This is a genomic window from Nitrosomonas sp. Is37 (genome assembly GCF_033063275.1).
Taxonomy (GTDB): domain Bacteria; phylum Pseudomonadota; class Gammaproteobacteria; order Burkholderiales; family Nitrosomonadaceae; genus Nitrosomonas.
Map to the genome: position 1 here is coordinate 1 of NZ_JAWJYP010000019.1, position 57,671 is coordinate 57,671.

Here is a 57,671-nt window from a genome sequence, read left to right on the forward strand (position 1 = left end):
AGAGAAATTATGAAAGTATGGTTGCCATGGCATGCGGGTATCTGTGGCTACCCGTGTGAAATGTCAACAGACCCTAGTGAAATTAATCCTGACGACTATGTTGCTATCTATTTTACTGGGGGGCATGGGGTGGTATGGGATTTCCCTGATAACGCGGCACTTCAGGCCATTGGTCGCAAGATTTATGAAAAAGGAGGCTATGTGTCCTCTGTTTGCCATGGCGCTGCAGGTTTGCTGAACATCAAACTGTCCGATGGCACCCTGCTGGTGAAGGGGAAAAAGGTTACAGGTTTCTCAAACGAGGAGGAAAAACTTGTCGAGCTGGACAAGTATGTGCCTTATCTCACTGAAACCGAACTGGTTGCTCGGGGCGCCATCTATCAAAAGGCGGATGAGCCCTGGACTGCCTTTGCCGTTGAGGACCACAGACTCATCAGCGGTCAGAATCCAGCATCAGGCAGTGCTGTTGCTGAGCTTCTGTTGAAAGCAATTGAAGAACACACCTAACTAGCAAAGCACTCAACCAGATACAGAGTTCACTGTGTGGGTTCTGCAGCTACGAGCATCGGTATCTTTGATCATGTTATTCCATTTCTAAATCAAACCTAACTTTGTCGGCTTCACCTTGCCGTATTATTTATACTGTCTGCGGCTCACCTTCGTGTTATCCTTGATTTGGAAATGGAATTAGGAATGAGCCTGTAGGGCAATAAGCTCAGCGCATTGCCCCCGGATTGACTGAACAACAGATCGGCGTTATCTGTTTAACAACCGCTACCACCAACGAGAGAACACTATGCTGACCAGATTGAATGGCTAGTGTATTGCAACTTAGGAAGAAAAGTTGGATCATTTTGGTTTCAAAATCTGGAAAAATCTCGGATCGCCATATTTTCGTTTGCTGATTGGGTGATTCCTAGCAAAATGAATAATCTGAATCACCTTTATTTAAAAGGAAACCATGGTATGAGCAATTATGTAGATGGATTTGTGATTCCACTTCCGAAAGACAAGATTAACGATTACAAGCGTATGGCTGAGCAAGCGAGTCAGATCTGGAAAGAGCACGGTGCACTCGATTATTGGGAATGCATCGGCGACGATCTGGAAGTCAAGGATATGATTTCTTTTATGAAGATAGCCAATGCAGGTCCTGATGATACCGTAGTGTTCGCGTGGATCGTGTTCGAATCCCGTGAACATCGTGACGCTGTAAACGCAAGGGTTATGGCTGATCCTCGTTTGAAGGAAATGTGTGATCCTGCCAATCAGCTATTTGATTACAAGAAAATGGCATATGGTGGTTTCAAGACGCTGGTGCATGCTTAAGCAGAGACACACCTATGCGGCGGACGTAATTCCATTTCTAAATCAAACCTGACTTTGTTGGCTTCTCCGCCGTATTATTTATACTGTCTGCGGTTCGCTCTTGTGTCATATTTGATTTGGAAATGGAATAAGGTAAGCTGGAGGAGCTCGTCTAGCGAAGTCAGTCATCATTGACTAATCTTAAATTCAAGGAACTATCATGCCAAACACATTTATCGAGCCTTACCTGTTTTTTGGTGGACGTTGCGAAGAAGCTCTCGATTTCTACCGTACAGCACTCGGTGCTCAGGTAGAGATACTGTTGCGTCACAAAGACAGCCCTGAACCCTCACCGCCTGGCATGCTACCGCCAGGCTTTGAAAACAAAATTATGCACACAACTTTCCGTATCGGTGCAACTACACTGATGGCTTCCGACGGAAACCAGGAAGGTGCGAATTTCAGCGGCTTTTCCCTGTCGCTTAGCGTACCGACAGAAGCCGAAGCTGATCGTACTTTCGCCGCACTTGCCGATGGTGGTCAAGTGCAGATGCCGCTGACTAAAACGTTCTGGTCACCGTGCTTTGGCATGCTTACCGACCGCTTCGGTGTTAGCTGGATGATTTCCGTCGCGACCAGTTCGTCTCAATAAGGTAAAGGAATGACGGAGACATGGCTTAGTTTTTTATGCTTCTTGGGGGATACGGGAGATACAAATAGGAAATGGTATACTATTGTATTTAAAACCTTTTTGTTTTTGAAGGTGGTAACTGCTTGGGTTATGGATTCTAAAATGGTTGGTGCAATCAACATGGCTTTTGTCAGATTTAGCCAAACACTCCTAACACCCTGTCTATCAGGGATGAAACGCTATTACTGCCAGAACAGCTGGTTCCGCGTGGTGTGGTTGCTGCCGATTGTGTTGCTCGCATCCTGTGCCATTGGGCCTGATTATGCTCGGCCTCGTATCGATATTGCTGACAATTTTCGTATGACTGAGACGGAAGGGCAGTCTCTTGCCAATCTTCCCTGGTGGGAGCTTCTTCATGATGAAGAACTCCGGCGGCTTATCAACCAGGCTTTGCTGGAAAATAAGGACCTTAAACAAGCTGTGGCAAGTGTTGAAGAGCTTCAAGCGCGTCTCAATATCGCGCGCATGGATTTTCTACCCAAAATGGACGTATCAGCTAATGCCCCAGCGGCTGGCAAGCTCGGTGGATTCGCTCCTCCCGGATTTCCGTCATCTTTTAATTATTTTGGCCAGACAACCCTGAATTGGGAATTGGATATCTGGGGCAGGATCCGTCGCTCCAATGAGGCTGCTCGTGCGGATCTCCTTGCGCGTGAGGAAAACCGCCGTGCTGTCGTTTTGACGTTAGTTAGTGGAGTGGCGCAGTCCTACTTTGATCTGTTGCAATTTGATATGCAGTTGGATATTGCCCGGCACGCATTGTTTTCGTGGGAAGAATCAGTTGCCATTTCCCGGGCGCAGCTGCAAGAAGGGGTCATTTCCCGTCTCGATCTGGATCAATTCGAGGCGGAGCGGGCAAATGCTGTCGCCCGGGTGGCTGAGCTTAAACGATCAATGATCCAGAAGGAAAATGAGCTCAGTGTGTTGTTGGGAAGAAACCCAGTATCGATTGCACGCGGGCGCTCTCTGACAGAACAGCTGATACCACCTGAAGTACCAGCCGGTCTGCCTTCAGAGTTGTTGCAACGACGTCCTGATATTCTTCAGGCAGAACAAACTTTAGCGGCTGCTACTGCCAGGATAGGGGTAGCCAAAGCGGAACGATTTCCCAAAATTTCATTGACAGGCTTCCTAGGTGTGGCTAGTCCGTCATTGTCCAATTTGTTGCTTTCTAATAGCAAATTTGGTGTGGGTGGAATCGGCCTAGCAGGCCCATTGCTAAACGCGCAAAGCCTGGGCTTTGAGCAACGAGCTGCGGAAGCGCGTGCAAGGCAGGCGTTGGCGCAATACGAACAAACCATTCTGGTAGCGTTTAGGGAGGTGGAAGATGCGCTGGTGGCCATTCGTACTGCCAGCGATCAGCGCAAAGCGCAACAAGAGCAAGTCGAAGCACTGCGCTCAGCTTTGCGTGTAGCGGATCTTCGCTACCAGGGAGGCATCACCAGTTATGTCGATGTACTACTTGCCAAGCGCACTTTATTCGATGCCGAATTTGCGCTCATGGCAACGCATCGCCTCCATCTGGTATCGATCGTGCAGCTTTACAAAGCCTTGGGTGGCGGATGGATGCCGGGATGATAAAAAGCTGTTGAGGAAGTGAAGCTGAACTTTGGCAGAAGCTGAATTTTCTAATAGATTTTTGATTATCATATCAGCTGTCTTTCAAAGATCCTTTCCTTGATAAGAATAACTAAGAACTAAGAGTCGAGTCTATGTACCAACCAATCAAAGGGTTAATCGTATTAATCGCTCGCACTGGGCGTACCATGATGAGCATGAGTGTCGGATTATGCCTGGTTCTGCTTGCTGGCTGTGCCGAGGAATCATCCACCAATTTATCACCGCCTATTCCTCAAGTGGAAGTCATTACTGCAACTGCACGAACGATTGAAGATGAGCCGGAATTTATTGGACAGACTGAGGCCTTCCGCCCAGTGGAGATTCGATCGCAGGTAAGTGGTATTATCAAAAAAGTTTTTTTTACGGAAGGTCGGAATGTTAAAAAAGGAGATCAGCTGTACCTGATTGATCCCGTGCCATTTAAAGCCATTTACCTCAGCAGCAAAGCAAAAGTAGCTGAGGCCCAGGCGCGACTGACTCTGGCTAAACAAGATTTGGCGCGTGTGAAACCGCTGCTTGAGAAGCAGGCTGTCAGTAAAAAGAATCTTGACGATGCCGAAGCCGAAGTGCTGGCAGCTAAAGCTGCTCTGGAAGCTGCACAAAGCGATCTGGTTAAAGCAAAATTTGATCTGGACAACACCCTGATCACTGCCCCGGTGAATGGCCGTATAGGTCGTAGCCATTTCTACGAAGGGCGGTTGATTTCTGCCCAGACTATCTTATTAGCTACTATCGATCAGCTGGATCCCATGTATGTCAATGTAAGCGTTCCTGAAAGCTATCTGCTGCGTCGTCGCCGCGAACTTGTCGAACAAAAAATCCAGAGACCCGATATCTTTCAATTACGGGGGGTAATGACTTTTTCTGATGGGAGCGTGTACCCGGAGGAGGGAATGCTCGATTTTGCCGATATTGCTATACGACCTGAAACAGGTACGCTGCAAGGGCGATTTAAATTTCCCAATCCGGAAGGGAAAGAAGCGCCAGGACGCTCCTACTTTTATCCTGGTCAGTTTGTCAGAATTCGCCTCAAAGGTTATATTCGAACGAATGCTATTCTCGTCCCTCAGCGCGCTGTGCAGCAGGGAACGATCGGTTCATTTGTCTATGTGATTGATAAAGAAGAGAAAACAGAGCTTCGGCCAGTCCTGGCCAGCGCCTGGCATGGCGATGAATGGTTGATCGATTCAGGTTTGCATGTCGGAGAACGCGTAGTGGTAAGCGGGTTTCATCGTATCCTGCCAGGAACGCAAGTAAATGCTATTGAGATTCAGAAAGAAGACGCTTCTTCCTTGATTCATTCCGAAGAACAAGTCATGCATAACGTACCATGAGCTCACACTTTTTCATTGATCGGCCTATTTTTGCATCGGTCCTGTCTATCATTATTGTCGTAATCGGTCTGGTTGCTTTACAGACTCTGCCGATTGCGCAATTTCCGCAAATTACCCCTCCCATGGTGCAGATCGATGCGGATTACCCTGGTGCTAGCGCGGAGGTAGTCGCAGAAGCAGTAGCACGGCCAATCGAAGTGCAGCTACCCGGTATCGACAATCTGCTTTATTACGAATCAACCAGCACGAATGATGGGCATATGACGTTGAAGCTCACATTCGAGATTGGAACGGATATCGATATCGCCCAAGTGCAAACGCAGAACCGGCAGCGCCTTGCCGATCCCCAACTTCCTGATGAAGTCATTCGCCAGGGTATCACCGTAAAAAAGACCTCACCTGATTTGTTAGCGGTCATTGCGTTGAGCTCGACCGATCCTAAGCACGACAATGTCTTTCTCTCGAACTATGCATTGCTGCGGATTATAGACAATATCAAGCGGCTGCCGGGTGTGGGGGATGCCATTATCTTCGGCGGACAGAACTATTCCATGAGAATTATTCTTGACCCTGTCCGTATGGCGCAGCTCGATCTTACCCCAACTGAAATTGCAGCCGTTGTTCGCGATCAGAATCGTGATTTTCCGGCTGGCAGAATAGGTCGTGAGCCTTTGTCTAAGGCGACAGAGCTTACTATTCCGGTCATTACACGCGGTCGCATGAGCGAGGTCAAAGAATTCGAAGACATGATTGTGCGCGCCTACCCGGATGGTTCTATGGTGCGGTTGCGCGATGTCGCGCATGTAGAGCTGGGAGCCCAGTCCTATGATCTTGTAGGAAGATGGAATAGTAAACCGAATACCTTTCTTTTAACCTTTCTTTCTCCAGGTGCGAATGCACTCGATACAGTGCAGCGGATACGTCAGGAAATGGACCGGCTGGCCAATGGTTTTCCCGCAGGCGTATCGTATGATATTCCCTATGACACCACTACATTTATCGATGTTTCCATCAAAGAGGTAGTGAAGACCCTCGTTGAAGCAACGCTGCTGGTTATTCTTGTTGTTTTTATTTTTCTGCAAAACTGGCGAGCGACGATTATCCCAACCGTTGCGGTTCCGATCTCGCTTATTGGTACACTTGCCGGCATGGCGGCACTGGGGTTTTCAATTAATACGTTAACCCTTTTCGGCATGGTATTGGCGATTGGTATCGTGGTGGATGATGCAATCGTAGTGGTAGAGAATGTCGAACGCCATATGACCAAAGGCGGGCTGACACCCCGCGAAGCGGCAAAAAAAGCCATGGAGGAGGTAACCGGCCCTGTGATTGCGATTGTGCTGGTACTGGCTGCCGTGTTTGTGCCGGTTGGCTTTTTGGGAGGGATTACCGGTGAATTATACAAACAGTTTGCAATTACCATTGCGCTCTCTGTGACCATTTCCGGCTTCGTGGCGCTGACTCTCAGTCCTGCCTTGTGTGCTCTGGTTCTTAAACCAGGTCATGGAGCTCCCAGTGGATTCTGGAAAATATTCAATCGGCTGTTTGATTGGGTGCAGGCACGCTATGTAGGCACTGTCGGGGTTATCATCAAGCGATCGGTGATGTCCATGGTGATCTTTCTAGCGCTGCTCTTCGTTATCCTTGGTTTATTTAGGGTCACTCCAGGGAGCTTTCTGCCGGAAGAAGATCAGGGTTATTTTATTACTGTCATCCAGTTGCCGGACGGTGCTTCCCTGGCACGAACAACTGAAGTTCTGAATAAGGTAGAACATTATTTCCAGTCGATTCCTGCTGTTCATTCGACAGATACACTGGCTGGTCAGAATTTTGTTTTTGGTACACGTGGAACGAATCAGGCAACGATGTTCGTCCCGTTGAATCATTGGGAAACGCGCAAAAATGCCGATGAGCAGGTGCCCAGTCTGATTGCAGGAGCTTTCCAGGAGTTTGCCAAAATCCCTGAAGCCTTAATTCTGGCTTTTAATGCGCCTTCGATCAGTGGATTGGGCACCACAGGAGGTTTCACGGTTCAATTACAGGACCCCAGCGGGGGTGATTTTGCCGAATTTGCAGCAGCTGCTCAGGAATTTGTCACCAAGGCCATGGCACATCCAGCGATCGCGGTAGCCGGCACCAATTTCCGTGTGAGCTCGCCCCGGCTCTATGCCCAGGTAGACCGAGAGCGGGCTAAAGCATTGGGTGTGCCTATTTCTGAAGTGTTCGATACTATGCAGGCTTATTTTGGTAATCTGTATATCAACGACTTTGTGAAATTTGGCCGCATTTACCGTGTACAAACCGAAGCCTTACCCGAATATCGCTCCAACCCGGACGATATCAGCAAAATCTATGTGCGCGCTCGTAGTGATAATACGCAATCCATGATTCCGCTTGACTCCGTTGTGACCACTGAGTTCAGCAGCGGGCCAGACCCGGTTACTCATTTTAATGGCTTCAATTCAGCACTCGTACTGGGAAGCGCTGCACCCGGCTATAGCTCAGGACAAGCGCTGGACGCACTGGAGCAAATAGCGCATGAAATCCTGGCACCGAAAGGCTACACGATCGATTGGAGCGGCATCTCCCTCCAGGAACGTAAGGTCGGCGGGCAAGCTGTGCTGGTATTTTTCTTCGCGTTGCTCATGGTTTTCTTGGTGCTGGCCGCCTTATATGAAAGCTGGTCTATCCCGTTCGCTGTTATTCTGGCGATACCTTTTGGCATGCTGGGAGCGCTGCTGGCTATCTGGACGCGAGGTTTGAGCAATGATATTTATTTCCAGATTGGGCTAATTACCTTGATTGGGCTGGCCGCTAAAAATGCGATTCTGATCGTCGAGTTTGCCAATGAACGTTATGCAGCGGGTCAATCTATAACCGAAGCTGCGCTTGAAGCAGCACGCCTTCGATTCCGGCCTATTGTCATGACATCCATGGCCTTTATTCTCGGTGTGTTTCCACTGGTGATTGCCTCTGGCGCTGGTGCAGCAAGTCGACATTCCATTGGAACGGGCGTGTTCGGCGGAATGTTGGCCGCTACTTTTTTAGCCATCTTTTTTGTGCCGCTCTTTTTTGTACTGATTAGTAAGATGACTCACCGTGCTAAGCATCCTATGCCTGAAGCCAGCCAAGTTAAAACTAATCATGCTGAAACAAGAGGTTCTTCTACTTCAGAAGAAAAATCAGAGTAACTATTAGTGATTCAGCAGTGAGTTTGACTATGCATCTTGTTCCTTCAAGATGGACGATTTCAAATTAGCTGCCATGATGATCTCTGCGTCTGAAGCACTCTGCTTAACCAGCTTATTTCACCAGGCCAGCCTGGTGAAATAGACAGGTTAACCAGTAGACTTACTTGGTTTTGCTGTTGGCGAGAACATATTCCGCCAAACGATCCGCAGGTTCGCCCGTAATGTTAGGGAAGGCAGTCATGCCCATACTACCTCCCTGTACTTTCTTGATGATCGCGTCTTTATTCGCCATTGCAGCGCTCAACATCAGCACGCTTCCATCGGTATTGGGTTTATGGCATTTAGTACAGTTCAGGCTGAATATCTCCTCACCAGTGGCAGTTACTGCAGGGGTGTAATTATCCGTTTTGCCACAGCCAATCAAACCTGCCAACCCCACAGTTGCTAATAATACAGTTACTTTTTTCATCGTTATGCTCCGGTTTATTTTTTCAAGATTACCAATTTGATAGTTACGCTGCAATCTGCAAGGGCGAACATTACCTCTTGCTGATCCCAGTGGTCAAGGATATTGTTAATTTCTAATCAGTATTTCTGGATGGGAATATGGCAAGTCTGACTGACGGTAGGCCGGCGATGTTTTACAGTCAACATCAATAAATAATAGGTAATTCCCCGATTATATTGGGAATTATCTATTTATTCATAGATCAAATTTATAGATCGAATTGTTTTTATCATTCGAGAAAGTGCGCTGCTAGGTGCGCGAGAATTTCTTTTCATTCCTCGCTAAGGAGGGTCCCATGGCTTTTCACCTATACCGTATCAATGAGCTTTATTCGAACGCTGATGGCACTGTCCAGTTTATAGAATTGGCAGTTGGCAACTTCAATGGGGAATCATTCTTAATGAATCATAGTATTTCGGTTAGGCAAGGCAGTACAACTAACACTTTCACATTTCCCAATAATCTTCCCAGTATACAAACTGCCAACACGACAGTGCTCATCGCAACCCAAGGTTTTGCTAATCTTGGCATCGTAACGCCGGATTACATTGTTCCTAACGGATTTTTGTTTACCAATGGTAGCGCGACTGTCAATTATGCAAATGTCGATGAGATAACTTATGGTTCGTTACCGCTTGATGGCACGCACTCTATTGACCGCAATGGTGCAATCGGGGCTAGCTCACCCAAAAATTTTGCTGGAGAAACTGTTCAAGGCAATTTAATTGTCGGCACCGAAGGCGTCGATAATCTTACTGGTACCCCTGCTAACGATATTTTGAAAGGGCTTGGAGGTAATGATATTTTGAATGGGCTTGCAGGTGATGATTTGCTGGATGGTAGCGCTGGGGCAGATACCGTGGTTTATAACAGCAATCGCGCGGATAATACTGTCACTCCAACGGCATCAGGTTTTACTGTGAGCGGGCCGGAAGGCAATGACACACTGGTTGATATCGAGCGGTTCCATTTCCTGGATAAAAATCTGGCGATTGATCTTGGCCAGGGTCAAGCTGCTGGCAATACCGTGCGCCTCATCGGAGCGGCCTTTGACGCACAGAATATTACCCCCGAATTCGTGGCTATCGGCTTACAGTTATTTGATAGTGGTCGGTCGATATTGGAAGTCAGCCAGCTGGTCATCAATTCTCCGCTATTCATGTCACTGGCAGGCTCATCCAGCAATGTTGATTTTGTCAACCTTGTTTACCAGAACGTAGTAGGTGTACCGCCCTCGGCAGAGCAGCGAGATTTCTTTGTTGGCTTATTGCAAGGCAGTGGGGGTACCATGACTCAGGCTGAGTTGTTGGTGTTAGCAGCAAATTCCGTTGCGAATGAGACCAATATCAATCTCGTTGGTTTGAGCCAAACCGGAGTTGAGTTCGCCGGCTGAAGTTCCTGATTTAGGTTATTGATGGCGTGGTTCAAAAATAATTTTTACTCTTTCAAATGGACTACAAATTATTACTCACTGTTTTTGCTGCTGTGTTTATCGCTGAGTTAGGAGATAAAACTCAATTAGCCACCATGCTGTTTGCGACAGACAAGGAAGTAAGCAAACTGACCGTATTTCTCGGCGCTTCGTTGGCACTGATATTGACTTCGGCCATAGGTGTGTTGCTGGGTGGTGTGATTGCCCAATATATCAGTGCAAAACATCTGCATTATCTTGCAGGAGTAGGATTTATCGGGATTGGTATATGGACGTTGTTGAAAGCTTAACTCTAAAAGTATTTTAGAGTTAAAAATATCCATTTGCTTAATCTTCTATGATGACTCGATCAGCGAGATTCTGGTTAGCTGCGAGTTTGGCTGGCGTAGCTGCAGCAATATTCTCGACTGTTGCGCAGATCTTGCTATGGTGGGTTTTCTGGGATGCACTGCCTTCGATTTTATATCGTGATGTACGTTTTGCTGCAGCGATCATCATGGGGGAGGGGGTGTTACCTCCGCCAATAACAATGGATTGGCAAATTATGCTCATTGCGACAGGGATCCATTTTGCCCTTTCAATTATCTATGCGCTTATACTTTCCTGGTTGATTCGTCCTCTTGCCATGAAAGCTGCGCTGATCGCAGGTGGTTTATTTGGCATGGGATTATTTACCGTCAATATGTATGGTTTTGTCAGTATTTATCCGTGGTTTGTCGAAACGCGGGATTGGATTACGTTGGTTGCGCACATAGTGTTTGGTATTTCTGCTGCAGCTATGTACAAGGTTTTAGCCAGGTGAACGGTAGCATATGAATTTCATTGATCGGGGTTCAGTAATGGATGGGATAGCAAACGCTGGGTCATAAAATCGAGCAGGATTTTGACCGCTGCGGATTGATGTTTACGAGTGGGATAAACCAGAAACAATTGATCGGTTTCAACAACATACTGCTCAAGGATATTTAACAATTGACCGGCCAGTACTTCAGCATGACACATAAATGGTGGCATTAAGGCAATTCCCGCGCCTGCTACTGCAGCATCTTTCATTACGCTGTAATGATCTACGCTCAACTTGCCGTGAAGTTGAGTCTCAGTGCGGTTATTCTGTGCTTTTTTATGAGAGAGGCAGCTGGCTTGAATAGTTTGCTGATGGGTATGGCGGAACAGAATGCTTTCATGTTTTGTCAGTGCCTGCAATGTATCTGGACGACCATACTTGCCTAGATAGTAAGGACTCGCGTAAAACCTGAGCGGCAGTTCACTCAGTTTTTTGGCGACCAGGCTCGAATCCTGTAATGTACTCGCACCCATGCGCAGTGCCAGATCAAATCCTTCCTCGATTAAATTTACCAGGCGTGAGGAAAGATCTACTTGCACATACACCTGCGGATAAAGCTGCATGAAATCTGCAATCAAACTGCCCATAAAAAACATGCCAAATTCTATCGGCATGGTAATTTTTAAGTGACCTTCTGGTTGCTCATGCATATTTTTGATGCGGCACAATACATCCCCGATCTGTTCCAATGAGGCATTAGCCTGCTCATAGAGCAGCACACCCGCTTCCGTCAGGCGTAAACTGCGTGTAGTGCGCTGGATCAGGCGAACAGCCAGATCATCTTCCAAGCGCTGGACTGCTCGACTGACTGACGCTTTCGGCTGGTTCAACTTGCGTGCAGCTGCGCTGAAACCGCCTGTGCGGATGACTTCTTCAAATATGACTAAGTCGTTGAGATTGATGAGGGTAGGCAGCATAATTGTTCCATTATTGATAACAGTTTTTCCCATTATAATGGACTTATCTGTTATCAGGAACAATAGTAAAGTATCGGCTTGATCATTTACTTTTGGAGAAGCAAACATGTTTCAAATAATTCACAATACCGTTACCCGTTTCTTGACCCAAGCCACTGTAGCCAATGTATTATTTCTAATAGCGCGTGTATTGATAGCGTATATTTTTGTCATGGCCGGCGTTAATAAGCTGGGCGTGGGCTATGAGGGCACAGCCCAGTATATGGCCAGCATGGGGGTATCTTCCTTTTTATTACCCTTAACTATCGCACTTGAAGTGGGAGGCGGTGTGGCATTGATACTCGGCTGGCAAACACGCGCTATAGCCCTCTTGCTGGCTGGATTTACGGTTGTCGCAGGCATTATTTTTCATGGTGGCTCAGCCGATCAGATCCAGCAAATCATGCTGATGAAAAATATCAGTATGGCAGGAGGCCTGCTGGTGCTTGCGCTGACCGGCGCGGGACGCTTGTCGTTAGACCGCAAACTGTATGGTGATGGCGTCTAATTTTTTACAGAAAAAGGAGATCATCATGTTAGAACTTAGACCTGCAAACGCACGTGGTATTGCCAACTTGGGATGGTTATATTCGCAGCATACGTTTTCGTTTGGTAATTATCAGGATCCTGATCAAATGGGTTTTTCCGATTTGCTGGTAATCAATGAGGACCGCGTGCAGCCTGCACGTGGTTTTGCCCCTCACTCCCATGAGGATATGGAGATTTTTTCCTACGTGCTGGAGGGTGCGCTGGAGCATCGTGATTCGATGGGAACCACCTCAGTCATTCGTCCAGGAGATGTGCAAATAATGAGCGCTGGGACTGGTATCACCCATAGTGAACATAATGCTTCAGCGTATGAGCCAGTCCACTTTCTGCAAATCTGGATTGTACCTACTCAGCTGGGGGTGAAGCCGCGCTATCAGCAACACCATTTTGACGCAGCTAAAAAACGGGGATGTTTGCATTTGATCATTTCACCACATGGTGAACATAAATCGCTTTCGATCCATCAGGATATACGGGTATTTGCGGGGCTATTTGACGGTGATGAACAATTCACCTGGCATCTGCCAGAAAACCGCTATGCCTATGTGCATATCGCTCGTGGTTTACTTGAGCTGAACAACCACCCTATGGTCGCAGGTGATGGGATGCGGGTACGAGACGAACGTGAACTTCATTTTAATCATGGTCAGGCTGCTGAGGTATTGGTATTCGATTTAAGCTCCAGAGAGCTGCCTTACGAGAAATAATAGCAACAATGGTTTAATCTGGATTTCTCAGATTATTCCATTTCTAAATCAAACATGACGCAAGAGCGAGCCGCAGACAGTATAAATAATACGGCGGAGAAGCCGACAAAATCAGGTTTGATTTAGAAATGGAATCAGGTCATGGTTGAAGCGGATAAAGTTATTATGGAGAGTGGCAAAACTCTCCCTCAACAGAACTCGCTGGATGAGGATTTCCGCAACGACTCGCCTGTGTTCATTCCAAACTAAGCTTTTCGACACCATCACCAATGGTGGGCTCATCGGGCCATCAGCTTTCCAAGGTTCTTCGGTTGTGCTTATGGCCTATTCCTGTTGTGGGCTGCAACGTAATTGATGCAGCAACTTACCAGCTAAACAGAATTCGATTCACTGTGACAATCAGTCGCGACATCCATCATCATTATGATCTGCTATGCTAACGGCATTGCGAGCAGGTATCATCACTCAATTTTTTATATTGATCATTATCGCTAATCTTTGCTGCCATGGCACAGGATTTTGACCGAGCTGCCGACAGTATAAATAATACAATAAGGAAAAAGGAAAAGCCGACAAGGCCAGATTTGATTTAGAAATGGAATTAGGCATAACAGAACATGAACTAAAGGATCATTGATGAAAGTATCAACCAATTTGTACCTGGGAGGAATTGCAGCGATTTATGTGTTGTGGCTATGTTGTTGGCTAGTATTGGGAGATCAGGCTTTTGGGTTGAACTTTAACAAGTGGGATCAGGGTCTAGTGACCGTAGCAGCGGTGCTTGCAGCCTTCATTGCTGCATTGAAGGTGGTCAAGCCTTATGCTGTATTTATGGCCATCCAGGGTGTTGGCCTAATCTTGCTGACGATCTCCTGGCTGAGTTATGACTCGGATGGAATTCATAATTTTTTGTATTTTATGCAACCTGGTCTTCTCAATTATTCGAATATCAGTTATAGCGGATTTGTCTTTAGTTGGGCATGTGCCTGGGGTTATCTGGCGATAGAGCTGTGGCATCGTTATCCCCCGACAGTGTTGACCAAGGCAGTTTTTTCTCTCTTGTTTTTTGGCTTGGCATTGATTCTAGCGAGCTTTTATTACTCTCAATATAACTCGAGTCTCAACACTATAGCAGGGCGGCTCGATGCAGTGACTGCTGGTCTGGAATTTCTAGTGTTGCTGATTGGTCTGGGGTGTATTTTATTGAAGGCACCGTTTGTCATTAACTGGATGCTGTTGGCAACAGCTTTGCTGATAGCGAGTGATATGGTTTACAGCGAACAAGATGTGCCGGCAGGTATTGAAGCTGTCTGGATGTTCGGTCAATTTTTATTATTGTCTTCCTATTTGCTGCTATCCGAGATCAGGAAAGAAAGTCTGGAAAAAACCAATGATGTGCATTACTACGAAGACAAGATCAAGCGCTCAAGGTCTGATCTATCAGGGGTTCTCATCCTGCTTTCCTTGGGGGGATTATTGACGATGGTGGTGCTAGGTCTGATTCATATTCACGTTGTATGGAAAGCTTTTTTTGCGGTTTTGTTTATCGTTGCCCTAGTGGTCAGCGTGGTCTGGTTAACAGATCATTTTGACGATGGTGTGCAGTATCTTAAAAAATATACTAAACGCTTGCATCAGAACCGGCTGGAGCATGCAGACTGGCGGACTGAAGATGGACGAATCCACACTACGCTGCAGTCTACTGGACTGGGTGAATATCTTGATTCACTCAGTCAGTCGGTGTGTCAGCTTAAACAGGATGTCATTTTTCTTGGGCCAGAAAGGCTTTATCCCGAAGTTGTAAGGAGCGCTGGGCTAGGCCAGATAAGCTGTTTTATTGTCATGCCATTTAGTCTTGAATGGTCTGATGACGTGCACCGTATCCTGTCCAGTGTCTGTAAATCATTAACCGTTCAGCCGATGCGCGGGGACGATGTGTTTAAGCCCAGTGATATTCTGGTTGATATCTGGCAAAGTATTAACATCGCAGATTTCGTCATCGCCGATATTTCGGGAAGAAATCCTAATGTGCTTTATGAACTCGGTATCGCCCATACCCTCGCCAAACCAGTGCTGATCATTTCAAAAAATGCTGATGATATCCCGATCGATCTCAGCACCCGTCGGGTTATTATTTATGGTCAGAATGGAACGCGCTGGCAAGAAGATCTTGAAACCAAAGTGACTCTGGCAATCCAGGAAATCATGCATGCTTATTCGCTGAATGTCTCAGCGAAGTAAATTTAATTACCTGCATTGTAATGTTTCCTCCATTCATTCTTCTACTTTGGCTAAATTTTCAGCTTTCGTTTCATCGGTCTGCACATTCTTGTCATAAATCGCTACGCTCATCCGATCGATATGCGCAGCCAGATCAGCATTAGTGAGCTGGTTATATTGTGATAGATCTACGGTATAGGGCAGATGTAATTCCATTTCCAAATTAAACATGATGCAAGAGTGAGCCGCAGACAGTATCAATAATATGGCGAGGAGAACCGACAAAGTCAGGTTTGATTTGGAAATGGAATTACTACCCCATTTTGTGTTCTTAATTACTTGAGGGAGAAAAAGGATGGTTAACGCAATCAGTATATTATTTGGTATGCTGATAATTATCGATCATTTTATACCGGTATGAGCCGCAAACAGAGAAAGCTATCATGAGCAATGACACCTTCAATCTTGATAAAAATCAACTGATCCAACGCGCTTTCGATCAGATGGAGCAGTATATACAAGGTGCTGGCTATACCTTACGCCAGAAGCTGGCCTTGACTTGCCGCATTCTGTTCGATAATGGTCATGATTCTGGTCTTGCTGGCCAGATCACGGCGCGTATGGAACAGCCGGGTACTTTTCTGACGCAGCGACTTGGCTTGGGATTCGACGAGATCAGTGCGGGTAATCTATTGTTGGTTGATGACAATCTGCAGGTACTGGAAGGGGATGGCATGGCTAATCCCGCCAATCGCTTCCATGCCTGGGTCTATCGCGCACGCCCTGATGTGCGCTGTATTATTCATACTCATGCAGTGCATACGGCAGCCTTGAGCATGCTGGAGGTGCCTTTACAAATTTCTCATATGGATAATTGCGTACTGTATGATGATGTGGCTTTTCTTCCCAAATGGCCAGGGGTGCCAGTGGGTAATGAGGAAGGTGAGCTGATTGCCTCAGCATTGGGCAATAAACGGGCTTTATTGCTGGCGCATCATGGCCTGCTGGTGGCTTGTGGCAGTATTGAAGAAGCCTGTCTGCTGGCGCTCGCATTCGAGCGGGCTGCGCGCATGCATTTACTGGCTGCCTCTGCTGGTAAGATTCAACCGATTGATCCTGAACTCGGGCGTGAAGCACACGATTGGATTCTGCGTGCACAACGCAGTGCAGCTGCATTTGCTTACTATGCACGCCGCAGCCTGAAACAGCAACACAATGCGGATTGCTTGCTAGAATGATTTCGCTTTATTTTAATTCCCTGACACAGCGATTTGCGATCTGGTTTGCACTTGCCGCGCTATTACCCATACTTCTGATTGGTTATAGTCTGTTGCATACGTTTGAGACCGAGATGCACAAGGCTGCTATCCAGCAGGTCTCAGCAATTGCTGATAAAAAGGTTGAACAGATCAATTTTTACTTACAGGAGCGATTGCTCGATGCTCATCTGATTGAGGGAGCGGAGACTACCCATCAAGCCATTGATCAATTTATTAATGTGTTTAATCGGTATGGTGTTGATTCCGAGGTTTATCGTGAGCTGGACGCAACATATCGCGAGCACTTTAGACGCTTCGTCAGCGGCGCAGGGTATTACGATGCATTCCTGATTTCTATGGATGGATCGATTATTTTTACAGTTGCTCACGAGTCTGATTTTGCCACTAACTTGCTTACTGGTCTTTATCGCAATACAGGACTGGGTCAGGTATTTCGTCAGGCAGTGGAGACAGGGAAGAGCAGCATCTCGAATTTTGAGTATTACGAGCCTTCTAAAGGCGCCATTGCAGCCTTTGTTGGCGTTCCCATTATTATTGACGATGTAATACATGGCGTTTTTGCACTTCAGATTTATAGTGAACGTGTATTTGAGGTGCTTACCAACAATGTCGGTCTCGGAGAAAGCGGCGAAACGATCGTTACCCGTTTTGAAGACGAACAGACAGCATTAGTGATGGCACCCTTGAAAGATGAGCCTGATGCAGCCTTAAAGCGGACCATTTCTCTTAAAGATCCCATTCTGTCAAGTACCATCAAAAAAAGTCTGGACGGTGAGGCTGGTGGTGGAATGGCCATCGATTATCGTGGTCATCAGGTGGTAGCGGCCTGGCGTTATTTCCCGCGAACGAAGTGGGGAATGGTGGTGCAAATCGATGTGGAGGAAGCTTTTGCCTCCGTCTTTCGGGTACGTACCATTGGCTTTGTGATTCTATGTTTGACCCTTATCCTTGCCACGCTAGGTGCGATGTTGTTCAACCGGCGTGTGATGACACCTCTGAAAAATCTCAATGAAGGGGCGCAGGCGATTGCGTCGGGAGATCTGCGGCAGCGAGTCCCGAGTGAAGGGTGGGATGAGGTAGGGACATTGGCTGATGCCTTTAACACTATGACCGAACGGTTGAATACCAGCTACCGTGAGCTGGAAGATCGTGTAGCAGAAAGAACAGCCGAGCTGGAATATGCCAATGCCGAATTAGCCATCAAGGAAGAGGAGACGCGTTCAGTGGTCGAGCATATGGTGGATTGTGTCGTTACGACCAATGAAAGAGGCTTCATGCTTTCGGTCAATCCAGTGATGGAAAAGCTGTTTGGCTATACCAGCGAAGAAGCGGTTGGTCAGAATATAGCTATTCTGGTTCCAGAGCCGGATCGCAGTCAGCATCAGTTTTATATGGAGCGCTATTGTAAGACGGGTTATGGGCAAAAATATGTCGGTCGCCCGTATTTAAGCGGATCTCATGGTATTGGCTTAGAAAGGGAAGTGGAAGGGGTACACAAAAACGGTGAATTGATTCCTATCTATCTCGCGGTTAGTGAATATTTCGTGGGAGGGAAACGCCATTTTACTGGTGTAATGCGTGATATCCGTGAGCACGTAAAAATCATGAAGGATCTGGAAAATGCTCGGCTGGAGGCAGAGCAGGCCAATAAAGCCAAATCAGCTTTTCTGGCAGTGATGAGTCACGAGATTCGAACGCCCATGAATGGTGTGATTGGAATGGTTGAAGTCTTGCAGCAATCAAGCTTAACCAGCTACCAGATGGAAATGACCAATCTGATCAAAGAATCAGCGTTCGCCTTGCTGGACATAATTGAGGATATCCTTGATTTCTCAAAAATTGAAGCAGGCAGGATAGAGATCGAGCTCGCACCAATACCATTGGCGACGGCGGTGGAAAAAGCGTGCAGCATGCTGGAACATCTGGCGGCGAACAGGGGGGTAGAGCTGACTTTATTTACCGACCCGACTATCCCTGAGGAAGTACTTGGTGATGCGTTGCGTCTACGCCAGGTGCTGGTCAATTTGATCAACAATGCGATTAAATTCTCCAGTGGTCAGCAGCGACCAGGTCGAGTGTCAGTCCAGGTGACCATGACCGAATTGACCTCAGAGCGTGTACTCATTGCCTTCCAGATAACGGATAATGGTATCGGTATGAATGAAGAGACGTTGAAGCGTCTGTTCACTCCTTTTAGCCAGGGAGATATATCTACCACCCGGCGTTTTGGGGGGACTGGCTTAGGACTGACGATCACTCATCATTTGGTAGAATTGATGGGAGGAGAGATCACCGTTCAGAGTATACCGGGTGAAGGTTCCACTTTTATCGTACACCTACCATTTAAACCTTTACCGACTAAACCAGTTAGTCGCGATAAAATGGTTGACCTTAGTGGACTTTCATGTCTAGTGATTGGTGACGAAGAGGGGATAAGTAACGATCTGGTTGCCTATTTGAAGTTTGTAAATGCGAATGTTGAACGTGTGACTGATCTTGCCGCGGCGCGTGAGCGCATCAAGAAGCTTCCTCCCGGGCAATGGCTGCTCGTGATTGATGCAGGTCATGAGGAGCCGCCTGTAGATGAACTACGTTTGGCTTTCCGCACCCGAGCAATGCTGAAGACGGAAGAAAAGCCTCATTTTGTCATCGTTAAAAGGGGACGGCGTCATCGCGGACGCATCCAGCCAGACGGATCGGTTACGCTAGATGGGAATATTCTGTATCGGCAAGCATTTCTTCAGGCAGTTGCCGTTGCCGCAGGTAGAGCAAAACTGGAAGAAGAAGTGCCTACTCCTCAAGGGATTAAACGGATTACACCACCTTCCCGTGAGGAAGCTTTACACCGAGGGAAACTGATTCTGGTAGCGGAAGATAATGAGATCAACCAGAAAGTTATTCGACAGCAACTGGCTTTGCTGGGGTATGCCGCAGATGTGGCAGCAGATGGACAGGAAGCCTTGCAGCGTTGGGAAAGCGGAAACTATGCTTTGCTCCTGAGTGACCTGCATATGCCGAAGATGGATGGCTATCAGCTTACCCAAAATATCCGCAGTGCCAAGAAAGGGAAGACCGATATTCCAATCGTAGCGCTAACTGCCAACGCGCTCAAAGGTGAAGCCGACAAATGCCGTGCTCTCGGCATGAACGATTATTTGAGTAAGCCAGTACAGCTGCAACAACTCAAAGTCACACTGGAGAAATGGATGCCTGCACCAGAATATAAGCCAGTTGTGCCTGCTGAGCAAGCTGCGGGCAGCCAAGCAATTACACCGGTGGTAGATGTGAGTATACTCGAAGCATTAGTGGGCAATGATCCCGCAACCATTCGAGAATTTTTGCAAGATTTCCGTACCAATACCAGCGAAATTGGCGAGCAATTGCGGGATGCTGCTCGAAAGAATCAATTCGATTTAATCAAGGCGGCCGCGCATAAACTCAAATCATCGGCGCGATCAGTCGGAGCAATGATGTTGGGCGAATGGTGTGCGAAAATAGAGCAAGCAGCTAAAGATAGCAATGAAAAAGAATTAGCCAGTTTGTTGCCTCATTTCGAAGAAGAACTGAAGGCGGTCGATAACTATCTGGCAGCACTGGATAAGATCCAATAAGAAAAATAGGAATATTAACAATGAAAATTCATGAGTACCAGGCTAAGGAGATTTTACGCCGTTATGGTGTAAAGACACCGCCAGGAATCGCATGCTTCAACGTGGATGACGCTGTTGCTGCTGCTGAAAAACTAGGTGGTGACAAATGGGTAGTAAAAGCACAAATCTATGCAGGTGGAAGGGGTAAAGGGGGAGGAGTCAAATTAGCACGATCGCTGGCAGAAGTTCGGTTACTGGCGGAAGACATGCTGAATAAACCGCTTATTACGCCGCAAACAGGACCAGCCGGCCAAGTGGTTCATCGCCTCTATATCGAGCAGGGTGTGGACATCCAGCACGAATATTATGTGGGAATCGTGATAGATCGCAGTCGTCAGCGTGCCTGCCTGATGGCAAGTTCGGAAGGGGGCATGGACATCGAACAAGTTGCTGCGAGCACACCAGAAAGGATCCAGAAAATTCTGATTAACCCGATAGCCGGACTGAGCGATCAGGAAGCTGATACTTTAGCGCGCAAAATCGGCATACCTGCATCCAGTCTGCCCGCAGCACAAGTTTTACTGAAAGGGTTATATCAAGCTTTTGATGAGAATGATGCTTCGCTGCTTGAAATCAATCCGCTCATTGTGACGAGTGACGGTCAGGTACTTGCATTGGATGCAAAAATGAATTTCGATGATAACGCGCTGTTTCGCCATCCTGATATTGTTGCTTTGCGTGATCTGGATGAAGAGGATCCGGCAGAAATCGAAGCAGCCGAGCATGGTCTTTCCTATATACCACTCGATGGCAATATTGCTTGCCTGGTGAATGGTGCAGGACTTGCCATGGCTACGATGGATATCATCAAGCTCTATGGTGGCAGTCCCGCTAATTTTCTTGATGTGGGGGGTGGAGCGACTGTTGATAAAGTGACCGAGGCATTTAAGATCATGCTGCGTAATCCAAAATTGCGGGCTATCCTGGTCAACATCTTTGGCGGAATCATGAAATGCGATGTCATTGCGCAAGGGGTTACCATCGCAGCAAGGGAAGTAAAATTAGCGGTACCGTTGGTTGTGCGTCTGGAAGGAACCAATGTGGAAGTGGGTAAAAGAATTCTGGCTGAATCGGGATTGTCGATTATTTCTGCAACGACTATGGCCGATGCTGCTGAGAAAGCAGTGAGGGCAGCAGCATAGAAGCAATGGGAGTCTAAATTATGTCTATTTTGATTAATAGTAATAGCCGAGTGATCACCCAAGGTATCACGGGTAAAACGGGGCAGTTTCATACCCGATTGTGTCGCGAGTATGCCGATGGACAGCAATGTTTCGTGGCAGGTGTCAATCCCAAAAAGCCGGGTGAGGAGTTTGAGGGGATACCCATTTTCGCTACTGTGCAGGAAGCCAAAGAGGCTACGGGTGCGACCGCCTCGGTCATTTATGTACCCCCTGCATTTGCAGCAGCAGCGATCGATGAAGCAGTAGAAGCCGAACTTGATCTGGTCGTTTGTATCACGGAAGGCATACCCGTGCGCGATATGCTGCGTACCCGTTATAAGATGGAGGGACGCAAAACACTGCTGATTGGGCCAAATTGCCCTGGCATCATCACGCCTGATGAGATTAAAGTTGGCATCATGCCCGGCTATATTCATAAGAAAGGGCGCATTGGTGTAGTTTCGCGATCTGGCACGCTGACCTATGAAGCCGTAGCCCAGCTCATGGCATTGGAGTTAGGTCAGTCCACTTGCGTGGGGATCGGCGGGGATCCGATTAATGGGTTGAAACATCTCGATGTGATGAAGCTGTTCAATGATGACGATGAAACCGATGCAGTATTGATGGTGGGTGAGATCGGTGGAACTGATGAAGAAGAATGTGCCCGCTGGATCAAGGACAACATGAAAAAGCCGGTGGTTGGCTTTATCGCGGGCCTGGCAGCACCACCAGGCAAACGCATGGGACATGCTGGAGCAATTATTGCCGGCGGTAAAGGAACGGCGCAGGAAAAAATTGCCGTCATGGAAGAATGCGGGATTCGTGTCACCCGCAACCCGGCGGAAATGGGTAAATTGCTCAAATCGGTGTTATAACCACAAGGGTACTGATTCAGGAATTTCCCTAAGAAATCGTTTGGAAAGAATAAAGAGGAAGTTAACGATGTATCGAGTTTCAGCTGTGTTTTTAATCGCCGTGTTTTTAATCGCTTTGCTGGCAAGCTGTGCCCCGACTCAGCCACTCCCACCGCCAGCTAAGCCTGAAAAATCTGTGCCTGGAGCACAGCCGACACCGGCACCAATGAAGCGTCCGTCCGGTCCTTTACCACCCAGTACGCGACCAACTTACAATCTGGGTGGCTATCCTCCTGCCACTAAGGAAGGCTATATTGATGGTTGTGAGACTGCGAAGAAAACCCGCTATGGTTACAAGGATGAGCAGCGCTATCGTAATGATGAACAATACCGCATGGGATGGGATGATGGATTTGCGATTTGCCGTGGTAAACGTTAAATAAACCTAAAAACAGTTTTTAGGTTAAAAGCAATATCACGCAAATTTGTTCGATCTTTTTTTCGATTTGGATGAAGCTATCCTTGATCAGCTTGAAATCTAAGTTAAGAGCGGTTCTTTCTTTTTTATTAGCGTTAACAACATTAGCCGCGTTATCCGTCTGGCCGGCCGATATACCAGATGCTGTCCGTCAAGCACTAAAGCAAGCAAGTATTCCTGAGACGGCGATTGGCATTTATGTAAAAGAAGTCAGTGGCAAACAGCCAGTGCTTGCTGTTAATTCAGATACCGCCATGAATCCTGCTTCGGTGATGAAGCTGGTGACCACCTATGCTGGGTTGGAGTTGCTGGGCCCTGCTTACAGTTGGCGGACCGAGATCTATGCATTGGGCAAGATAAAGGATGGGGTCTTGCGAGGTGATCTCGCGATCAAAGGGTATGGTGATCCCAATCTCAATCTGGAAAATTTCTGGCTATTAGTTCGCCAGATTCGTCAGACTGGCTTAAAAGAGATTACAGGTGATTTGCTTCTGGATAACAGTTACTACAATGTTGCTGAGGGCGATCCAGGTGCTTTTGATGGTAATCGCTATAAAACCTATAACGTTTTTCCTGAAGCAATGCTGGTCAATTACCGCACCTCAGCGCTGCATCTGATACCCCAGGCGGAAAATAATACAGTGCGAATAGTGGTTGATCCGGCCTCGGAATTGCTCGATTTAAAGAATAATCTGAAACTGATTCGTGGTAATTGCGGTGACTGGAGTAACCAACTGCATGTCGAGGTGCGTGAACAGCAAGGAGACAATGGCCGGATTACCGTTATTCTCAGCGGTAACTACGCGATGCAATGTGGTCAGAATACTTATCATTTGAGCCTGCATCAAAATTCAGCCTACGTGCATGATTTATTCAAAAAATTATGGCGACAGCAAGGCGGTTCATTTAGTGGCAGCGTGCGCAATGGCGTCGTGCCAAATGGAATAGCACCGCTCAAAGTGCACCACTCACCACCACTTGCGCAAATTATTCGCGGAATCAATAAATTCAGTAATAACGTTGCTGCACGACAGCTCTATCTGGCGCTAGGGGAAACGATGATGCCATCCAATGGCCATACCTCCGTCTCGCTGGAGCAATCCGATCAAGCCATCAGGCGATGGTTGCTTGCTAAACGTTTAAGCTTCCCTGAACTAATTATGGAGAATGGCTCGGGGTTATCGCGCCAGGAACGGATTAGTGCTAGCCAAATGGGGGAATTGCTGGTAGCAGCATTCCACAGTCAGGTAATGCCGGAATTTATCTCCTCCTTAGCGATTGCTGGGATGGATGGCACCATGAGGAACCGCTTCAGAGGTACTTTGGTTGCAGGGAGGGCGCATATGAAAACGGGCACGCTCAATGAGGTAACGGCGATTGCTGGTTATTTACAGGATCATAAAGATCGCCGTAATGTCGTCGTTTTCTTGATTAATCACCCGCAAGCGGCTAACGCACGCTCAGCTATGGATGCGTTGATCAGATGGGTATATGAAAGAGCATAAAATCAATATAATTCAGCCCGGATATTCGCTAGAAAACGAAATGATAGTGAGGTATTTTGCGAGCAGATTGAATGCTTCGCTCGAAACTCACCAGCGTATACATGTTATCCCTGGTCAGAGTTAATAGATCGTTCCAGTAAACCCTTTACCGTTCGCAGTGAGCCTGTTGAACTGCTAAGCAACTGATATCGACCTTCGACGAGCTCAGGCCGAACGGTCCTTTTGTAAAGGTTTGACTGGAACGATCTTATTCCATTTCCAAATCAAACATGGCACGAAGGCGAGCCGCAGACAGTATAAATAATACGGCAAAGAGAAGCCGACAAAGCCAGGTTTGATTTAGAAATGGAACTACTAGTATTTTATTGCGACTGAATCGTTTTATAGAAAGGAGAAAAATGATATTTGCTCGAATGAGTGCTGCCTGCCGGCTATTGGTACTGGTTCTCGGTATCAGTAGCGTGTTTCCGAGCTGGGCGGATAAAGTAAATGGAACATTTTCGGCACAGCAATCATGCCCGGCCTATATCTCGAAAAATAAACTGACCAACCCAGATCAGACCGCGCTTCAGGTGGGGGAGAATTACCAGACACTTGAGGTTAATCGACCTGATCGTCCAAGCTGGTACCGAATTATTGTGCCGGGTGCCCATCCTAAAGAGCGCTGGGTCAGTGCCGACTGTGGACAATTCCAGATCGAACAAGGAGCAGGAACAGGGGCAGGAGCAGGAAATAATGTTTGTAACACTGCTGGTCGAGCGGATAGTTATGTGCTCGCGCTCTCATGGCAACCTGCATTCTGTGAAACTAAACCACAAAAACCAGAATGCCAGATTACCGATCCGGCTTCTTATCAAGCACGGCATTTTACTCTGCATGGTCTATGGCCCAACCAACAGCAATGTAATAAGGAATATGCATTCTGCGGTAAAGTTGCTGACCAGAAAAAGAATTTTTGCGATTATCCGGCAATCAAGCTAGATGCTGATTCTCAGGCTGCATTGGCAGAAGTTATGCCCAGTGTAACGGCCGGCTCTTGTTTGGAGCGGCATGAGTGGCATAAGCATGGCACATGCCAGGCCACTTGGTCTATGGAGGAATATTTTGACCTGTCAGTGGATTTAACTCGTCAATTTAATGAAGCGGGCATGGCTTATTTCATGAATCGCAAAATCGGCCAGCAAGTACGTACCGAGGATTTTTTAAATCGCATAGCCGCTGTCCTTGGACCAGCCGCACGAGACAAGGTGAAATTGAAATGTGAACAGGGAATGTTAGTAGAAGTGCAGATCAACCTCATCGCTGACCCGGCACCAGGCAAGGATCTCGAACAGCTGATTGCTCAGGCACCAAAACAAACTCCTTCCACCTGTAAAGAAGCATTTTTCGTTGATCCTATCGGCTATCAGCAATAAATGACATAGGTAGAGCAGCAGATGCAAAACGCCGTTCGGCCTGAGCTGTGAGTAGTGAGCAGTGAGCTTGTCGAACTGCCGAACAGTCGAAGGCTGATGTCAGTTGCTCAGTGGTCGGTGTACGCACGCTGTGAAATTTCAGCGCTCCCTTTTGGATACGATAGACACCCTCGAACACCAGGCAATGCAGATGAATGTTGAGATTGGCCGAACCGAGTCGTTGGATGAGCATGATTGCGCCAGTTTAAGCATCTCACCGTTTAAATTCTCCATGTTTGATCAGAGAAGTAGAAATAGCGTGTTAAATCATTAAATCATTAAATCATTTACAGTATTATCGGCGTCAACAGCAGCGTACGATTACTCTGTCGGATATCCGAATTCCTTGAATAAGTCCTGGTGATGCTCGAGCGCGACTCGCTGTAACTCTACCGACATATCCTGTCGCCAACGCTCGATGCCCCAATCTTTCTTGTTCGTCACATGGTCGTGATTACTACCCATACAGCTGCTGATTTCGACTTCATCAAGCCCGATATCTTTATATATTCTCTGAACTATCTTTACAGGATCCCGGACAAATTCTTCATACTTGACGATATGATATTCAATATTCCGGCTATTATTCATCCGCCTAAGCAAATTTGCTTTCTGAGATTTTCCGAGGTTGATCAGATAATTCGCTTCTGACTTGAACTTCTCTACGCCAAATCCCGCGTAACCTCTTTTTTGATTGAATGATCTGACTGAACAGAACACATCTCTGATATCGCGAACTATCAGGATGCTTATGACTTTTGGGAATAGCTCGCAAAAATACTTATACTTGTTATCCGGAAACTTTTCACAGAAATACCTGGAAATGGGTTTATCCTCTTTTTCCTTGAGAATTCGATAATTATCCTCTATCGCACTAATGCAAAAGCTTGCCGCTTTTTCGGTGAAGGAATTTCCAAACCACTCGGAAAGGTAGGTTTCCTCGAAATTGAAGTAGGTTGGAGCACCGACTGCATTGTTGTTTTGCGTCGCCTGCCAGTTCTTGTCGCCAGGTTTAGAATTATTGACCTTCGTCATGAGCATGAACAGGTGAGCCCAATACGTGGCTAACCTGAACTCATATGGATATTCCCGTTTACCAACTATGGCCGGATGGTTTAACAGGTATGACATCAGAATTGTCGTGCCTGACCGGGGAAGCCCATCGACCAGAATGGGCGTGAGTGAGCTTTGGTGCGAAATAGGTTGATGCCTTTCGCCACGGATAGCGACAACGTTTCCCCTGCGCCCGTCCTGAAAATCGGCAACAAAGTTCAGAACAAATTGAGGAGCGATACCGATAGTGCTGATCAATGTTAGAAATGTGGTCTTGAATACACCGTCTATCTCTTGAACCATGATCGGATAGATCTTGTCCAGCGCGTTGGAATCCTCGTAGGCAATCAAATTTGTAACAGCCTGCCTGGCCGTTACATTCAGATGCAGATTAATAAAGTGCCCGACATTATTAGGCCCAATCGGGGGAGAAATCACTTCAACGAAAAGATCAAGCTCTTTCAGCTGTTTTGTGCTGAATTCAGTAATACGGAAAAATTCTTGCATAAAACGAATTCCTTCACACCCGTGAGGTTTTTGCAGGCATGAGAGAGCGATTGACTGGATTTATTAATGTTCGTTTATGAAAATGAATCGAGCAGATCCATAAAATCCCTGGCAGTTTTTTTGCTTCTGCAGTATTGATAAACTACCTTTGGCGACTTTGACTTTAAGTCACAGCTTCGGATCCTTATAAATCAAATCCGTACGCAAGCTTGTAGCATAGTACACAGAGAAAACAAACATTTTTTATGAGAATTGAATATACTGAAAGTTATATTGGCTGTCAAAAAAAACAGGGATAATTAATCGAAAAATGACTACATTTCTGGTTCATCCGGTAAATGCGTACTATGAATTCAACCGACCAGAACATAATTTGTTTCATGCAAGGAATAATAGCGGACAGACCACGGTTTACTGTTAGAATCTATCAGTCGCAATAACTGATAGGAACACTCTTATGCCGCGACGTACTCGCCTTACCTTACCAGATGTTCCACTTCACCTTATTTAACGTGGTAACAATCGCCAAGCCTGCTTCTTTACCGAAGAGGACTATCACTTTTATCTGGATTGACTAACCGAATATGCTGGTAAGACCAGTTGTAAGATGCATGCCTATGTACTTATGACCAACCATGTGCATTTGCTGCTCTCCGCCGATCGAGCTGAATCTGCCGGGGAACTGATGAAAGTACTCTGTCAGCGTTATGTGCAGTATGTGAATCGCACTTATCAGCGCAGTGGAACCTTGTGGGAAGGGCGTTTCCGTTCCTGCCCCGTGCAGGAAGAAGCCTATTTGCTAGCGTGTCAGCGCTATATCGAATTGAATCCGGTGCGGGCAGGCACTGTGGCACATCCAGCTGAATATCAGCTGAATATCGTTGGTCTAGCCACCGAGTGAACGGGCAGGGAGAGATCAATGCGCTGATGAAACCGCACTCGCTTTACATGGCACTGGGATTAGATGACACTGGTAGGCAAAGGGCTTACCGCGAGCTGTTCCGTGATGAGTTGGAGTTAGATCTGGTGAATGAAATCCGGCGAGCGATAAATGGTAATTTTGCTCTCGGCAATGAACGTTTTGTAGTACAAGTATCGGCGGCTTTGGGGCTAAGGGCAGTGCCTGGCAGTCTGGGAGACCACGTAAGATTAAACCTAAAAACCGCAGTTGACCGCTTGATTGGAGAGTTAAGTCCATGACATATAGAGGCATTCCTGGAATTTTCTCATTCACCAGAATGGTGAGGCCGCTACGAGGAGCATCATGTGTCGCTCCAGGCACGAATGCGGCGTTGCTCTTCGTTGCAGGGAACGGCCCTGCGGCCTCATCGCGCCTTGCCTCGCACCTGGACCACCACACGCTTCACCCCGTCCAACTGCGGTTTTTAGGTTAAAGAACCAAAATCTAGCAATCTGTTTTTTTTTACATAACTGGAAACCGTGGCCTGAGAATCATCTAGCCGACCTCCCATCGAAGTCTGCGATGGGGTAAAAGGCAAGGTGCAAATATTGTTTTTTACACAAGGAGGCCGAAATCAGATTTTGTGGGATAAATCTACATTCTAACAATAACATAGCAGTAATAATTAACGACATGAACAAGATTTTCGCCAACCGATTCTGCCAAAACGACTTGAGCAGAATTCTTGCGTACTGGAACCGCACAAAGCAGAACTGGCTGTAATGGTCGTGGAATCCACCTACAATTGGTACTGGTTGGTCGATGACTTAAAAGCGGCAAGCTTAAAAGTGAAACTGACCAACATAGTTGCCATGAAGCGTTACGCGGGATTTAGCACAGCAGATATGCAGCATCTGCTATGACTGAGCATTCTGTCTTTCTGTAATTTTTACCTGAACACTCAAGCGGCACCAACGTTTCTCTGGGACAGCTTTTCGTCAGAACGGCATTAGAACATAAAATACCGTTTGATCCAAATGGGTGACTGGCACGACCCGGGCGTAGCCAATAATGAGGAAACAGATTCGACGATTCAACAAACCAGATCTATAAAATAAAAAAACCTGCTGTCAGAAAAAACAGCAGGATAGTTGGAATTTGCACTTGAGACGGGCCGGCCAATGGGTGTCCCTTATTCCCTATTACGGGGCCATCTTAGTGCTTATCGAGAGCTTCCTCGTCGCACATTACCTGGATGATCTGTTCCATTTCGGCCAGGTATTTTTTAGCCTCCAGATCAGAGTCCACCTTTGCCTTCGTCTCGTCGACAAAATTCGTGAAGTGCTTCAGAAAAACCCTCATCACATGCGAGACACCTTCCTCGGTCACCAATCGACAATCCTGCCCAAAATACTTTCCACGGCTAAAACTGCCGGTGATAATTTCATACGAGGGAAAATAGGCTACATTGGTCCTGGCGTGGACAACCGTTTCCGCAGCCACTCGCAGCACCGACTTGGAATAGGTGGTCGAGACCAGCACGTGTTGCGGTTCCATGGTTGCGATGAGAGGAACCGGAGAGACGGTCAGGATGACTCTCGATGCCGGGTTTATCTCTCGGAGAAGGTCAATGAAGGCCAGCATGTCTGCCGTGACTTCATTGACATCGAAATTGACAAACTGATGCCGTTTCGGATCAAAGTGGCCGCCGGCGACACCGGGACACAACGGATACGCCGCGCCGTCCTCCCGCGAGACCCAACATTCGGTTAGGCCGAGGGTGAAGACAAAAATATCCAGCTCCTCGAAGGCTCGCCTCACAGCTGCGAAATGTTGCGATCGGTCAAGCTCATATTCGCGCCAAGAAGTGAATCCGCTCGGCTGGATCTGCGGCCGGAAGGGGTCGATTATCGATTCATCGTCGCAGTACCACGCGTCATCCATCGGCCGGAACCTGCCATAGGCGCGCTGGAACAACTGCAGCAACTGCCGGGTGGTGTAAATGTTTCCGTAGCGAGCGGTAAACAACTCATAGTTGAACCACTCTTTCATGTCCCGTGCAAAAAGCGGGTGAGCTTCCTCAGTGACAAAAAAGTTGAAGCCGTTGTTCCTGAGATAACGCGCGATGTGCTGGGCAAAGCAGCTTCCGGCGGTTGCCACTCGATCCTGAGGTGAAATGCGGAATGGCACCGTCATCACGGGGTCGACGTTGGCCGGCAACACGGAAGCTACAGCACGACGCCAATAGGCAGAGTCGGGCAAAGACTTATAGGGATGTGTCACGATCGCACGCCTCCAGGTTGAAAAGGGATACCAGCCGCCACAAGTAACTGGGTCAGCACTTGGACTCCATACCAGGTGTTACCGTGAGTCGGATCGCGCTGCCATGCCTTTTCAACGAGAAATCCCTCCGGATTCATCGTATTGCTCGGGGCCGGGATAAAAGTCGCCCCGATAGTGTCGCACGCTTCTTTCAGAACCGCGGAATGAGTCCGCCAAAGCTTATAGCGCAGAGCTGCGGGGGAGATGCCCTGGGCGCTGATCTTTTCTTGGAATTCCCCAGGATAGCTAGAAATATGCTCTTCGCTCGGATTCGGCGGCGGAGTCTCCAAGACAAGGACCGGACACTTGACATGTCCCCTCAGATGGGTGATCAATTCCACTGCCGGTTTTTTTAGGCGTGCCAGCGTTGCTTTAACGGCTTCATAGGGCACCAGATCGCTTCGTGCATCAAAGGATATATCCGGCTCTGTGGGCAGAACGAAATCGAATGGCCGCGGGTACTGCACCAACCCCAGGATGTTATGCTCGTTCCCTCTGATAGCGAGGAATAGTAGATCGCATCGTTCCTTAAGAGCATTGTCTGCCGCTTTGACTATGGCCGGATTGATCTCTCCCTTGTCGACCAGCAATGGTAATGGTTGTATGTCCGGACCGGAAAGACGCACAAACTCAAAGGCAGCTTCCAGTTTCAGAGCATCTCGATACTTCTCCACCGCACCTCGTAAGGCACCTAGATGACTATGGCCGATGCCAACAAGTTTTTTCACTCCGGACACAACAACATCCTCCAGGCCACGTCCTGATATACCACTCTTCCGCTTTCAGATATGTGCGTCATCAGGATGTTTACCGACGAACATTAGCGGCAAATGCTGCACAACAACCTTTACACTTCATCCCCATAATCTCCCCAAGACATCAACGCGCTGTGTGCTTTTCGCCAACGTTGGCTGAATCCGCACTCTTCGTCTAATTTATTCTGCACATAAATCAATACTCACCTCACCTTCGCCTGGGACTCATTACTTTCGACCCAGTCAATGGCACGCACCAAGTGCTGCACGAGCGGCGTACTCAATTTTCTTGTCCACCACTTCCTGACGTGCGCTGTCGATATCTATTGTCGAGTCTGCGCGAGTTTTCGAAAAGAAAGGCAAGCGGTAATGCTACTGCTCGAGAGTCAATGACTTCACGACGTCTACCCCAACCGCATCCCATGTATCCCATCGGATGGCGCCGCTACTCGAACACTCATCACCACAAGCTGTGAGCTTTGGGCCCGTCACCAGAATAGCGACCAATACTCTGACTTGCGTATAGGAAAAATAAATGCTCTTTTCATAGTAAATAAAAATACAAGAAAGAGGATGAAGTGTCAAACACTCTCACAAGCGATTTGTAGAGAACAAATAAACTGTCCGGACTTGTAGCAAATGATCTATCCGGTTTTATATGGAGCTCTGGGAGAATTTCGGATGAAACGAACAGACTGGCTACTGGAGACCAGGAAGATGAGATTTGAAGAAGCGTATATAAGCTATAAAAGAGGGAATCTTACGCAAGGGGAAGCGGCATTATTGTTATGTTTATGCGATCGCACATTCCGGTGCTACCTAAACCGATATGACGAAGGTGGTCTGGATGCGCTGCGAGATAAGCGGCTTGTTCAAGTATCACACCGACGTGCGCCGGTGGATGATCTATATTTGAAAGAAACCTATATGCCTGCTTTCAATGCTGAGTTTATGCAATCACCTGCCGAGGAGGTGTGTTTTTGGCCTTGGATCGGAGGGCAGCTTGCTGACATCCTCTGTGAGTGCCATGAGCGTGTTGTTAGCCATGATAACTGCGTTAGTTTTGAAGGCTTAAAGCTTCAAATCCCAGCAGATCGTCATCGCTGCCATTATGTGAAAACCAGAATCACTGTGCTGCGCTATCCAAACAGACAAAAGGCCATCATGCACGACCCAAGGAAGCTTGCTACATACAATTTGTCTAGCAGGGAAATGAAACTTAGCGACATAGTTATTGCATAAATCTGCCGCTACAGCTACGCCATGAATTAAATGGATAATTCAATGCGTCTCAAAGCGGACAATTTATTTGCTACAAAAAAGAACATTTCTATTTTTCTATTAGTTGCTAACACAAATTTGGGCAGTAATTATATGACTACTTTAGTTGATATTTGCTTTAAGAAAACTTTTGGTGTTGCGCTGTATTTAACAAAATTAAAACTGAGACACTATCCTGTCATCCTTATGTTTGTGTTTGACTATTAATTAAATTTTCAGTACATTCAATTTTCATGAGAAAGATGATGCATTTTTCTATACGCTCAGCTATTTATGTTTTGGCTACTAAATACAAATAATGCGTACGAGGAATGGAAACTGCAAAATACCTGGAAGTCCGAAAGAAGGTAATCTGTCGATGAACTTGCGCACCACTGCCTGGGTGATCGTCTGCTGCATTGTGATGAGCAGTTATACCGTGAGCGCGCGCAGCAACGACACGTCATTGCATCCGCTCACACACGAGGATTTGCGGTGGCTGAATCGTGTCACATTCGGCGTGAACAGCGAAACCGTCGAGCGTTACCAGCAGCTCGGTCGTAGTCGATTCTTCGACGAGCAGTTGCGCCCACCAGCTGATGATCCACCCGAGCTGGCCACAGACATCCGCGCCCTTTCTATCTCGCAAAAGAGTGCGAAAGAGGCGCTGAAGGCAGCTCGGTCAGAGCAGCAGCGAATCCAGCGCCTCGATAATCCCGAAGAGCAGCAGCGGGCGCGTATGGTGCTGAATCAACAGAAAAACAAGATGACCTACGAGACGGCGAAGCGTCAGCTCATGCGCAATCTCTATTCCCCATGGCAGCTTCGCGAACAGTTGACGTGGTTTTGGATGAATCACTTTAGCGTGTTCTCTGGCAAGGGTGATGTTGCGTTCATGTTGGCCGATTACGAGAACAACGCTGTTCGACTGCACGCGCTCGGCTATTTTCGCGACCTCGTGCTCGCGACACTGAAGTCGCCGGCGATGCTTATATACCTGGACAACGCGCAAAGCGCGGTCCGGAAGATCAACGAGAACTACGCGCGCGAGCTAATGGAGCTGCACACGCTTGGCGTGAGCGGTGGCCCGAGTGGCTCGCACTACTCGCAACAGGACGTGCAGGAGCTGGCGCGAGTGCTCACTGGTGTCGGCATCATTCCAAGCGTTGATCAGCCGCAATTCAGGCCGGTACGGCGCCCGCAGCCGGTGCGGGAGGGTGCCTTTGAATTCAATCCCAATCGTCATGACTTCGGCACAAAGAAGATCCTGAACGAGACGATTAAGGGTACTGGAATGGATGAGGTCGAGCATGCTGTGTCGCTCCTGTGCCGCCAGCCGGCGACGGCGCGATTTATCAGCATGAAACTCGCAACGTATTTCGTCTCCGACAACCCCCCACGCAAGCTCGTAGACGCGATGGTGACCACGTTTAAGCAAACCGATGGCAACATTGCCGCTGTGCTCGGGACGATGTTTACCTCCTCTGAGTTTATTGCCATACTCAACCGCCCGCAGATAGAGGCGGGCAAGTTCAAGGACCCAGTACAGTTCGTGGTGTCATCGCTGCGCCTAGCCTATGACAGCAAGCGCATTATCAACTATCGCCCCGTAGTGAACTGGTTGCAGCAGCTTGGCGAGCCGTTATACGGGCGTATGACGCCAGACGGCTATCCACTCGAGGAATCGGCATGGACTAGCTTAGGACAGATAGTCAAGCGCTTCGAGATCACCCGAGCAATCGGCAACGGCAACGCGAGGCTATTTGACGACGATGACGGGACGCCGCGGCGTACGGGATTCCCAATGCTGGCGAGTCGGTTATTCTACGACACCATCGAGCCGACGCTCAGCGCAAAGACGCGTACGGCACTTGATCAGGCAACATCGCAGCAGGAATGGAATATGCTGCTGCTGGCCTCGCCTGATTGGATGGTACGGTAAAGAAGACATGGAGGGTTATGATGCAACGACGTGACATGCTCAAGCTAATACTGGCTGGTGCTCCTGCACTTGCCACATCATTCTCGTTCGTCTCGCGCGCTTACGCCTATGCGACGCATGGCGCGAGTGATACAAGGTTCCTGCTTGTGTTTCTGCGGGGTGGGTACGATGCGGTAAACGTGGTAATTCCCGTCAGCAGCAGCTTCTATTATGAGTCGCGGCCGATACTCGCGATCAAGAAGCCGAACGCTAATGATTCCGAGTCTGCGCTGGCGCTAGCGCGTGCGGGCAAGGCGGTAGAGTGGGGGCTGCACCCTATACTGAAGGACACCATCTATCCGCTGTGGCGACAACAGCAAGTAGCATTCGTACCGTTTGCCGGCACGAACAACGTGAGTCGCAGCCACTTTGAAGCGCAGGATGGCGTAGAAGAAGGGCTACCGGATGAGAGGCATGGCATGCGTTCATCTGGATTCTTGAATCGCCTCGCGGGTGTGCTTGGCAATGCGGTGGCACCGGTCGCTTTCACCGACAGTCTGCCAGTGTCGATGATCGGTGATCTCGTGATTCCTAATGTATCGCTGAAAGGTACGGGTCCAGCACCGCTCGCCGATCGACAAATGGCGCTGCTCGCGGACATGTACGCCGGTACACGTTTCGAGTCGCTCGTGAACGAAGGATTCAAACTGCGCAAGGATATTGCCGCGCAGGACACGATGATGCAGTCGGAGAACCGCAACGCAATCAGCGCCCGCGGCTTCGAGCTCGAGGCACGGCGCATGGCGGGGCTGATGCGCGACAAATTCAATCTGGGATTCATCGACGTCGGCGGTTGGGATACGCACGTGAACCAGGGCGGGGTGCAGGGGCAACTCGCAAATCAGCTTGGCAACCTTGGAGGTGGGCTTGCCGTGTTCGCGCGACAGATGGGTTCCGCCTGGAAGAACACCGTCGTTGTGGTGATCTCAGAGTTCGGTCGCACGTTCCGTGAGAACGGGACGCGTGGCACTGATCACGGTCATGGTACTGTGTACTGGATACTTGGCGGCGCCGTGCATGGCGGCCGCATTGCGGGCGAACAGGTGAGTATTGAGCGCAAGTCGCTGAACCAGGATCGCGACTGGCCTGTGCTGACAGAGTACCGGGCGCTGCTCGGCGGCCTGTTCCAGCGAATGTACGGGCTCGATGCCACGCAGCTAGGCCGGATCTTCCCTGGCGCCACCCCACGCGATCTCGATCTCGTGTAGGGCTGGCTTTTATGGTCTGTTGTTGGCCGTGGATTTTTCCCAACGACTTGAGCTGATTTTCTGCGCGTCGGGTGTACATTTGCCATCCGATGTTGCGTGCTCGCGTGGATCGACTCATGTGAAGCTACTTCCATTTCCAAATCAAACATGATGCAAGAGCGGGCCGCAGTCAGTATAAATAATAATACGGCAAGGAGAAGTCGATAAAGTTACGTTTGATTTAGAAATGGAATAACTATTGCAGAGGCTTTCTGATATTAAAACTGCAAAGCAAGCGGCCGCGCATGAGCAAATAGAAGGAAGAGAGCAAGTTGCTCGATATTTTTAAAAAGCCAGATAATTAAGAAATAAGGGCTTTTTGATTCTTATTTTTCTTCTTTTCAATTTTCTTTTTACTTTATCATATGAATAATTCTAAAGGAATTAAATCGTTTTGCAAAAAAAAATTAAAGATAATATATTATATTATCTAGGGACTTGCGTCATAACAAAATGTCATGCAAAAAGAAGGAAAAATGACAAATAAAAAGATACAGCAGTTATCTAATGACGGAAAAGAGCTAAAACATTCAGAACTACCAAAGAAACCCACCTCGGTACCTAAGTCGTTACTCGTTAATGACATTCGGGGTAGCTTGGATAAATGTGATGCTATTGGGATTGACGGTTGGGCATTCAACAAAATCAAGCAGGGCGATCCCTTGGAGATAGAAATTCTTGCGGATGGTCAACTGATTGGCCGTGTGATGGCTGATAAATATAGAGAAGATTTGCTTGCGGCGGGCTTTGGTAATGGTAACCACAGCTTTAAGATTGATCCTCCTCCAGGGTTATTTGATGGCAACGAGCATCTGATTGAGGCGCGGGAAGTATCAACGGGTTTCCTATTGCCTAATTCTCCAAAAGTCTTCAAAGCGGTACTTGATAAAAGTGATGATATCAGGCTCGATGGGGGCACATTGATCGGTTCGATATTGCTGCCTGAAGGCATTGCCTCATCGCTTTATCTGGAGGTTATCGAAGGAGTAACCGTCATTGGCGGTGGTTGGTGTACGCCGGATAGTGAGATTCACAATAAAGCGCATTTTCGTCTTCCTTTACCAACGTCCGTTTTTGATGGACGCCCTCATGCATTCTCGGTGCGCAGCAATGACCCAGCGATGTCCATTGGTGATCTGGCTACTATTACCCCTTACATGCTGACACCAGATTCTGCATTACTGCGTTATGCGCGCGAAGGGCTCAAGCCTAGTATCACTACCATGGCTGGCTTTCGCTATGAATCCTTGATCAATACGATCATCCAGCTTGGCGATGGAAAGACTAGTTCTGTTGCTGGAAGTAGCCTGGGTGTGCGCAGTAAGAAGACCGGTGAGACTGAAGAGGAACGAGGGGCGCCGTTAACTGAAAAGCTCAGTCAGATCGCTCATGCACATGCTCAACTGGTACGTGGCTTCAGTGAAAAAGATAAGGTATTCAAACCCTTGACATTTGTTACAACCGAGAATCCCTGTGTCTCAATTGTTATCCCGGTACATAATAAATTCCCGGTTACCTATCACTGTTTATTGTCATTATTGTTGGCACCTAATCGTATTTCCTTCGAGGTAATCATAGTAGATGATGGCTCCATAGATGAAAGCACTCGCATTCCTGAACTTATCAAGGGTGTGCAATACGTTCGTAACGACGAGACAGTAGATTTTGTCCGTGCCTGCAATCTTGGCGGCAGTCTTGCCCGCGGCGAATATATCGTCATGCTCAATAATGATACCGAAGTCACCTCTGGCTGGCTAGACGAACTTTTATGGCCTTTCGAACACTTTGACAATGTTGGTGTAACTGGAGCCAAACTATTATACCCTGATGGCTCTCTGCAGGAAGCTGGCGGCATCGTCTGGAATACAGGTGATCCCTGGATCTACGGCCGAGGGGCTAATGCACACGATCCACGTTACAACTATGCGCGTCAAGTGGATTACCTATCCGGCGCCTGCATCATGTTGCCAGCCCAATTGTGGAATGAGGTAGGTGGTTTTAGTGATACTTTTGCACCTGCATATTTTGAAGATACCGACTTGACTTTTAAGGTGCGGGACAAAGGTTGCAAAACTATTTATACCCCTTTTGCGCAAGTCATTCACTTCGAAGGCATCAGCAGCGGCACCAGTATCTCTTCGGGAATGAAGCGTTTTCAGGAAATTAATAGACTTAAGTTCAAAAGCCGCTGGGCAAGCTATTGTCGCGATAATGGCAGGGTAGGAGTCGATGTCGAGCTAAACAAGGATCGTAATATTGAGTTACGTGCACTGGTGCTTGATGCTGAAACGCCAATGCCTGATCAGAATGCTGGTAGCTATGCCGCCATTCAGGAAATGAGAATGTTGCAGAAATTGGGTTTTAAATGCACTTTCGTGCCGCATAACATGGCATGGATGGGGCGCTATACCGAAGATCTGCAACGCATGGGAGTAGAATGCATTTATGCACCCTTCGCAAGCTCAATTAATGAAGTTATTGAAAAGCGAGGTGGAGAATTTAATCTCGTCTATATTACGCGCTATTATGTGGCAAAACACTTTATCGATGTTATTCGCCAGTACGCGCCACAAGCCAAGATCGTCATGAACAACGCCGATTTGCATTTTCTGCGCGAACTGCGGGCAGCGGTGGAAGCCAAGAACAGCGAAGCGCTCAGCCGCAGCGTGCAAACTCGCGATGAGGAGCTTGCTACCATGCGCCAGGTTGACTTGACACTGACTTATACCGATGTTGAAAAAGCCGTCATTCTCTCACACAATCTTGATTCCGCCCGCGTTGCCAAATGTCCTTGGGTAGTCGAGGTTGCTAGCGAAGTTCCGGGATTTGATGCGCGCACTGATATTGCTTTCCTCGGCGGCTATAACCATCATCCGAATATCGAGGCTGTTGAATGGTTTGCCGATAAGGTCATGCCTTTGCTGCGAAAATCTCTTCCCGATGTCAAGATGCGCATCTATGGCAGTAACGTACCCAAGAGTCTGATAACCTTGGCCGAGAAGGTGGAAAATCTTGTTATTGAAGGCTGGGTTCCCACCCTCGATCAGATTTATAATACCTGTCGTATCTTTATTGCTCCTCTACGGAGCGGTGCTGGTATCAAAGGAAAAGTGATCGGTGCATTAGCGTATGGCGTACCCTCCATCCTCTCGCCCATCGCTGCCGAAGGCATACTATTCAGTAATGGGATCGATGCCTGTATTGCTGATAAACCAGAAGAATGGGTAGCGGCTATTACCAAATTGTATGGAAATTCTGAAAATTGGGCTAGCATGTCGCAGCAAGCACTCAGGTTTGCACAGAACCATTATGGGTTTGCCAAGGGGGTTACCCAAATGCAGGAAGCATTAGGGGAAGTCGAGATATTTACTACTATCAAAAACCGTGCGCTAGCTGCACATTAGAAAAACTAAAAAAGAACAACATGCAAGAAGAAAAAGCATTTTTTATTGAGAGTATAAACACTATCGCCATCCCATAAATATTTATATATTCATATGCCTTGGTAAGTGCTTCAACGCCTATAGGCAAAGAATAAAAATTTGATAGGGACACTGTTGACAATCAGGTTTTACATCAGTGGAATATATGATCAATCATACAGTAGCAATAGCGGAAAAACACACTGACTGAATTATGCAAGCATACATTCACCCTATTATCCTCTCTGGTGGCAGTGGTACCCGGCTGTGGCCACTTTCCCGTGCCGCTTACCCCAAACAACTCCTGTCGCTTGTTGGCAAGGAAACCATGCTGCAAGCTACTCTTGCCCGGGCAACCAGCTTGCCGGGTACACAAGCTCCTATCCTGGTATGCAATTCAGAGCATCGCTTTCTGATCCGGGAGCAATGTGAAGCGATAGGTATCACTCCAGCGGCTATCTATCTTGAGTCGGTTGGTCGTAATACTGCTCCAGCTATTGCACTCGCTGCATTTCATCTTGCTCAGATGGATGAAAATGCCGTGATGCTCGTTCTGCCTGCTGATCATGTTGTTGATGATCAAACTGCCTTTGCAGAAGCCGTGAAAACAGCAGCGCTTGCTGCTCAGGAAGATTATCTTGTCACATTTGGCGTAGTGCCTCATGCACCAGAAACAGGTTATGGCTACATCAAGGCCGGGGATGCCATCTTGCTTGCTACACCCACTTCGCTCATACCCAGTCGGGTTAAGTCGTTTTTCGAAAAACCTGACCGGGAAACCGCAGAGGCTTACCTGAGGGAAGGTGGCTACAGCTGGAATAGCGGCATGTTCGTTTTCACTGCTAAGCATTACCTGCAAGAACTGCGGCAGCACCGACCAGACATTTTCGTTGCCGTACAAAAAGCCTGGCAGGAAAAAACAACAGATATTGGTTTTATCCGCCCCTGTGAGCGCGCATTTTCTGCCTGTCCATCGGATTCCATTGATTATGCAGTCATGCAGAACACCGATTGTGCCGCTGTCGTGCCCGCACAATTTGGCTGGAGCGATGTTGGTTCCTGGGATTCTCTGTGGGGGATTGCCTCTAAGGATGCGGATGGCAATGTCACCAGTGGTGATGTTTACATTGCTGATACCAAAAATAGCTACATCCGCACCGAAAATCGGTTGGTCTCCGTGATTGGTCTTGAAGACGTTATCGTCATTGAAACAGCCGACGCTGTGTTAGTCATGCACAAGAGCAAAGCCCAGCAAATCAAGGAGGCTATCCAGCATTGTAAAGTCAACCAGCGCAAAGAACACCTCGAGCACCCGCGCGTTCACCGCCCTTGGGGCTGGTATGAAGGCATCGATCAAGGAGAACGCTTTCAAGTCAAGCGTATCATGGTTAAGCCAGGAGAAAAACTCTCATTGCAAATGCATCACCATCGTGCAGAACACTGGATTGTTGTCAGTGGTACTGCCAAGGTTACGGTAGATGGTAAAGAAATTCTGCTTACCGAAAACCAATCCACCTACATCTCTCTCGGTCACATTCATCGCTTGGAAAATCCGGGAAAAATACCGTTGCATTTAATTGAGGTACAGTCTGGTAGTTATTTAGGTGAGGATGATATTGTTCGTTTTGATGATTGTTATGGTCGATAACGACTTTTTTAATAAATCTCACTTGATACAAAATGATTCTGCAAATTAAATCTTGAAATTAATAGCAAAAGGAATAGCGTAATGAGTATAAATATGAGCTCCAAAGTTATATATACGTATGGAGATACAATCAAAGTTACTGAAGATATTGAGGGAGCGATAGACGAAGACAAAAGTAAAGGTATTAGAGGTTGGATATGGGATCGGAATAAACCATACAAGCCATTGGAAATAGAGCTCGTTGTCAATGACGAAGTGATTGCGCAAACTTGTGCTGATATTTTTGATATAAATCTAGCAGAACAAGAGATTGGGAATGGTAAACACGCTTTCATTTTACGGGCAAAATCCTGGCCAGATTACCCTCTGCCTGTGCAACTAAGTATTCGTATAAGAGGAACATCGCATATTCTTGCAACGATCGAAGTGCAAACATTGGCTGATTTAGAAGGGATTGCAGAAATCGCACCAATTGGCCATGTTGATGAAATAATTGAAGGAGAGTTGAGAGGTTGGGCATATGATCAAGCCAATCCATCGACACCTGCGCTCGTCGATATAATTATAGATGGCGAGATTGTTGAATCTTTAGATTGTTCTTCTTATCGAAAAGACCTGGAACTCGGAGGGTACCGTGATGGCTATGCTGGTTTCTCTTTTCCACTACCAATTTCATTGCTTGATGGTAAGCAACATACTATAAGCGTCTGCCATTCAGGAACGAAACGCCAATTACCGAATGGAGCCATGCTATTTGGTCTTACAAAGGAAACTGAGCTAATTAAATTCATATCAAGCCTAGCGAGAACTGTTAAGGAATTTCAAACAGAATTGACAACAGAATTGACAACTGTTGAACAAAGGTTGTTAGAACGTCATGAAGCACTTCTAGCAATTCAGCGAGATAATATGGAGCGTGAATTACAAGTGCTGCGCGCTCTATTAATAGAGCGTAATGATCAGAATAATTCGATTGCATCAGCATCAGAAAATTCAAGCGAAACTACCAAAAGAAGAAATGTGAAGAAGGCGACAGAATCTGATCGATTATCGCAATAAAAAGCTAAATATTATGTCATTCATTAAAAATAAAAAGGAAAATAACAAACCACAGCTAGTTATTTTTTCTCCAATGCCACCAGTTGAGAATGGCATTGCTGATTACTGTGCAGAGCTATTACCCGGATTGTCGAACGAGTACGAGGTGATACTGGTAATAGATAATCATGTTCCTCCACCAGTAATATCAAGTGAAATTAAATATTTACATCTTGCTCAATATTTGTACTTAGAAAATGAATTTATTGACGTGCCTCACTTGTACCATATCGGCAACAATCCAGATCATGAATACTTAATCCCAGTATTGTTGAAACGTCCCGGCATTCTGGTGCTCCACGATATTTCTCTTCATTATCTCGTCGATCAGATGACCTTGCGATGGGGAGATGTCGAAACATATTGCAAGCTTCTAGAATATGAATATGGAAATCTTGGCAGGATACTGGCCGAGCAATTCCGTTTGTACCGATTGCGTGAACGTACCATGTTCTATGAACTGCCGATGATTCGTCTTATAGCTTCACGAAGCAGGGCTATTATTGTTCATTCTTGGTACGGGAAAACTAAGGTATTGGCTCAAGAGCCAGAGGTGCCTGTAGAGATTATTCGTCATCACCTAGCTCATTCAGCTATCTTTGCAGATAAAAATTTAGATAAGAAGGCCGCTCGCAATTTCATTGGCGTTGACCAGGATGAGTTGTTACTTGTATCACTAGGCTTTATCACCAAAGCAAAACAAATCGATACTGTTCTGGAAGTCTTGGCACGCTGTAGAAATCGATTACCCAAATTCCGCTACATCCTTGCAGGGCAAGATCAACCAGAGCAATATGATATTCGGGCAGCAATCAATGCATATGGTCTTGAAGATGTTGTAGAAGTAACTGGTTATCTTGAAGAGGATGATTTCTACGTCTATAGCATCGCAGCAGATATCGTCATCAATCTTCGCTACCCAACAGGAGGAGAAACATCGGGTACATTGATCCGTGCTCTTGGGGTAGGGGCCTGCGTTATGGTAGTGAAAATTGGTCCTTTCACGGAGTTTCCTGAAGAAGTATGCGTTCAACTTCCTTGGAGCGAATCTTTCGATATCACATTTATGAATGCATTGCTATCTCTTGCGGCACAACCCAGAAGACGACTCAAAATAGGAGCTGCCGCTAAGAAGCATGTGCAAACTCACCATGCGCTATCCGCATCGTGTGCCGCATATTGTCGAATTATCAAGGATTACAGTAATCGTCCAGTACTGCCGTGGCAATCGAGCCAGACATTTGAGTACGCGACCTTATCTACACGCGAAAAAATTTTGGACCGCTTTACACTATTGGATAAAAAAAACTTGCCTCTCTGGTTTCGTGAGATGCAACTTCCTCTGGCTACACCTAGAAATCAACTTCAAACCATTTTATTTGGTGAAGCCCGATCGAAGCAGCTACTCTGCAATTATCTTGGTTACGACTCTGCTTCTATCCGAATAGAACCACCGGTTTTGTCCAGTTTAAGCGTTGGGTCGATACCAAGACGTAGCTTTGCACTTGCCATCCTCGAACCTAAAAATTTTCCTATAGAAGACGAATGGCATGTATGGCTAACCGAAATTAACCGAATTATGCAACTGAATGGTGTACTGCTGATTTCAGCGAGTGCATCTTGGCCAGAACCAAGCAGTGCACTTCGAAAACAGGTAATGCAGAAACTACAACAAACAGGCTTCAGACTGCTCCGTTATCTGTCTTCACCGCAAGATATTTCCTTTACACTAGACATACAGAAGAACGACATGGTGGTTCTCGATGAAACTCCCTATTATCCTTGCTGGTTAGCTACTAAGATATCGGAATTCATTGATCCGATCATGCCAAAGCTAATAGCTCCGCAACCACAAAATTATGTAGCTATATGAATGCACGAACACCCCTAATAGAGATGAATCATTCGCATTGGAACATGGCTTGCTTGGTCTTTGCGCAGCCGAATTACCACCACCTTGGGTTGCTTTTCCGTTTTCTTGAAATTATTGCTACCCCAACCGGCATTGCTATCTGTTCCGCGATCAATGACAATCCAATTGAGAATTACCTGGCAGAAAATTATGCTAACCGCTGCTTTCAATTCCCGCCTGAATCACAAGTAAACTCTGTTGCTGCTGAGTGGACTAATATTTATCCCTGTGCCGGCTTCGGCGATGTTCCCGTAGTGCTTGCTAATCGTGATACAGAAGCCTCGACTATAGAAAGCCCGTTTAGGGGCAACCGTAGTGCTGCTCGTGTCCGTTTCCGCAGACTGGATGGGCTTGTTGGTTCAGAACGACATGTAGATATCATTCACATCGCTGAGCCCGCCTCACGGGCACTTGATATTTTAGAGGGAAGCCAAGCCATTATCTTACGTGACCAGCCAGTTATGGTTATTGAGATAAACGGTTTAAGCAATATAGTTGAATTAGCTCGAGGTCTGGAGGCGCTAAACTTCATGTTACTAGATTCATTATTGTTGCCGGTGGTTGACGTTGAAAGCTGTAATATCCATGCATCAGTCGAAACTGAGACTTATTTTCTAGGTATGCCCAAAATGTTCCTGGAAGAGAATGGTTTGACAAAAGCCTTCTGGCCAAAAGATATCTATCTCGCAAAACATAAAGACTGGCAACAGGCTCTGTTCTCCGGATTTATCAGAGAAATCCGCAACGGCGGTATTCGCTTTGGCTTCCAACCACAAACACGATATCACTATCCTTTTAATGATCAACTACTCTGTAAAGGGTTTTATCCAGCCGAATATCAGGAAGGGCATGTATGGCGTTGGCTTGGTCCAAAACCAAGCGCCAGTATTTGGATACCAAAACCATTAGCAGGGACATATCGATTTGAACTAGTTGTTATAGGTGCTTTAACAGAAGATGTGATTAACAGTACGCGTCTATTTCTCAACGGAGTTTTGCATACTCTTACTAGAAAAACAGACGAAGGGGTTTCAACACTCATCACTACCATAGAAATACCCATTGAGGAAGAAAATTTGCAAATCGAGCTTGTGATCGCGGTATCATCCACGCATTTTCCCAATCCAGATGATCCGCGTAAGCTTGGCATATGCATTTCTCATCTTGACTTGATTCCAATTGTATCAGGAGAATAGCTGTGCGTATTTTGGTTATTTCGCCCACCCCCAGTCATCCACAGAATCAGGGCAATTCGGCTCGTATTGCTGTGGTGTGTCGCCAACTGCAGTCATTAGGGCATATCATTCATTTTCTATACTACACATTTGAAGGTCTCACGGACGAGCAGCGCGAGGAAATGTCATCAAGCTGGGATTACTTCCATACTCTCCCATGCGACTTGCCCAATACGGAAAAAACACTGGGAGATTTTTATGGTATCGATGATTGGTATGATCCGCGCCTTGGAGAATTTGCTGAGGAACTTCATCGGCGTTGGAATTTTGATATGGTGTGGGTCAATTATGTGTGGTTTTCGGCGGTTCTCGATAGCCTACCTGATACAGTCTTCAAGATTATCGATACTCATGACGTGTTTGGAGATCGCCACTTGCGCTTTACTGAAATCGGCCTTGAACCGGAATGGTTTTACACTACAATCGATGAAGAGCGTTTTGGTTTGGCTCGAGCTCATCAAATTATCGCCATTCAAGATGAAGAAGAGGCATACTTCAAGAGAATATTGAAAGGGACAAAAACTCAGGTAACTACTATTGGCCATATTATCCCGCCGCGTTTGTCATTCAGGAATCATATGAACGACAAACTAACTATCGGTTATCTGGGGAGCGGGAATCCTTTTAACGTCTCTTCGCTAAAAGCTTTTGCGGATGCGCTCCAGTCTGTTCCAGAAATTCACCAGAACTATAGATTTGTGTTAGCGGGGACGATTTGTGACAAAATCAAGGAACTACCTCCTTTCGAGATATTGGGGCGCATCGATGATCTGGATGATTTCTATCACAGCGTAGATATTGTGATCAATCCAATGAAAAGTGGAACAGGATTGAAGATAAAGACACTTGAGGCGCTTTCTTATGGTCTACCGTTTTGGGGATCTGAGAGTTCATTGCTAGGCATTGATATTCATGAAAAACAAATTCCAAAAGATGAAACTTCGCTGTTAATACCTTTACTAGCATTAAATCAAATGAAAATGCACTATTTAAGTGAACAAAACTCGCGATTAACGTTCATTTCATATATTTCAGATCAATCAAATAATTTTTATAGACTTTTCAAATGAGTAAAAATAATCTGCCTACAGAATCGAGCGAGCTAGTGACGCCACCTGGATCCAAGATTCATTTTGATATGTGGAAAAAATTCGCAAATTCAAGCGAACCACATGAGCCTGATTATTGGATACTCCAACTGTTACCTCAACATACAAATTTTCTGGATATTGGAGCAGATATTGGCAATAGTGCGCTAAGCGCTATCAAAGTTAATAAAACTTTGAGAATAACTTCGTTTGAGGCTAATTACGCCCTTGAAGAATACCTCGAGGAAACCAAAAAATTCATTAATGAGAATGACGGTAATTTTCGCTACTATTTATATGGCCTGGGTTCCGAGAAAAAAACAATGGATCTGTTCGTGCCTAAAGTGAACGACTGGTTTGTTATTGGTGAAAGTTCGCTGATTCGTGAGCGCTTTAATCATCCAGTCGTATCGAATCGATTATCTAGTTACTCGAGTCATGGAAAATGGTCACTGGAAAGTGGGCAGGTATCAATTGAAAAATTTGACGATATATATAAATCTATTTTTCAAGATGAAAATTCCAAATTTTTTGTCAAAATTGATGTTGGAGGCTTTGAAGAATCTGTCGTACAGGGGATGCGTAATTTCATCAAAAAAAATAACCCTGGGTTTTTAATTGCGTTAAATGGAGAAAGAAGACCCTGTAGCACATTGTTTAAGTTAGGATATGAACCTTATTTTTATGATCATACTGAGAAGAGTTTACATTACGGATTCAATCCAGATTCCTTAAACACTATTTACCTTAATCGTTTTGCGATAGAAGCTCTGCATCTTTCTGATAGATTAAATCATCATGGTCTTGATCGTCCTTCTGCTCTGGCAGAAGAAATAAAGACCGTGGAGGTCATTTTCGGCAAGGACAGCACAAAAAATGGTCGATCTGGCGAGCTGAAGAAAGAGCAAGACCCCCTACCTAGTTCGCTGAAAACAGGAAAGCTGTATCTGGCTGAGGAGTTTTTTGATCAGACACAAGAATATGCAATAGAGCAGTTTTTTAGAACCAGAGGGGAATATGCAGCTCTTTTTTGCGATGAATCTTTTTATTCTTGGTTTGAACAGCATGTGCCGAATAGAGCATTTTTACTTCAGAGGATTGAAGATCTGGAGGAATACAATGATCCTCAAAAGATAAATCTGTATGTTCTTGCCCCATACAATGAAAATGAGATTTATAAGCGTTATGGAGGTAAGTTTAGAAATTTTATCGTTAGGTATTTACTTCGGGATGTGGCAATGGCGCTTTCGCTCAGAAAAAAACCTACGAATTTCGATCGTGATGCTATCGCGATGCTTCCTCCCCCTGAATATACGTTATCGATAATTTGTTTGCCAAGATCGGGAAGTACATGGTTGGGGAAAATTCTTGAGAACTTGGGGATTGGTAAACCGGATGAACATGTTCGTCCAGGGCTAGCATATTTAAATGCACGGTTTGGCTCTTGTGGATTCTCGCTTGATGTTTGGTTTCATTTGCTCATTAGACTTTACCAGCATAATGGTGTTTTTGCTACGAAGTTCATAACATCATTCTTAATGATGTTATCAAGCAAACCATCCGAAAAACAAGTGGTTGAAATAAAGTGGGAGCGTCTTGGGGAAGCATTGCTGCCATATCAAACAGAGGCAGAAGAAAATAAACTGATACAAATTCTTAAGAAAAACCTTGGATCTAATCACCAAGTCATTTGTCTCAATCGTATCGATAAAGTGGCTCAGGCAGTATCTGGCTATATTGCGACTAAGTCGCAAACATGGGTTGTAGGTAGTGAAGCTGCACAAAAATCGTTTAACAAAGCAGTGAACTCGATTCCTTATGAATACAATACACTAAAATATTTTGATGAAGCCTTTTTCGTTGAAGAAGAATTTAGGGATAGATTTTTGCTTAGACTGGCTAAAGACTCTGGTGCAGTAATTCATGTTGACTATGAAACTTTCTCAAAAGAAACCCACGTGATGTTGAACACACTAAAATTGATCTCTTCAAGGGTTCAATTTTCAACAGATGAGGATACGATCTTGGCAGCAAAAGAGAATACCGGACTGATAAAGCAGAGTACTGCGTTGAACCGTTATTTTTCTGAACGCTATTGCTTTGATAAGAGCTTTGCGCATCTCAACACTGAAATTACCCCCAATCTTGGTTATGCTAAGCAAGATTTTAATGTTGTTGATTATCGCCTTGAGAGATTGGGTGATACTGAACTTCTGGTTAGAGGTCCGATACCTAATCTCAAAGAGGATTTTATCGTTTTTATAGGGGCAACCCAGACATTTGGGCGTTTTTGCACAAAGCCGTTTCCTGCCCAGATTGGAGAGTTTTTAGAGTTGCCGGTTCTTAATTTAGGTTTTGCTGGTGCGGGTCCTGGTTTCTTTCTTGAAAACGAAGCCTTGATTGAAATTGCTAATAAAGCAAAGTTTATCGTAGTCCAGGTCATGTCGGCGAGGAGCGTTAGTGCGCACCCCTTTTTTGTTGATCCATTTAATAATGGAGTTTTAACTAATACGCTTACTGGCGAAAGAAAGCTAGCTGATCTTCAGTTCAATGATTTTTTGCTTCGTGAATCGAAGCAGGCTGCGCTCGAGTTGCGCGAAAGATTCAGGAACGAATATTTGTTAAAAATGAAGTCGCTTCTGCAAAAACTTAATAGCCCTAAAGCTTTACTCTTGATATCGGATAATAGACATCCTGATATCGAAACCAGAGACTTTGGGACCAATATACATAACTTTTCATCAGGTTTTCCTCATTTTGTGACGAATCCAATGCTCTCGGATTTGGCTACTTATGCAGATTACTACATTGAAGCTATTGGACGGCGTGGTTTACCACAAACTCTAATTTCCAGATATACAAATGAACCAGAGTCTGTTTTTTCTATATCAGCGAGCCACATTAAAAACAAAGATATAAACAATTATTACCCATCACCAGAAATGCATTGTGATATTGCATCGTCCGTACTAAAGATGCTCTCCAAAGTGAGCCTTGATCATCGCTTACCTTAAGTTTTGTCACAGTTGGTCATAATTGGTCATAACCAATCATTCTCTGCGAAGCATGTTTTTGTCATAAACATCAAGTTAATTATTTTAAAACTTATTTCTGAGGATTAATTTATGAAAAAATATCCATTCGACCAAGCTGCTGAAAAAGCAGGGCAATTATACGGAAATCTTCTCGGACGTGTTGCTGACAAATCCGGATACGATTTCGTCGTTAGTCAGCTGAATACAGGAGAATCTTCGATAAAGAATATTGTGATAAATATGCTTACGTCAGATGAATTCAGGGAGAAGTTTGTCATAAACAATACGCCCAACGAGCTTGCCAAACTCTTGCACATTGTCTTGTTAAAGGAACTGAGGCCTAGACCAGAGGCTATAAAAAACACTGCGATTAACTTGCTTGAGGACGATTGGCGAAGAGTGATTATTAATATGATCCAGAGCGAAGCTTATAGTAAAGCTTTTGGTGAAGAAAAAATCCCCGTAATCAAATATTCCTGATATTCGTTGTTAAATGAGACTTAATGAGTAAAAAATTCCTTTCGAACTATTTATAGATATGGGAAATGTATTGAAAGTGAAGAATATAAGGGGAGAAGTGCTATTTAGATTGCGCGGAGGTTTGCGGGAAAGCCGAGGAATTTCATGGGCGAAAGTTTCTAGGTATGCGATTATTTTGTATCGACCGCAAGATTAGATGAAGAGGTAGTCAGGGAATATATCCAACAGAAGGATGATGATATTGATTAACAAAATTTTTCTGAAAGATATTATCAAAGATTCGGGTATTTGCTTTGGTACTAGTGGTGCACGTGGTCTGGTCTCAGATATGACGGATCGTGTGTGCTGGGCCTACACGACTGCGTTTCTGCAGGAAGTTACGCCTGGAGCAAAGCGTGTTGTGCTTGGGCACGATCTGCGGCCGAGCAGTCCGGCAATTATCCGGGCCTGTGCGGCGGCAGCTCAAGTGCGTGGTATGGATGTCGAATATGCGGGTGCGCTGCCGACTCCCGCCTTGGCTTACTATGCGTTGCAAGAACGGATGCCAGCCGTTATGGTCACGGGAAGCCATATCCCTTTTGATCGCAACGGTATCAAGTTTTACACCGACGAAGGTGAAATCAGCAAGGATCACGAAACTGCCATCACTCAGGCTGTGGTACCCGATGCGGATGCCTATAGTAGTACTATGAAGTTAATCTCAGTCGGAACCCCACTCACTGTGTATCGTGAGCGTTATCTAAAATTTTTCCCGGTAGATTTTCTCAGTGGTATACGGATTGGTGTCTATGAGCATTCCAGTGTGGCGAGGGATTTTCTGACAGAACTGCTCAAACAGTTTGGCGCCGAAGTCGTCTCCCTCGGTCGCACTAATAGCTTCGTTCCGATAGATACCGAGGCGGTGAGCGAGGAAGATCAAGCTTTGGGTCGAGAATGGGTTAGTGCGCATCGGTTAAATGCGCTATTATCGACGGATGGTGATGCAGATCGCCCATTGATTGGTGACGAAACCGGTCGGTGGCTGCGCGGAGATGTTGTAGGCTTGCTCTGCGCCCGATATCTCAATGCGCAAACAGTGGTGACGCCAGTTAGTAGCACCACTGCCATTGAGCGCTGTGGTGCATTCACTCATGTCCTACGCACCAAAATAGGTTCGCCTTATGTGATCAGTGGCATGGAAGCAGCTTTTGCTGTTGGGGAACATGGCGTGGTTGGATTCGAGGCCAATGGTGGTTTTTTGGTAGGCAATACGTTTGAGCGAAACGGCTGCATATTGGAACCTTTGCCGACTCGTGATGCAGTCCTGCCGATGTTGGCATTGCTTGCTTTGGCACAAGAGCGAGGTGTGCCACTTTCCGCCTTGGTGGCATCGCTGCCGCAGCGCTTTACAGCGAGTGACCGAATCAAGGAATTTCCCACTGAACGAAGCCAGGTGCTGATCACAAAACTAGCGAGCTCTCGTCAAACTGTTGCCAAAGTGCTAGGTAATACTTGCGGTAACGTAGTGAGTCAGGATGAAACAGATGGTTTGCGGCTAACGTTTGCTTCCGGTCAAATTATCCATTTGCGGCCATCGGGTAATGCCCCGGAGCTTAGATGTTACGCTGAGACAGATTCCGAAGAGCAAGCCAAGGAACTGGTGAGGATGACGTTGGATCGGGTACTCGTCACTGGTGAAATCTGATTATTAACCCAAGAATCGCGATTGAAGGATCATAATGTAAAGGAATACCTCGTCGCATAAGTGGTTCGGCAGTGATTCGGTAGAATTAAGGCTATCGGAATAGCCCCACCTATCTGGTGATGAAAGGAGACGAGGTGATGGGGGTTCTGGCACAAATGGTGCTTCCGTTCAAGGCCGAGGTTACGGACGAGCTATTGACAGCGAACGCTGGCCTGTGCTGCTTGGTGAATTTGTCGGTGGTTTGGGGCTAGAACGATGGTTACGGCAGGAGGTGCTCAAGCTCGGAATTGAGTACGGCTACCAGGCGACGGCCTATGTGACTCCATTGGTGCTTATGCCCAATAGTGGTGGCCGGTCGCTAGAGGATATGCGTATCCTGAAGAACGATATTGCGCTATCCAGCTTGCTGCAGCAGGACGCGCTGCTCGACAAGACACCGCTCCTCGTAGTTCTCACTTGGCCGCTTGAATGTGCCAAGATCTCTGGCACTCAGACACTTAATGCAGTTGCGAGTGATGAAGGCGAGGCCGTTGAAAAAGTGGAATTTCTAGTTAACGGAAAGCTTCTTCAGAGAAAAGCAAAACCTCCTTATCAAATATCATGGAATGTTAAAGACAAAAAGCCTGGTGAATATACGATAACTGCTCGTGCCTATGATCGTGCCGGGAATCAGGTAGAGTATTCTACAGTAGTCCTGGTCAATACCAGGAAGGCGAGTGAAGTAGTGTGTGCTACAGCAAACTAATGTAAGGAATCATTCCATAGCCAAATCAGCACCTGGGTCTCGAATTCAATGTTTTTTATTAAAGAAGCTTAGCGAATAGCCGATACATTCATTACGTATCAAGCCATAGGTCGAATAACTTTCTTTAAGGGCAATGTTGAATCCGCTTTAGACATACGATATGCTTTAGACATGCGATAGTTTTTATTTCCTATGATCGTCATTCGTCCCATTATCATTTTCAGTGACGGTGCCAAGCACCTGTGCCACGTCTGGAATATGACTATTAAGTTTTCATTGACTTTTTAAGCCATGCCAACCAGTGGTTTTTTTTTGACCTCATCCACAAAAATCACGCGATTGATACTATTATTTCTGATGCATCTATGGTCGGGTCGCTAGCGAGACTTTTAGTGCTGCGCTATCTAAAATTAAAATCTGTCTATGGAACAAAACTATTGATCACACATAAATTGGACTACTGCGCCAAGGCATCTTCGTGCTGGGCGAAGGCATGGTCGAAAGTCATAAAGGGGGCTTATTGCCGGAAAATGCCGCAGCATCTCGGGTTATTTATATACTCAAACTCTTATCGGCGCCGGACTTTTAGCGCTGGCATTTACTAATCCAATTCAAATTCAGACTTATGGACACCATGCACAAAAGAACTAAAACACCTGTTGCAGATACAGAAGCAAATGCATTTAAAAAACTGACCACGTCTGATACAAAGTGTTTGTCTCCTGAGGATTTGCCGATTCTTTTGCGTGACAGCAAGAAACGCTTGATTGCTGGTATCAAATTAGAGGTACAGGAACTTGTTAATAACGAATTTCGACTGAAAGGGTGGTGTTTAGGTTTACCTGGTCTTGCATTGCTTCGAGATGGCAAGGAAGTCAACGCAGAAATTCGTCGAATGCCGCGCAATGATGTTCTGCAAGCCAATTCTGTTACTTCAGATTTTGATCCAGGTTTTGAGTTTATCGTTAAAAATCCTGAACAGGGAACATACGGGTTACGTTGGATACCCGATGCAAACAGCAAAATGAAACCTGTTGATTTTCAGTTGACGATTCAAATTCCAGCAAACATGGGGGATAGCCAAAGTGCGGTCTTAGAGGGGGCACAGACTAGCAACGTAATACCGATACAAACTGAATTCGAACAGAAAATAAAACACTATATTGAATGTGCGGTAATGATCGATACCGGCATCATATTGGTGGGCTGGATAGATGACCGCTCAATGCCTGTTCAAAGTGTTTACGTGCAAACGAAGCAAAGTGATCCAAAAGAGTTTTCACTCAAACCCGATCTACAAGAAGTGCATTGTATTCGTACCATTCGTCCTGATGTTTGCAGGGCATTGGGCATGAGTAAAAGTAACCGCTCGCAAGTTGGTATCGTAGCTTGGATACCCTTTGATGCTACTGGTGCAGACGAAATTATTATTGCATTTGATAAACAGTTAAGATCAAAGCAATCCGTCATGCTGACCACATTGACGGATGATACCAGCGTGCTGGAGAAAACCTTTATTCATACTGGCTTTGCGTTACGCCTCATTGCCGAAAAGCTGAAAGACAAAGAATTATTGTCCTGGCTGAATGATAAGGAAGATGAGTCATTCAATAAGCAAACAGGAAAAATTGCCGCGATCGATCATGCGCTCGTATTATTTGACAAGGTACTCTTGCTTCACGGCTGGATTGCTGCTGAGAGTGAAGATATTTCTCAAGTCGAGTTGATAGGAGGAAGTTCCAGAATTGACATCAAAGACCGGTTGAGGAAGGTGCACCGATCGGATCTTTTTTCAGCATTTCCATGGCTCAAATCCCGTGCACTAGGCTTTGTGGCCTTGATCGATGAACCCGACTTTCTTGGTCTTGCACAAATTAAACTTCGAATCCGAGCACGCACAACCCGGAATAACCTTCATGCTGCCCCGGACGTGGCTGATTGGTCGATTCTTTTGAGTGTAATGAATGCTAATCCTACATTGGTTGCACCGCTTGCACAACTGCTCGCGGCAAACACTACCATGTGCAACTTACCCGACTTTGATGAGCGATTCAGGTGGTTAATGCGTGCTAATTTCTTTGCCCGTCAAAAAACTTTGCCGAGCCATGTGGACAATCCCACGACTACCATTGTCGCTATTGATCGCGTATTTGCTTTGGGTGAGGGCGGTATGTTGCTTTTCGGCTGGCACTATGAACCTGAACAGTTGCCACAAAGCATTACCGTGCATGGTCCGGATGGTCAATTTTGTGATGTTACACATAGCTTTTTTCCTTTATCGCGAGTGGATGTGTTGCAAAATTTGAAAAAAAGATTTCCTGAAGTCACGGACATGTGCGGCTTTGTTTGCCATGTGCCCATGTCGACTAGAGCAGGAGAATCTCGCGCAATTTGTTTTCGCTTCGGTGAACGTGGTGATGTCTGGCTGAAGCTCGCAACCATTACCGAAGAATCCAATGCACTGCAATTGGTCAAGAATTTTCTAAGTACAATCCCAGAGAAAACGCTTATTTATGCAGGCCCTGCGTTACGTCTAATTGCCGAAAAGCTGAAAGACAAAGAGTTATTGTTCTGGTTGGATGATAAGGAAGATGAGTTATTCGATAAGCAAACAGAAAAAATTGCTGCGATCGATCATGCGCTCGTATTATTTGATAAGGTACTGTTGCTTCATGGCTGGATTGCTGCTGAAAGTGAAAATATTTCTCAAGTCGAATTGATAGCAGGAAGCTCTAGAATTGACATCAAAGACCGCTTGAGGAAGGTGCACCGATCGGATCTTTTTTCAGCATTTCCATGGCTCAAATCCCGTGCACTAGGCTTTGTGGTCTTGATCGATGAGCCCACCTTCCTCGATCTCGCACAGATCAAACTTCGAATCCAGACATATACAACCCGAAATATCCTTTCTACTACTCCTGAGGTAGCTGATTGGTCGGTGCTTTTGAGCGTAATGAATGCCAATCCTACATTGGTTGTACCGCTTACACAACTGCTTTCGGCAAACACTGCTATGCGCAGCTTACTTGAGTTTGATGGGCGATTCAGGTGGTTAATACGTGCTAATTTTCTAGCTTGTCAGAAAACTTTGCCGATCCATGTGGATAATCCCGCAACCACCGTTGTTGCTATTGACCGCGTATTTGCTTTGGGTGAGGGCGGCATGCTGCTTTTCGGGTGGCGCTACGAACCAGAGCTGCCACCACAAAGCATTACCGTGCATGATCCAGATGGTCAACTCTGTGATGTTACAACTAACTTTTTTCCATTGGCACGATTGGATGTATCACAAAACTTGAAAAAACGATTCCCTGAAGTCACGGATATGTGTGGCTTTGTTTGCCACGTCCCTATGCCGACCAAGACGGGAGAGCTCCGCACAATTTGTTTCCACTTTGGCGAGCGTGGTGATGTCTGGCTGAAGCTCTTAACTGCTACCGTTGAAGAATCAAATGCGCTGCAACTGATCAAGAACATTCTGAATTATATCCCTGCTCCTGATAAAATCCGCGGCTCGCTTTATGAACTGTTCGATCAAGCTCTTGGTCGACCTATCGAGTTCATCAGCGCATCGCACCGGAAAAAGGTGAGCAACATTTTCGAGCGCCAATTTGGCAAACTGCCGGCATCGCCAACCGTGTCGGTCATCGTGCCGCTGTATGGACGTTATGACTTCTTGCGCCATCAGCTTGCTCATTTTGTTGACGACCCGGATTTCGACAACGTCGATCTCATTTACGTTATCGATGATCCAAGCATCCTGGCTCCTGCCCTCGATATGGCGGCAGCTTATCATCAACTATTTTGCAAGCCCTTTCGCCTCGTTTGGTACGAGAAAAATCTCGGATTTGCTGGCGCCAACAACATCGGTGCTCATGTGTCACGTGCAGACACTCTGCTATTGCTTAATTCGGATGTTCTTCCTAAAGCGAGCGGCTGGCTTTCGATTCTGCATAAAGCCTTGAACGAGTTACCCCAGGCCGGCGCGGTCGGACCGCTGCTGCAGTTTGCCGATAATTCCATTCAGCATGCCGGTATGCATCCAAAACAGGATGCATTTTTCCCGGGATTTCTTCTAAACGTACATCCAGGAAAGGGAATCGCCTGGACAAAAGGCGACGATCCTACCCAACATCCGATGCTGACCGCCGCATGTCTCATGTTGCGCAAGACTGACTACGACGCTGTCGGTGGACTGGATGAAGGCTATATCATCGGTGACTTTGAAGATAGTGATCTCTGCTTGAAGCTACGTAAACGCGGGCAAACTCTCTGGCTGATACCCGCCGCCAAGCTTTGGCACCTCGAACGTCAATCACAGAACCTGGGAGACATCGTCGGCTATCGACAGCTCCTCACGTTATTCAATGGCTGGCGCTATCACCAAAAAATCCTTAAAGGCGAAATCGCCAATCCGGAAGGGAGTAAAATCTAATCATGCGTATCGTTATCTTTAGCCACGCCCATCCCACCTTTAGCAAGGGCGGTGGCGAAATTGCTGCTTACAATTTGTTCAAGGGTATCAATCAAACCGAACAACATCACGCTTGGTTTGTCGCCCGTGCTCCTGAAAAGCTGATTCACCTTGACACACCAATAGCAATCATGAACGAACGTGAATATCTCATTGCTGGCAATGCTGGAATCCCTGACCTTACTGCTACTACTATTAAAAATTTGGGAGACGACAGCGACTTCGCTGAGATGTTGCGCAGCATTCAGCCCGATGTCGTACATTTTCATCACTATGTCTGGCTTGGTTTGGAAATGATCCGGGCCGCTAAACGTATCTGTCCAAATGCTAAAATCGTGCTGACTTTGCACGAATATATCGCCATTTGCATGAACTTCGGGCAAATGATTAAAACTGACGGTCGACTTTGCTATCAATCTAGTCCACGCGAATGCGTCCAATGTTTTCCCGAGCGCACCCCTGAGGATTTTTTCTTGCGCGAGCGTTATATAAAGACCTACTTCAATCTTGTTGATCAGTTTATCTCGCCCAGTGAATTCCTGCGACAACGCTACATTGCTTGGGGAATTCCATCCGAAAAGATCGTAGTAATTGAAAATGGCCTACCACCTGGAGAAAAGATACCGCCACGGCCATTGCAGCCTGGTGAGCCGCGTGGTCGGTTTGCTTACTTCGGTCAGATCAACCAATTCAAGGGCGTGGACCTGGTTCTTGAGGCGTTCGCCCAGCTACCCAAAAAAGTGCGCAAGCAGGTGTCACTCGATATTTATGGTTCCGGGCTGGAGTGGCAACAGGAAGGACTCCAAAACAAAATCAAACATTTACTCGCAGAAAACAAGGATATCGTCCGTTACCACGGCCCCTATGAGCCAGAAGAACTTAGCAAGCTGATGGCCCCCATCGATTGGGTGGTGATGGGGTCTATCTGGTGGGAAAATTCACCGGTAGTAATCCAGGAGGCTTTCAAATTTGGGAGGCCGGTGATTTGCCCAGATATTGGGGGAATGGCGGAGAAGGTAATAAATAGAAAAGGTGGGTTAAATTTCCGTGCACGCGATAGTTTGAGCCTTAAGTTTTTAA

General features: G+C 46.5%; 46 protein-coding genes (1 of these 46 running past the window's edge). 38 read left to right on the forward strand and 8 right to left on the reverse strand.

The window, feature by feature from the left end:
• From R2Q26_RS09920 to R2Q26_RS09945, 6 genes are all read left to right on the forward strand, one after another.
• The coding region (locus R2Q26_RS09920; protein ID WP_317536123.1) for a type 1 glutamine amidotransferase domain-containing protein at positions 1-507 on the forward strand (507 nt) is incomplete at its 5' end.
• Positions 508-966: 459 nt separating this feature from the next.
• Positions 967-1,329, forward strand: coding sequence for a DUF1428 domain-containing protein (locus R2Q26_RS09925; protein WP_090566931.1), 363 nt, complete (start codon positions 967-969; stop codon positions 1,327-1,329).
• A 199-nt stretch (positions 1,330-1,528) separates the two neighbouring features.
• Positions 1,529-1,960, forward strand: coding sequence for a VOC family protein (locus R2Q26_RS09930; protein WP_317536124.1), 432 nt, complete (start codon positions 1,529-1,531; stop codon positions 1,958-1,960).
• 129 nt (positions 1,961-2,089) lie between these two features.
• Complete coding sequence (locus R2Q26_RS09935; protein WP_317536125.1) at positions 2,090-3,577, forward strand: efflux transporter outer membrane subunit; 1,488 nt, start codon at positions 2,090-2,092, stop codon at positions 3,575-3,577.
• Between the two features lie 134 nt (positions 3,578-3,711).
• The gene (locus R2Q26_RS09940; RefSeq protein WP_317536126.1) at positions 3,712-4,953 is read left to right on the forward strand and encodes an efflux RND transporter periplasmic adaptor subunit; all 1,242 of its coding nucleotides are present in this window, start codon (positions 3,712-3,714) and stop codon (positions 4,951-4,953) included.
• The gene (locus R2Q26_RS09945) at positions 4,950-8,144 is read left to right on the forward strand and encodes a multidrug efflux RND transporter permease subunit (RefSeq protein ID WP_317536127.1); all 3,195 of its coding nucleotides are present in this window, start codon (positions 4,950-4,952) and stop codon (positions 8,142-8,144) included. Before R2Q26_RS09940 ends, R2Q26_RS09945 begins: the two co-directional genes overlap by 4 nt.
• Before the next feature lie 160 nt (positions 8,145-8,304).
• On the opposite strand, the gene R2Q26_RS09950 is transcribed toward R2Q26_RS09945, so the two are convergent.
• The gene (locus tag R2Q26_RS09950) at positions 8,305-8,613 is read right to left on the reverse strand and encodes a cytochrome c (protein WP_317536128.1); all 309 of its coding nucleotides are present in this window, start codon (positions 8,611-8,613) and stop codon (positions 8,305-8,307) included.
• 334 nt (positions 8,614-8,947) lie between these two features.
• On the opposite strand from R2Q26_RS09950, the gene R2Q26_RS09955 reads away from it, so the two are divergent.
• From R2Q26_RS09955 to R2Q26_RS09965, 3 genes are read left to right on the forward strand one after another with little or no spacing between them, the layout of a single operon-like run.
• Positions 8,948-10,045 (forward strand): DUF4214 domain-containing protein, encoded by a 1,098-nt coding sequence (locus R2Q26_RS09955; RefSeq protein WP_317536129.1) that lies wholly within the window; start codon positions 8,948-8,950, stop codon positions 10,043-10,045.
• 56 nt (positions 10,046-10,101) lie between these two features.
• Positions 10,102-10,374 carry a TMEM165/GDT1 family protein gene (locus R2Q26_RS09960; protein ID WP_317536130.1) on the forward strand — a complete coding sequence of 91 codons (273 nt, stop codon included), beginning with the start codon at positions 10,102-10,104 and terminating at the stop codon, positions 10,372-10,374.
• A gap of 47 nt (positions 10,375-10,421) precedes the next feature.
• A complete protein-coding gene (locus tag R2Q26_RS09965) occupies positions 10,422-10,886 on the forward strand; it encodes a sodium:proline symporter (protein WP_317536131.1) in 465 nt (154 codons plus the stop codon).
• A 17-nt stretch (positions 10,887-10,903) separates the two neighbouring features.
• Here R2Q26_RS09965 and R2Q26_RS09970 read toward each other — a convergent pair whose 3' ends face one another.
• Positions 10,904-11,878, reverse strand: coding sequence for a LysR family transcriptional regulator (locus R2Q26_RS09970; protein WP_317536132.1), 975 nt, complete (start codon positions 11,876-11,878; stop codon positions 10,904-10,906).
• Positions 11,879-11,951: 73 nt separating this feature from the next.
• Here R2Q26_RS09970 and R2Q26_RS09975 point away from each other — a divergent pair, with 73 nt between their 5' ends.
• From R2Q26_RS09975 to R2Q26_RS09985, 3 genes are all read left to right on the forward strand, one after another.
• Positions 11,952-12,392 carry a DoxX family protein gene (locus tag R2Q26_RS09975; RefSeq protein ID WP_317536133.1) on the forward strand — a complete coding sequence of 147 codons (441 nt, stop codon included), beginning with the start codon at positions 11,952-11,954 and terminating at the stop codon, positions 12,390-12,392.
• Positions 12,393-12,417: 25 nt separating this feature from the next.
• Positions 12,418-13,140: a pirin family protein gene (locus R2Q26_RS09980; protein WP_317536134.1), complete on the forward strand. Its 723-nt coding sequence runs from the start codon at positions 12,418-12,420 to the stop codon at positions 13,138-13,140.
• Positions 13,141-13,776: 636 nt separating this feature from the next.
• Positions 13,777-15,381: a hypothetical protein gene (locus R2Q26_RS09985; RefSeq protein ID WP_317536135.1), complete on the forward strand. Its 1,605-nt coding sequence runs from the start codon at positions 13,777-13,779 to the stop codon at positions 15,379-15,381.
• Positions 15,382-15,414: 33 nt separating this feature from the next.
• On the opposite strand, the gene R2Q26_RS09990 is transcribed toward R2Q26_RS09985, so the two are convergent.
• On the reverse strand, positions 15,415-15,591 hold the full coding sequence (locus tag R2Q26_RS09990; RefSeq protein WP_317536136.1) for a hypothetical protein: 177 nt from the start codon (positions 15,589-15,591) through the stop codon (positions 15,415-15,417).
• A gap of 212 nt (positions 15,592-15,803) precedes the next feature.
• Between R2Q26_RS09990 and R2Q26_RS09995 the strand changes: the two genes are divergently transcribed.
• From R2Q26_RS09995 to R2Q26_RS10025, 7 genes are all read left to right on the forward strand, one after another.
• Positions 15,804-16,598 carry an aldolase gene (locus R2Q26_RS09995; RefSeq protein ID WP_317536137.1) on the forward strand — a complete coding sequence of 265 codons (795 nt, stop codon included), beginning with the start codon at positions 15,804-15,806 and terminating at the stop codon, positions 16,596-16,598.
• Positions 16,595-20,251, forward strand: a complete 3,657-nt coding sequence (locus R2Q26_RS10000; protein WP_317536138.1) for an ATP-binding protein — start codon at positions 16,595-16,597, stop codon at positions 20,249-20,251. The genes R2Q26_RS09995 and R2Q26_RS10000 overlap by 4 nt, the downstream gene beginning before the upstream one ends.
• 20 nt (positions 20,252-20,271) lie before the next feature.
• Positions 20,272-21,432, forward strand: a complete 1,161-nt coding sequence (gene sucC, locus R2Q26_RS10005) for an ADP-forming succinate--CoA ligase subunit beta (protein WP_317536139.1) — start codon at positions 20,272-20,274, stop codon at positions 21,430-21,432.
• A gap of 20 nt (positions 21,433-21,452) precedes the next feature.
• A complete protein-coding gene (gene sucD / locus R2Q26_RS10010; RefSeq protein ID WP_317536140.1) occupies positions 21,453-22,328 on the forward strand; it encodes a succinate--CoA ligase subunit alpha in 876 nt (291 codons plus the stop codon).
• 67 nt (positions 22,329-22,395) lie between these two features.
• Positions 22,396-22,746 (forward strand): hypothetical protein, encoded by a 351-nt coding sequence (locus tag R2Q26_RS10015; protein WP_317536141.1) that lies wholly within the window; start codon positions 22,396-22,398, stop codon positions 22,744-22,746.
• An 83-nt stretch (positions 22,747-22,829) separates the two neighbouring features.
• Entirely contained in the window at positions 22,830-24,290 is a 1,461-nt protein-coding gene (dacB, locus tag R2Q26_RS10020) for a D-alanyl-D-alanine carboxypeptidase/D-alanyl-D-alanine-endopeptidase (RefSeq protein ID WP_317536142.1), read from the forward strand.
• 398 nt (positions 24,291-24,688) lie between these two features.
• A complete protein-coding gene (locus tag R2Q26_RS10025) occupies positions 24,689-25,705 on the forward strand; it encodes a ribonuclease T2 family protein (RefSeq protein WP_317536143.1) in 1,017 nt (338 codons plus the stop codon).
• Here the strand turns inward: R2Q26_RS10025 and R2Q26_RS10030 are convergent.
• Entirely contained in the window at positions 25,686-25,937 is a 252-nt protein-coding gene (locus R2Q26_RS10030) for a hypothetical protein (RefSeq protein ID WP_317536144.1), read from the reverse strand. The genes R2Q26_RS10025 and R2Q26_RS10030 overlap by 20 nt on opposite strands.
• A gap of 128 nt (positions 25,938-26,065) precedes the next feature.
• Entirely contained in the window at positions 26,066-27,304 is a 1,239-nt protein-coding gene (locus tag R2Q26_RS10035) for a sulfotransferase (protein ID WP_317536145.1), read from the reverse strand.
• Between the two features lie 607 nt (positions 27,305-27,911).
• Between R2Q26_RS10035 and R2Q26_RS10040 the strand changes: the two genes are divergently transcribed.
• From R2Q26_RS10040 to R2Q26_RS10055, 4 genes are all read left to right on the forward strand, one after another.
• Positions 27,912-28,205, forward strand: coding sequence for a transposase (locus tag R2Q26_RS10040; protein ID WP_317536146.1), 294 nt, complete (start codon positions 27,912-27,914; stop codon positions 28,203-28,205).
• A gap of 26 nt (positions 28,206-28,231) precedes the next feature.
• Positions 28,232-28,504: a hypothetical protein gene (locus R2Q26_RS10045; protein ID WP_317536147.1), complete on the forward strand. Its 273-nt coding sequence runs from the start codon at positions 28,232-28,234 to the stop codon at positions 28,502-28,504.
• Positions 28,501-28,698, forward strand: a complete 198-nt coding sequence (locus R2Q26_RS10050) for a hypothetical protein (protein ID WP_317535409.1) — start codon at positions 28,501-28,503, stop codon at positions 28,696-28,698. The genes R2Q26_RS10045 and R2Q26_RS10050 overlap by 4 nt, the downstream gene beginning before the upstream one ends.
• 289 nt (positions 28,699-28,987) lie before the next feature.
• On the forward strand, positions 28,988-29,128 hold the full coding sequence (locus R2Q26_RS10055) for a hypothetical protein (RefSeq protein ID WP_317536148.1): 141 nt from the start codon (positions 28,988-28,990) through the stop codon (positions 29,126-29,128).
• A gap of 292 nt (positions 29,129-29,420) precedes the next feature.
• Here the strand turns inward: R2Q26_RS10055 and R2Q26_RS10060 are convergent, their stop codons facing one another.
• The 3 genes from R2Q26_RS10060 to R2Q26_RS10070 all read right to left on the reverse strand — a co-directional run bounded on the left by R2Q26_RS10060 (position 29,421) and on the right by R2Q26_RS10070 (position 31,867).
• Entirely contained in the window at positions 29,421-30,488 is a 1,068-nt protein-coding gene (locus tag R2Q26_RS10060; protein ID WP_317536149.1) for a GSCFA domain-containing protein, read from the reverse strand.
• Entirely contained in the window at positions 30,485-31,255 is a 771-nt protein-coding gene (locus R2Q26_RS10065) for a hypothetical protein (protein ID WP_317536150.1), read from the reverse strand. The genes R2Q26_RS10060 and R2Q26_RS10065 overlap by 4 nt, the downstream gene beginning before the upstream one ends.
• A gap of 399 nt (positions 31,256-31,654) precedes the next feature.
• A complete protein-coding gene (locus R2Q26_RS10070) occupies positions 31,655-31,867 on the reverse strand; it encodes a hypothetical protein (protein ID WP_317536151.1) in 213 nt (70 codons plus the stop codon).
• 96 nt (positions 31,868-31,963) lie between these two features.
• Here R2Q26_RS10070 and R2Q26_RS10075 point away from each other — a divergent pair, with 96 nt between their 5' ends.
• From R2Q26_RS10075 to R2Q26_RS10145, 15 genes are all read left to right on the forward strand, one after another.
• Positions 31,964-32,524 carry a helix-turn-helix domain-containing protein gene (locus R2Q26_RS10075; protein ID WP_317536152.1) on the forward strand — a complete coding sequence of 187 codons (561 nt, stop codon included), beginning with the start codon at positions 31,964-31,966 and terminating at the stop codon, positions 32,522-32,524.
• Between the two features lie 397 nt (positions 32,525-32,921).
• The gene (locus R2Q26_RS10080) at positions 32,922-34,484 is read left to right on the forward strand and encodes a DUF1800 domain-containing protein (RefSeq protein ID WP_317536153.1); all 1,563 of its coding nucleotides are present in this window, start codon (positions 32,922-32,924) and stop codon (positions 34,482-34,484) included.
• Positions 34,485-34,501: 17 nt separating this feature from the next.
• On the forward strand, positions 34,502-35,731 hold the full coding sequence (locus tag R2Q26_RS10085) for a DUF1501 domain-containing protein (RefSeq protein ID WP_317536154.1): 1,230 nt from the start codon (positions 34,502-34,504) through the stop codon (positions 35,729-35,731).
• Positions 35,732-36,246: 515 nt separating this feature from the next.
• Complete coding sequence (locus R2Q26_RS10090; RefSeq protein WP_317536155.1) at positions 36,247-39,174, forward strand: glycosyltransferase; 2,928 nt, start codon at positions 36,247-36,249, stop codon at positions 39,172-39,174.
• 232 nt (positions 39,175-39,406) lie between these two features.
• On the forward strand, positions 39,407-40,840 hold the full coding sequence (locus R2Q26_RS10095) for a mannose-1-phosphate guanylyltransferase/mannose-6-phosphate isomerase (protein WP_317536156.1): 1,434 nt from the start codon (positions 39,407-39,409) through the stop codon (positions 40,838-40,840).
• 81 nt (positions 40,841-40,921) lie between these two features.
• Entirely contained in the window at positions 40,922-41,899 is a 978-nt protein-coding gene (locus R2Q26_RS10100; protein ID WP_317536157.1) for a hypothetical protein, read from the forward strand.
• Positions 41,900-41,912: 13 nt separating this feature from the next.
• A complete protein-coding gene (locus R2Q26_RS10105; protein WP_317536158.1) occupies positions 41,913-43,811 on the forward strand; it encodes a glycosyltransferase in 1,899 nt (632 codons plus the stop codon).
• Positions 43,808-45,046, forward strand: a complete 1,239-nt coding sequence (locus R2Q26_RS10110) for a hypothetical protein (protein ID WP_317536159.1) — start codon at positions 43,808-43,810, stop codon at positions 45,044-45,046. The genes R2Q26_RS10105 and R2Q26_RS10110 overlap by 4 nt, the downstream gene beginning before the upstream one ends.
• A 2-nt stretch (positions 45,047-45,048) precedes the next feature.
• Complete coding sequence (locus tag R2Q26_RS10115) at positions 45,049-46,155, forward strand: glycosyltransferase family 4 protein (protein WP_317536160.1); 1,107 nt, start codon at positions 45,049-45,051, stop codon at positions 46,153-46,155.
• Positions 46,152-49,187, forward strand: coding sequence for a DUF6473 family protein (locus R2Q26_RS10120; RefSeq protein ID WP_317536161.1), 3,036 nt, complete (start codon positions 46,152-46,154; stop codon positions 49,185-49,187). Before R2Q26_RS10115 ends, R2Q26_RS10120 begins: the two co-directional genes overlap by 4 nt.
• 111 nt (positions 49,188-49,298) lie before the next feature.
• Positions 49,299-49,688 (forward strand): DUF4214 domain-containing protein, encoded by a 390-nt coding sequence (locus R2Q26_RS10125; RefSeq protein WP_317536162.1) that lies wholly within the window; start codon positions 49,299-49,301, stop codon positions 49,686-49,688.
• A 235-nt stretch (positions 49,689-49,923) separates the two neighbouring features.
• Positions 49,924-51,372: a phosphomannomutase gene (locus tag R2Q26_RS10130; RefSeq protein ID WP_317536171.1), complete on the forward strand. Its 1,449-nt coding sequence runs from the start codon at positions 49,924-49,926 to the stop codon at positions 51,370-51,372.
• Positions 51,373-51,586: 214 nt separating this feature from the next.
• Positions 51,587-52,117, forward strand: a complete 531-nt coding sequence (locus R2Q26_RS10135; RefSeq protein WP_317536163.1) for an Ig-like domain-containing protein — start codon at positions 51,587-51,589, stop codon at positions 52,115-52,117.
• A 634-nt stretch (positions 52,118-52,751) separates the two neighbouring features.
• Positions 52,752-56,552: a glycosyltransferase family 2 protein gene (locus R2Q26_RS10140; protein ID WP_317536164.1), complete on the forward strand. Its 3,801-nt coding sequence runs from the start codon at positions 52,752-52,754 to the stop codon at positions 56,550-56,552.
• 2 nt (positions 56,553-56,554) lie between these two features.
• Positions 56,555-57,671 carry the 5' portion of a glycosyltransferase family 4 protein gene (locus tag R2Q26_RS10145; RefSeq protein ID WP_317536165.1) on the forward strand. It continues 113 nt past the right edge of the window, so only the first 1,117 of its 1,230 coding nucleotides appear in the window; the start codon lies at positions 56,555-56,557; its stop codon lies beyond the right edge, outside the window.

Coding starts and splice junctions, on each gene's coding strand:
- R2Q26_RS10040 (WP_317536146.1), top strand. CDS start 27,912: ATGCATGCCTATGTACTTATGACCAACCATGTGCATTTGCTGCTCTCC.
- R2Q26_RS10105 (WP_317536158.1), top strand. CDS start 41,913: ATGTCATTCATTAAAAATAAAAAGGAAAATAACAAACCACAGCTAGTT.
- R2Q26_RS09975 (WP_317536133.1), top strand. CDS start 11,952: ATGTTTCAAATAATTCACAATACCGTTACCCGTTTCTTGACCCAAGCC.
- R2Q26_RS10015 (WP_317536141.1), top strand. CDS start 22,396: ATGTATCGAGTTTCAGCTGTGTTTTTAATCGCCGTGTTTTTAATCGCT.
- R2Q26_RS09950 (WP_317536128.1), bottom strand. CDS start 8,613: ATGAAAAAAGTAACTGTATTATTAGCAACTGTGGGGTTGGCAGGTTTG.
- R2Q26_RS10085 (WP_317536154.1), top strand. CDS start 34,502: ATGATGCAACGACGTGACATGCTCAAGCTAATACTGGCTGGTGCTCCT.
- R2Q26_RS09940 (WP_317536126.1), top strand. CDS start 3,712: ATGTACCAACCAATCAAAGGGTTAATCGTATTAATCGCTCGCACTGGG.
- R2Q26_RS10045 (WP_317536147.1), top strand. CDS start 28,232: ATGAAACCGCACTCGCTTTACATGGCACTGGGATTAGATGACACTGGT.
- R2Q26_RS09985 (WP_317536135.1), top strand. CDS start 13,777: ATGAAAGTATCAACCAATTTGTACCTGGGAGGAATTGCAGCGATTTAT.
- R2Q26_RS10090 (WP_317536155.1), top strand. CDS start 36,247: ATGACAAATAAAAAGATACAGCAGTTATCTAATGACGGAAAAGAGCTA.
- R2Q26_RS09995 (WP_317536137.1), top strand. CDS start 15,804: ATGAGCAATGACACCTTCAATCTTGATAAAAATCAACTGATCCAACGC.
- R2Q26_RS10100 (WP_317536157.1), top strand. CDS start 40,922: ATGAGTATAAATATGAGCTCCAAAGTTATATATACGTATGGAGATACA.
- sucC (WP_317536139.1), top strand. CDS start 20,272: ATGAAAATTCATGAGTACCAGGCTAAGGAGATTTTACGCCGTTATGGT.
- R2Q26_RS10120 (WP_317536161.1), top strand. CDS start 46,152: ATGAGTAAAAATAATCTGCCTACAGAATCGAGCGAGCTAGTGACGCCA.
- R2Q26_RS10130 (WP_317536171.1), top strand. CDS start 49,924: ATGATATTGATTAACAAAATTTTTCTGAAAGATATTATCAAAGATTCG.
- R2Q26_RS10095 (WP_317536156.1), top strand. CDS start 39,407: ATGCAAGCATACATTCACCCTATTATCCTCTCTGGTGGCAGTGGTACC.
- R2Q26_RS09930 (WP_317536124.1), top strand. CDS start 1,529: ATGCCAAACACATTTATCGAGCCTTACCTGTTTTTTGGTGGACGTTGC.
- R2Q26_RS10125 (WP_317536162.1), top strand. CDS start 49,299: ATGAAAAAATATCCATTCGACCAAGCTGCTGAAAAAGCAGGGCAATTA.
- R2Q26_RS10055 (WP_317536148.1), top strand. CDS start 28,988: ATGGTCGTGGAATCCACCTACAATTGGTACTGGTTGGTCGATGACTTA.
- R2Q26_RS10025 (WP_317536143.1), top strand. CDS start 24,689: ATGATATTTGCTCGAATGAGTGCTGCCTGCCGGCTATTGGTACTGGTT.
- sucD (WP_317536140.1), top strand. CDS start 21,453: ATGTCTATTTTGATTAATAGTAATAGCCGAGTGATCACCCAAGGTATC.
- R2Q26_RS09955 (WP_317536129.1), top strand. CDS start 8,948: ATGGCTTTTCACCTATACCGTATCAATGAGCTTTATTCGAACGCTGAT.
- R2Q26_RS10035 (WP_317536145.1), bottom strand. CDS start 27,304: ATGCAAGAATTTTTCCGTATTACTGAATTCAGCACAAAACAGCTGAAA.
- R2Q26_RS10080 (WP_317536153.1), top strand. CDS start 32,922: ATGAACTTGCGCACCACTGCCTGGGTGATCGTCTGCTGCATTGTGATG.
- R2Q26_RS09935 (WP_317536125.1), top strand. CDS start 2,090: ATGGATTCTAAAATGGTTGGTGCAATCAACATGGCTTTTGTCAGATTT.
- R2Q26_RS09980 (WP_317536134.1), top strand. CDS start 12,418: ATGTTAGAACTTAGACCTGCAAACGCACGTGGTATTGCCAACTTGGGA.
- R2Q26_RS09965 (WP_317536131.1), top strand. CDS start 10,422: ATGATGACTCGATCAGCGAGATTCTGGTTAGCTGCGAGTTTGGCTGGC.
- R2Q26_RS10000 (WP_317536138.1), top strand. CDS start 16,595: ATGATTTCGCTTTATTTTAATTCCCTGACACAGCGATTTGCGATCTGG.
- R2Q26_RS09925 (WP_090566931.1), top strand. CDS start 967: ATGAGCAATTATGTAGATGGATTTGTGATTCCACTTCCGAAAGACAAG.
- R2Q26_RS09960 (WP_317536130.1), top strand. CDS start 10,102: ATGGACTACAAATTATTACTCACTGTTTTTGCTGCTGTGTTTATCGCT.
- R2Q26_RS10075 (WP_317536152.1), top strand. CDS start 31,964: ATGAAACGAACAGACTGGCTACTGGAGACCAGGAAGATGAGATTTGAA.
- R2Q26_RS10140 (WP_317536164.1), top strand. CDS start 52,752: ATGCACAAAAGAACTAAAACACCTGTTGCAGATACAGAAGCAAATGCA.
- R2Q26_RS10110 (WP_317536159.1), top strand. CDS start 43,808: ATGAATGCACGAACACCCCTAATAGAGATGAATCATTCGCATTGGAAC.
- R2Q26_RS09945 (WP_317536127.1), top strand. CDS start 4,950: ATGAGCTCACACTTTTTCATTGATCGGCCTATTTTTGCATCGGTCCTG.
- R2Q26_RS10030 (WP_317536144.1), bottom strand. CDS start 25,937: ATGCTCATCCAACGACTCGGTTCGGCCAATCTCAACATTCATCTGCAT.
- R2Q26_RS10050 (WP_317535409.1), top strand. CDS start 28,501: ATGACATATAGAGGCATTCCTGGAATTTTCTCATTCACCAGAATGGTG.
- R2Q26_RS09970 (WP_317536132.1), bottom strand. CDS start 11,878: ATGGGAAAAACTGTTATCAATAATGGAACAATTATGCTGCCTACCCTC.
- R2Q26_RS09990 (WP_317536136.1), bottom strand. CDS start 15,591: ATGTTTAATTTGGAAATGGAATTACATCTGCCCTATACCGTAGATCTA.